Genomic DNA, 56,838 nt, shown 5'->3' on the forward strand with positions numbered 1-56,838 from the left:
TCGGCGTCCGCGTCATCGGCACCGCCAGCGCCCGCAACCACGACCACCTGCGCGCCCTCGGCGCCGAGCCGGTCGAGTACGGCGACGGCCTCGCCGACCGCGTCAAGGCGCTCGCGCCGGAGGGCGTGGACGCCGTCCTCGACCTCGTCGGCGGCGAGGCCCTGAAGGTCTCCCCCGACCTGCTCGCCCCCGGCGGCCGGCTGGCCTCCATCGCCGACGGCGCGGTGCTCGGCCTCGGCGGCACCTTCGTCTTCGTCCGCCCGGACACCGCCGACCTGGCCCGGCTGGCCGAGCTCGCCGACCGCGGCGAGCTGACCGTCGACGTGGCCGCCACCTTCCCGCTGGAGCAGACCGCCGACGCGCAGCGCCTGAACATGCAGGGCCACACCCGCGGCAAGATCGTCGTCACGATCGCCTGACCGGGACCTCGCGCACGGCGGGCGGGCCCGGGGGAACTCCCCCGGGCCCGCCCGCCGTAGCGGTGCCGGTCAGCGCGCGTCCACGTGGTCCTCGCGGCCCGAGGCCGCGAACTGCTGGGAGTCCGCGTCGGTGCAGCGACCGCTCAGCGCGGCGGGACCTTCCCGTCGTAGACGTGGTCCGGGGTGATGATCTGCGTGACGGCGCGGGCCAGCGGGGTGGACGGCTCCTCGCCCCCGGTGAGGGTGTCCGTGTTGATCATGACGACCATGGTGGCCTTCTCCTGCGGGAGGTAGACGGTCACCGTCTCGTACCCCGGCAGCGAGCCGTTGTGCCCCAGCCAGCCGTTCGCGTCGAAGATCCCCAGCCCGTAGCTGGTCCCCGGGAAGCCGGTCGGCAGCGTCTTGAGCCGCTGCGCCTGGGTCTGCGGGCTGAGCAGCTTCCCGGTGGCCAGTACCTCGGCCCAGTGCCGCAGGTCCCGCAGGTCCGAGATCATCGCGCCGGCCGCCCAGGCCCAGCTCGGGTTCCAGTCCGTGGCGTCCACGGTCGCACCGGTCAGGTCCTCGGTGTAGCCGCGGGCGTGCGGCTCGGGGAACTCGGCGCCCTCCGGGAGGAAGGTGTGGCGCAGCTCCGCCGGGCGCACCACCCGCTCGTGGACGAAGTGCGCCAGCTCCTGGCCGCTGACCTTCTCGACCACCAGGCCGAGCAGGACCAGGTTGGAGTTCGAGTACTGGAACTGCGCGCCGGGCGCGAAGGTGTTCGGGTGCCGGTAGCCGTAGGACAGCGCCTCCCACGGGTTGAACGCGCGCTCCGGCTGCGCGTACAGGTCGCGGATGAAGTCGGGGTCGGCGGTGTAGGGGAAGAGGCCGCTGCGCATCTCCGCGAGGTGCCGCAGGGTGATCTTGTCGCCGTTCGGGACGCCCCGGACGTAGTCGGAGATCGGGTCGTCCAGCCCGACCTTCCCCTCGTCCACCAGCTCCAGCAGCGCGGTGACCGTGAAGGTCTTCGTCTCGCTGCCGATCCGGACCCGGGTGCCGGCGAACATCGGGCGGCCGGTGGCCGTGTCGGCCACGCCGCTGGTGTGCAGGTAGCAGCCCTTCCCGGGCATCCAGACGCCGACCACGGCGCCGGGGATGCCGGCCTGCTCCCGGACCGCGTCCACGGTCCGGTCCAGCCGCGCGGTCAGCGCCCGGTCGAAGCGGTGCCGGGGCGCGCACAGCACGTCGTCGTGCCCGCCGCCGCCCGGCGGGGGCGTGAGCGCGGCCGCGGCCCGGGCGGCCGGACCGGGCGCGGCCGTGGCGTGGCCGGCCGTCGCGGGCAGCGCCGTCATCGGGGCCACCACGGCGGCCACGAGCAGCGCGGCGGCGGACAGCCTGCGGTGGGGGGTACGTCGTCGCACGTCGGGCGCCTCTTCCGGATGGGGGACGGGTCGCGGGACCGGACCGGGTCCCGGCTCGCAGGACACCAGAGCACCGGCGGGACCCCCGGCCGTGCCGCCGGCCCCGGGCCGGTCGGCGAGTCCACTCGTTCGGAGCCCGGCGGGGACGGGCTCGGGCCCCGATCGCGACCGGCCGGATCCGGCCGCCCGGGAGCCGGGCGCGGTCCCGGTCCGGACTAGAGTCGCGCCGGTCGGGGCCCTGATCCGGCCCGCTCACCGAGAACGAGACGCGAGGAAGGTCGAGATGACGACTGTTCAGGGGTCATCCGTGGACGTGCCGACGCCGGACGGCATAGCCGACGCGTACCTGGCGCACCCGGCGCAGGGCGGGCCGTACCCCGCCGTCCTGCTGAACATGGACGCCTTCGGCCTGCGCCCGCAGCTGAGGGAGATGGCCGACCGGATCGCCGCGGCCGGCTACGTGGTCCTGGTCCCCAACGCCTTCTACCGCAAGGGCCGGGCGCCCGTCGTGGAGCTGCCCGAGTTCATCGACCCGGGAGCGCGCCCCGACCTGTTCCAGCAGCTGGGCCCGCTGCTGTACTCCCTCACCCCGGAGCTGGTCCTCCGCGACGCGGGCGCCTACCTGGACTGGCTGGCGGCCTCCCCGCTGACCACGGACGGCCCGGTCGGCATCACCGGCTACTGCATGGGCGCCGGCATCGCCCTGCGCGTCGCCGCCGGCTACCCCGACCGGGTGGCCGCCGCGGCCGGCTTCCACGGCGCGATGCTGGCCTCGGACGCGCCGACCAGCCCGCACCTGCTGGCCGGCGAGATCACCGCCGAGCTGTACTTCGGCCACGCAGACCAGGACCAGAACAACCCGCCGGAGCAGATCGAGCGCCTGGAGAAGGCCCTCACCGAGGCGGGCGTCCGGCACCGCAGCGAGGTCTACCCCGGCGCCCACCACGGCTTCACCCAGGCCGACACCGCCGCCTACCAGGCGGAGGGCGACGAGCGGCACTGGGCGGCGCTGCTGGACCTGTTCGCGCGCACCCTCTGACCCCGTCACCGCGTGCGGCCGCCGGCACTCCCCACTGAGTGGGAGCACCGGCGGCCCGGTGCGTCCGGGCGGGCCGTCCGGCCGGGATCCCTCCCCCGAGTAGCAGCCCCGGGCGGTGTGCCCGTCTCTCGCGGGATCCCGGCCGGACGGCCCGGCACCGGGGTCAGGGCGCCAGGGCGTGTCCGACCCCGATCCGCCGGACATGCCCCAGGTGGGCCAGTACCGCGGCCAGGGCGCGGTGGACGGCGTCGCGGGAGGCGTCCGTCGGGTCCAGGGTCTCGAAGCCGTGGTCGCCCGCCGGGACGTCGACCACCTCCAGCCGGGTCCCGTGCTCCTCGGCCGCGGCGAGGAACTGCTCGACGGTGGCGTCGATTTCGGCCATCTCCAGGCCCGCCCTGGTCAGCACCACCGGCAGGTCGCCGGCCCCGGCCAGGGCCGCCACCGGGAGGAAGCGGGGGTCGGTCAGCCCCCAGTTCGGGAGCGGGGCCAGGATCGGGTAGGTGGCCGCCACCGTGCGCAGCCAGGCCGGCGGGGCGGCCAGGTAGCCGGCCGCCAGCGGGCCGCCGCCGGAGAAGAACCACAGGGCGATCCGGTCGGGGTCCACCCGCGGGTCGGCCCGGACCAGCGCCACCGCGGCGGCGACGTCCTCGGCCGCGTCCGGGTAGCCGGTGAGGTCGTGCAGCCGGTGGTCGAGCGTGACGCCCACCGCGCCCGCCTGTGCGGCGAGCCGGGCGTACCCGCAGAACATCGGCCAGTCCCGGGGCGAGGAGCCGGCCGGCACCGGGCCGCCGTGCACGAACACCACGGCCGGCCGGGGACCGTCCGCGTCCCGGGGGACGTACAGGTCCACGTGCCCGGTCCGCTCGACCGGCACCTCGGGCGTCTCCAGGAGGAACGGCCGCAGGTGGACCGGGAGTTCGTCGGCGGCGGGGGTCAGCCGGTGGCCCTCGCCGGCCGCCGCCGCCAGCAGCGCGCCGGCCAGTTCGACCGGGGTGGAGAGCATCGGCCAGTGTCCGGTGGCCAGTTCGAAGAAGGTCACCTGCGGGGCGGCGAGCCCCTGCACCTCCGGCAGGCCCATGTTCACCAGGTGCTGGAGCATCTCGATGCCCGCGCCGTTCCCGCTGCACAGCACTCCGCTGGTGGGCACGCCGTACACGGCGCCGGTCAGGCGCAGCGGCCGGCGCAGGGTGCCCAGCGGCTGCGGGACGGCCCGCCGGGTCAGCAGCTCCAGGGCGTCCGCGGGGACGCCCGCGGTGCTGCCCCAGCGCCGCCACTCCTCCTCGGAGGCGGGGGCGGCGAGCGCGCCGTCCGCCGGCTCCGCCGCCGCCAGCCGCTCCCGCAGCTCCTGGTCCGGTACCGCCGCCAGGGCCGGCACGCCGTCCTGGGGCATGCCCGCGTCCACGTACACGATGCGCGCGATCCGCCCGGCCCGCCGGTCTGCTGCGCCGATGACCGGGTGGATGCCGTAGTCGTGCCCCACCAGCACGATCTCCGCCGCCGCGTCGACACCGTCGATCACCCGCAGCACGTCCGCGATGTCCGTCTCCAGGTCCGCCCGGTCCCCGCCGAACGTCACCGCGTGCGCCCCGGCCCCCGCCCCCCGGAGCCGGTCCGCGGTCGCCTCCCACACGTGCCCGTCCGTGAACACGCCCGGTACCAGGATGAACTCGTTCATGGCCCTCTCCCCCTCCGTCCGGGACCCCGCGCCCCGCGACCGACGCCCGGATCCCTTGATCGTCCGGCCGCCGTGAGAGGCACGGTAGAACCTCCCCCAGGTGGAGTTTCAAGCCCGCGGGGCCACCGGCCGGGAGACGGTACGGCAGGGGCTACCCCTGGTCGAAGGTCCAGACGAGCACCGTCTGCCCCTCCTCCGCTGTTCCGCCGGCACCCTGGTAGGCCGCCCGGGCCGGCACGTTGTCCTCGTCCGTGACGGTCCACATGCCGTAGCAGCCGCGGGCGTGCGCCAGGTCGGCGAGCGCCGAGGTCAGCGCCCGGCCGACGCCCCGGCCGCGGAAGGACTCGGCCACCCCCAGCTCGTACAGGAACATCTCGGTGCCCTTGTCGGGGTGCGTCATCTCGACGCCGGTGACCATCCCCGCCGGTACGTCGTCCAGGTAGGCGATCAGCAGGTGGTGGCGCCCGTCGGCCAGGAACCGCTCGGTCGCCTCCGCCACCGGCGGATCGTCGAACAGCCCCCCGGCCTCCCGCACGGCCCCGGCCTCGGTGATGCGACGGATCTCCATGAGCCGATGGTGCCAGGACCCGGTCCGGGCGGCGCCCGGTATTTCCCGCGCCCGCACCGCGCTCGCGCGCCCGTGACCGGGCCGCGGTCGGGAGGGGGCCGGCGGTTAGTGTGGGGGCGTCCCCAGGGAGGTTCTAGTGGTGTCCTCGCACGACGGTCTGTGGAGCATCGGTGAGTTGGCCGAGTGGGCCGGGACGACCGTGAAGACGGTGCGGTTCTACTCGGAGCGGGGGTTGCTGCCGGAGGCCGGTCGGAGTTCCGGGGGGCATCGGCGGTACGGGGCCGAGGCGTTGGAGCGGTTGCGGATGATCCGGGCGCTGCGGGGGCTCGACCTGGCGGTGCCGGAGGTGCAGCGGATCGTCGCGGAGGAGGACACCGCGGGGCCGGTGCTCGAGGCGGCCGTCGCGGCGCGGCTGGGCGAACTGGGCACGGAGATCGCCGCGTTGCGGTGGCGGGAGGCGGGGCTGCGGCTGCTGGCCGAGTCCCCGCCGCAGGAGCGGGCCGAGGTGCTGCGGCTGGTCGGCGCGGTGACCAGCCCGCCGAACACGGACTCGCTGGCGCGGTTCTGGCGGGCGTGGCTGCCGCGCCGGATGCCGGCCGGGGCGGTCGGGGCCTTCCTCGCGGTGGCGGTGCCGGAGCCGCCGGCGGACCCCGCGCCGGGGCAGCTGCTGGCCTTCGCGCGGCTGCACGCCTTCGTCACCCGGCCCTGCCCGGGCGGTACGGAGCCCTGCCAGCCGGCAGCCCACGGCGCCTCGCCGGACTTCCGGGCGGCCGTGCTCTACGACGGGCTGGCGGAGGCGTACGAGCTGGCCGCCGCACCCCTGCGGCGGGGTCGTCCGCCGCGCGGCGGCGAGGCGCTGGAGTGCTTCGTCGACGCGTACGCGACCTCCTTCGGCACCGCCGACACCCCGGGCTTCCGGCGTCTGCTGGCCGGGCAGCTGGCCTCCGATCCGCGGATCGACGGCTACTGGGAACTGGTGGCGCAGGTCAACACCCCCCGGGGCGGCCGTCCGGAGCCCACGCCCGGCGCCGCCCACGACTGGCTGCTGTCGGCCCTGAACGCCGAGGCCCTGGCGGACGCGGCGTAGCACCGCGCCGGCAGCCCGGAACCTCAGCGGGCGGACGCCTGCTGCCCGGCCCCGCGGAAGTGGTCGACCGCGTACTGCGCCAGGGCTCGGGCCGCCGTGGAGCGGTAGGTGTCGCGGTGGTGGACCAGGCGGAGGTCGCGGCGGGCCGCCGGGGTCGCCAGCCGGGCCCAGCCGACCGTTTCCCGGGTGCCGGTGATCCGGGCCAGCTCGGGGACCATCGCGATGCCGAGCCCGGCGGCGACCAGGCCGAGGACGGCCCCCGGCTCGTCCCCCTCGCAGACGATCACCGGCTCGGCCCCGGCCTCCGCGAACAGCCGGTCGGACAGGGTGCGTTGCCAGTGGCCGGGCCGCGGGGTGACGAAGGGCTCCCCGGCCAGCTCGGTGACCTCGACCTGCCGCCGCCCCGCCAGCCGGTGCCCGGGCGGCACCGCGAGCAGCACGTCCTCGCTGAGCAGCGGTACGGCGTGCAGGTCCGGCCCCGGCAGCGGCTGCGAGGCGAAGCACAGATCGGTCTCCCGGGCGCGCAGGTGCCGGACCATGGCCCCCGCCGAGGCCTGGCGCAGCCGGACCTCGACGCCGGGCCGGGCGGCGCGGAAGCCGGCGAGCAGCCCGGTCAGGGTCAGCAGGGTCTCGCTGGCGACCGTGACCGTGCCGGTGACCTCCTCGCCCCGGGCGGCGTCGGCCAGCTCCCGCCTCCCGTCGGCCAGTTCGGCCAGTGCCCGGTCCACCCGCCGCAGGAACGCGGCGCCGTGCCGGTTGAGGTGGATGCGGCGGCCCCGGCGGTCGAAGAGCGGCACCCCCACCTCGGCCTCCAGCCGGGCGATGGTGCGGCTCACCGAGGGCTGGGCCACCCGCAGTTCGTCGGCCGCCCGGCTGATGTGCTCCAGCCGCGCCACCACCTGGAAGCAGCGCAACGACAGCAGGTCCACCCGATCGCCCCCGATCCATAACCCCACAGGCATGATCTCATGGCGGATTTGGTCGTGGCGGTGCCGAACCGGCCCGCCTAGCGTCGGAAGCCGCCCCACCGACAGGAGTCCGGCCCATGACCACCACCCCGCCCCCGCCGTCCGGGTCGTCCGCGCAGGACGAGCGGCGCGCGCCGGACGCGCCGTTCGAGAGCTACGTGGACGTCCTGCTCGCCACCCTGGCCCGCCGGCCCGACCGGGTGGTCCTGACCTCGGACGACCGCACCCTGACCGGCGGCGAGGTGGGCGAGGGGGTCGCGCGCGCGGCCGGCGTGCTGGCCCGGCGGGGCGTGGGCCCCGGTACCACCGTCGCGCTGCGCACCGGCAACCGGCCCGAGGCGCTGCTGGCCCGGTACGCCGCGAACCTGCTCGGCGCCCGGGTCCTGCACCTCGGCGACGACCTGCCGGCCGCCCGGCAGGCGCAGCTGCTGGCGGACACCGGCGCCGTCCTGCTGCTGACCGATCCCGACGGGGAGCCGGCCCCGGCCCCGGCGGTCCTGGCCCTGGACCGGGCGCTGTTCACCGCGGGACCGCTGCCCGCACCCGTGCCGGCCGCGGTCCGCCCCGGGGACGACTGGTGCCTGCGGCTGACCGGGGGCACGACCGGCCCGCCCAAGGCCGTCCGGCTGGGGCACGGCGCGTACCGGCTGATGCTGGCCGGGCTGACCGCGGGCCTGCCGGCCGACGGCTCGGTCCGGCTGCTGTCCTGCACCTCGCTCGCGCACCTGGCCGGGATCTTCGCCGACGCGGCCCTGCTGGCCGGCGGCTCGGTCGTCGTACAGCCGCGGTTCGACCCCGCGGAGGTGCACGCGGCCCTCGACCGGCAGGAGATCACCGACCTCTGGCTGCTGCCGCCGCTGCTGTACGAACTGCTCGACCACCCGCGCCCGGCCGGTGCCCGGCCGCCGGCGCTGCGACGGCTGTACTACGGCGGCACCCCCGCCGCACCGGGCCGGCTGCGGCAGGCCGCCGAGGTGTTCGGACCCGTCCTGCACGGTTCGTACGGGCAGACCGAGACGGGCCCGATCGCCGGGGTGGGGCCCGATGAGCACGGGGTGACCGGTCCGGACGGCCGGATCACCGCCGGCCGGCCGCTGCCCGGGGTCGGGGTGGAGATCCGGGACCCGGCGGGTGCGGTCCGGCCCCCGGGCCGGGACGGCGAGGTCCACGTACGGAGCGCGATGGCCATGAACGGCTACTGGGGCCGCACCGGGACGGCCGCGGGCCTGCCCGCCGACGGCTGGATCGCCACCGGGGACGTGGGGCGCCTGGACGGGGCGGGCTACCTGCACCTGGTCGACCGGCTGCGGGAGATCGTGGTGGTGGTCGGCGGGCACCTCCACCCGGCCGAGGCCGAACAGGTCCTGCTCGGCGACCCCGAGGTGGCCCAGTGCGCCGCGTACGGGACCACCGGCCCCGACGGCACGGAGGAACTGCACGCGGCCGTCCGCCCCGCGCCGGGCCGCCGGCCCGACCCCGGCCGGCTGGCCGGTCTGGTCGCCGAGCGGCTGGGCTCCCTCTACGCCGGGACCCGCATCCGCCTGGTGGACGCCCTGCCGCTGACCCCCGCGGGCAAGCCGGACAAGGCCCGCCTGCGGGCCGGCGGCTAGGGCCTGTCTTTCGGATCAGGTCGGATCAGCCCGAGGCGTCTGGTGCCGTGCATCGCAAGGCCGAGGAGGGAGCCACTGCGGAGCATTGGCGACTGACGAGAACGCCGCGAGGCGCGGTGCCAGGCGCCTCGGGCCCGGCATGATCCGGAAGACAGGCCCTGAGCCCGGCCGCCGGCCCGCGCCGTGCGCCGATCTTTCCGAACCGGTCCCGCGGCGGTCGGAGTTGGGCACAATACGAGCATGGCGACCTTCACTGAGCTGCAACTCGGCGACGGCACTCCGGTCCGCTTCGAGGTGTTGGCCGCGGCCCCGCACGCACCCGGTGCCCCCGGGGCGTACGAGGAACCGGCGGAGGGGGATCCGGCGGGCCTCCCCGAGGGCATGGGCCCCGGTGTCCGCACGGTGTCCGCGACCTGGCAGCCGGCGTCCCGAGCGGTCTGACGGGGTGGGCTGGTTCCATCGGGGCGGCACCGCGGACGCGGACCCCCGCTACTGCGTGGTCTCCGTGCTGCGCAGCGGCGTCAACCTCACCGCGGGCGCGGGCGTGCTCCTCACCGCCGGCGCCGTGCTCACCTGCGCCCACGTGGTCAACGACGCCTTGGGGCGGCCGGCGTTCGAGCCCGGCTCGCCGGGCGAGGCGCGGCTGGACCTGTCGCTGCGCACCCCGTCCCGGGTGTTCCGCCGGCAGGCCCGGCTGGCGCACTGGATCCCGCCCCGGCGCCGCGACGGCGGCTACCCGGTGCGGGAGAAGCGCGACCTGGACTGGTACGGGGACCTGGCCGTGCTCGTCCTCGAGCGGCCCGGGGACTTCCACGGACGGCCGCCCCGGTGGGTGCCGATGGAGCCGGGCCAGCGGCTGCGGGCCTGGCACGGCACCGGGCTGGGCAGCTCCTTCGCCGACGTCCGGGTCAAGACCCTCGACGGGGCGGTCGCCTACCTCGACGGCGAGGCGACCGGCATGGCCATCGGGCCCGCCTACAGCGGCGGACCCCTGTGGTCGGAGACCGCACAGGGCGTCGCCGGGCTGGTCACCGGACACTTCATGCCGCCGGACCCGGGCACCGGCCGGGCGCTGCCGCTCAGCCAGCAGATCGCCCGGCGGAGTTGGGGCATCCCCTGGCAGCAGGTCCAGCAGGAGTTATGGGCGGCCGGCGCCGCGCCCCTCTTCGAGGAGGGCACCGCCGAGACCGACCCGGACGATCCGGCACTGCCGCTGCTCGCCGACCTGCTGGAGACCGTCCTGCCCTCGGCCGAGCGGCGCCGGGACCGCGCCCGGGCGGTCGCGGAGCGCTGCGGGTACGCCTACCCGTCCGACGGATCGGCCCCCGGGCACCAGGAGTTCGCCCGGCTGCTGGTGACCGATCCGCGGGCGCTGGCCGCGCTGACCGAGGCGATGCGGCTGGAGGACCCGGACGGCACCGAACGCCTCCTGCAGGCCCGGCTGCTCTCCCGGGTGCCGCTGCTGCTCTCGCCCCGCGAGTTCGACCGGCTGCGCGGGCAGCTCGACGAACTGCCCGAGACGGTCCGGGCCCGGCTGCCGCAGGCGATGCGGGCCGCGCTGCCGCTGGCCGCGGCGCTGCCCGGCGGGGAGCGGCTGGACGAGGTGGTCACCGGTCTGGAACGCCTCTCCGGCGACAGCCACGGGGACCCGTCCGGGCCGCGGGTGCCGGGGCTGCTGCGAGTGGTCGAGTTCCTGGCGGCGATCTCCCCCGCCGGGCCCCGGGCCCGGCTGCGGCTCTGGTCGCTGGGGGTGGCGGACCGGCTGGGGATCCCCGGTTCGGCGCTGGCCGAGCGGCGTTCGGAGGCCGAGGAGTGGGCCCGTACCCGCGGGTCCCGGACCGCTCCGCTGCGGGTGCTGGTCCAGGTGCAGACGCTCACCGGCACGGACCGCTACCGCCTGCGGCTGTGGTGCGACGAGGGCGCCGGACCCCGGCAGGTGTCCGGGGAGGGCGAGCGCGTCTACTCGGGCGCGCAGGCGGCCGGCGAGGTGCTGCGGGCCCTGGAGTCGCTGTGCCGGGCCGCGGACCCGGGGGAACACCGGCCGCTGGTCGAGGCGTTGGTGGACCGGGCGGGGCTGAACCTGCCGATCGACGAGTGGGAGAAAGACGACCCCGAGGACGTGGTTCCGGCCGTGCTCGGCGCCGAGTACCAGGTGGTCGTCAACTGCCCCGAGCTGCTGCGGCGCAACGAACGCTTCCTGCCCGACTGGCGGCGCCGCTGGCGGCAGTTGGACACCGGTGTCGCGCTGCAGTTCAGCGACACGGCGATGGGGGCCCGGGAGATCTACGGGACCCTGATGGACCGGGCCGACGCCGTGCGGGTCTCGGTGGCGGTACCGGCCGGGCTGCGCGAGGAGATCGTCCAGGTGTGCCTGGCCGTGGGCGTGCCGGTGGTGGTCTGGGACCGGGCCGGCGAGGGCCGGTCGGCGGCCGTCGCGCAGATGGACGTGGTCACCACCCGGGAGCTGCCCGAGGGGGTGCGCTCCTACCGGGCCAAGACGGTGCACCGGCCCCGGGACTACCCCGGCCGGCCGGTGCTCGCCTGGGCCGACGCCGACCGGACCGTCCCCCAGTTGTATCTGTCCGAACCACAGGAGGGCTCATGAGCGAGGCGGCAGCGCAGGGGTGGCGGCTCTTCCGGGGCGACGGGGTGCCGCACCCGGTGGAGATGCCGCCGGCGCCGCCGTGGCGGCGGTTCAAGGCGGCCGGGCTGCCCCGGCCCCAACTCCCGTACCTGATAGCCCCGGAGCACGCGGACGTGGTCAACGCCGCGCTGCACCTGCGGCGGCCGCTGCTGGTCACCGGCCCGGCCGGGACCGGCAAGTCCTCGCTGGCCAAGGCGGTGACCCACGAGCTGCAGCTGGGCCGGCTGCTGCGCTGGTCGGTGAACAGCCGCTCCAGCGTGCAGGAGGCGCTGTACCAGTACGACGCCATCGGCCGGCTGCGCGAGACCACGCTGAGCCGGGACCGGGGCGGGTCGGATCCGGGCATCGGCCGGTTCGTCCGGCTGGGCCCGCTGGGCACGGCCCTGGTGCCCGGGCCCCGGCCCCGGACGCTGCTGGTGGACGAGATGGACAAGGGGGACGTGGACCTCCCCAACGACCTGCTGACCGTCTTCGAGGAGGGCGTCTTCGACATCCCGGAGCTGGCCCGGCTGCCCGACGGCACCGACGCCGTGGAGGTGCTGACCGCGGACCACCAGGGCACCGCCACGGTGACGCGGGGGCTGGTGCACTGCACGGAGTTCCCGGTGGTGATCATCACCAGCAACGGCGAGCGGGACTTCCCGCCGGCCTTCCTGCGCCGCTGCATCCGCCTGGACCTGCCCGTGCCCGACGAGGCGAAGCTGCGGGCCATCGTCACGGCGCACCTCGGGGAGCGGGCACTGGCCGAGGTCGACGACCTGCTCCAGGCGTTTCTCCGCCGGCGGGCCCCCGGCGAGCTGGCCACCGACCAGCTGCTGAACGCCGTGTTCCTGCGGGCCGGCGGGGTGGACCTGGACGCGGACGGGCTGCTCGACGCGGTCCTGCACCAGCTGACCGGGGGGTGAGCATGGCCGGGGAGGCGCCTGGGGAGCCGGCCGGGGCGGACCGGCTCGGCGCCGTCATGCGGGTGCTGGCCGGCGCCGGCCAGGACCTGGACGCGCAGGGGGTGCTGGACGTCCTGTGGCTGGCCCGGCGGCTCACCGGCGACCCCCGGCGCCTCCCGCTGGCCCTGGCACGGCCCGGTCCGGTCCTCCCGGACGGGGAGCCGGAGGGTACGGAGGGCGCCGGTCCGGAGGCGGCGGAGGCCGGCGCAGGGGAGCTGCGGCTGCCCGACGAGGACCTGCCGGACCTGACCCTGTCGGGGCTGCACGCCGCGCCGCTGCCGCCGCCCCCGCCGGTCCGCCGGTCCCCCGGCGCGCCGGCCCCCGAGCGGGAGGAGCGCTCCCGGCCCGGGATGCCGGTGCGGGTGCCCGAAGAGAAGGCGCTCGCGCAGGAGTTGCTGGTGGGCCGGTCGCTGCGGCCGCTCAAGCGGCGGCGGCCGAGCCGCTGGCGGTTCGAGCTGGACGAGCGGGCCACCGCCGCCGCGCTGGCCGAGACCTGGTTGCCGGACGTGGTGATGCGGCCGGTGCGCGAGCGCTGGCTGGACCTGGTGCTGGTGGTGGACGACGGGATCTCGATGCTGCTGTGGCAGCGGCTGGCCGGTGACATCCAGACCACCCTCCAGCGGCTGGGCGCCTTCCGGTCGCTGCGGGTCTACGGCCTGGACAGCTCGGGCGCCGGCGAACCGATGCTCCGCGGGCGGCCGTTCGACCCGCGCAGCGCCCCGCTCCCGCCCTCGCTGTCGGTGGATCCCGCCGGCCGGACCCTGGTCCTGGTCCTGAGCGACGGGATGGGCCCGGCCTGGCGGCAGGGCCGGATGCACCCGGTCCTGGAACGGTGGGCGCGCTGCGGGCCGACCGCGGTGCTGCACACCCTGCCGCCCGGCCTGTGGGACGCCTCCGGGATCCAGGCGGACCGCTGGCAGGTGACCACCCGGCAGCCGGGCGCGGCCAACGCCCGGTGGCTGGTCACCGACCAGGTGCTGCCGCCGGAGCTGGCGCGGTTCCCGGGGATCCCGGTCCCGGTGCTGGAGCCGACGGCCGGGTCGCTGCGGGACTGGGCTCGGCTGCTCACCTCCCCCGGCACCACCGTCGGGCTGCCGCTGCTGGGGCCGGCCCGGCTGCGCACCCTGATGGCGCCCTCCCGGGGCGAGCGCGGGGTGCAGCACTTCCGGGACGCGGCCTCCCCGGAGGCGTACCGGCTGGCGGCGCACCTGGCGGCGGTCAGCCCGGTGTCGGTGCCGGTGATGCGGCTGGTGCAGAACGAAGTCCCGTGGCGGGCCCGCACCACCCACCTCGCCGAGGTGTTCCTGGGCGGCCTGCTGCGGCCCGTGCCGGCCCCGGTGGACGGCCCGCTGCCGGCCCGGCACCAGGTCTTCGAGTTCTCCGACGAGGCCAAGCCGGCCCTGCTGGACGCACTGCCCGCCGCCGAACTGGTCGCCACCAGCCGCCGGATCGGCCGCCGGCTGAGCCAACTGGCGGGCCGCTCACCCGACTTCCCCGCCTGGCTGGCCCATGACGACGGACCCGACCGGGTCCCGGACGCGCTGCGCTCCTTCACCGTGGTGGAGCGCCGGCTGCTGGCCCGGCTCGGCGTCACGATGGAACCGCTCACCCGCTTCTCGACCACCGACTACGACGGCCCGGCCGGCGCCCCGCCGGACGCCCCGGCGTCCCCCGCGGGGCCGGACGCCTGGGCGCCGCTCACCCCGCTGGACCCGGTGCGGCTGGGCCCGTACCGGCTCACCGGCCGCCGGAGCGACGACCGCAGCATCCTCTACCGGGCGCTGGACACCCAGGGCGCGGAAGTCGCCGTCCGGGTGATCCGGCCCGATCTGCCGCTGGCCACCGGCCGGTTGCTGGAGATCGAGGCGGAGGCGCTGCGCCGGATGAACGGCCGGTACTCCCCCGCCCTGCTGGCCACCGGACTCGCCGACCGGCCGCCGTGGATCGCCATGCAGCTGGTCGCCGACGGCACCGCCCAGGCCGGGCCGCCGCCCACGCTCGGCGACCTGATCCGCTTCCACGCGGAGAGCAACCGGGGCACCTACGCCGCCGAACGGCCGCCGTTCGACATCCTGACCGGCCTCACGCTCGGCTGGCACATGGCGGCGGCGCTGAGCATCTGCCACATGAGCGGGCTGGTGCCGGCCGCGCTGACCGAGGACACGGTCGTGGTGCTCCAGCGCTCGGTGGTGCTGACCGGCCTCTCCGACTGCGCGGTCGACGGGACGTACGCGGGCGAGGGGCCCCTGCCCACCCAGTCCGACAACGTCCGGGCCCTCGGCGAGCTGCTGCGCCGGATCTCCAGCCGGCGGCAGGGCAGCAGCTACGGCATGCCGGACGGGATGCACCTGTGGCAGGGGGACGCCTGGCAGTCGCTGCGGGACACCGTCGGCCGCTGCCTGGAGCAGGACCCGCTGCGCCGGCCCACCGCCGCCGAGGTCACCGACGTGCTGGCCCGGTACGTGGCGCTGGCCCGGGGCGGGCCGCTGCCGGGGGTGCGCCGGGCCGACGAGAACCGCGGCTCGGGGCTCCGGCCGCCGCTGGAACCCCGCCGGGGCGGGGTGCTGCCGGAGGTGACGACCCTGCGGGTCGGCCGCCGCCCGCTGTGGGGGGCCGCCCGGCCGCTCGAACGCAGCGGCTTCTACCGCCGGTTGGCCGGGCTGCGCCGTCCGCTGGCGCAGAGCCTGCGGATCGCGGTGGCCGGCGCCCAGCCGGGGTGCGGCCGGGCCACCGTGTGCGTGGCGCTCGGCGAACTGCTGGCGGCCGTGCGCGGGGAGCCCGTGCTGGCCGTCGACGGGGCGCCGGCCTCCGGTGACCTGGGCGGCCGCTTCCCGGGGGTCCCGCCCGGCACCCCGCACGAACTGGCCCGGCTCCCCGCCGACGCCGCGTACGAGGAGATCCGGTCGTACACCGCACCGCTGCCGGAGGGGCTGGAGCTGCTGGCGCACCGCGTCTCCCGGCCGACCGCCAGCCCGGCCTACGCGGACGAGTACCGGCGGATCATGGCGATGACGGCCCGGCACTATCCGGTGGTGCTCACCGACTGGGCCGCCGGGCGGGTCAGCCGGGGCGCGGACACCGTCCTGGCCCACGCCGACCGGCTGGTGCTGTGCTGCACCGACGCCGAGTTCTCCGTCCGGGCCGCGGTGGAGGAGCTGGAGGCGCTGCGGGCGGGCGGCTGGGCCGAACTCGCCGCCGGGGCGGTGGTGGTGTGCAGTGCGCTGGGCGGGGTGGACCGGGTGTCCGAGGAGTACCTGCTGCGGGCGGCCTTCGAGAACCGCTCCGGGGCGCTGGTGGCGGTGCCCCTGGACCCCCAGCTGGCGGCGCCCGGATGGCCGCGGCTCGACCGGATCCGGCCCCGGACGGCCGAGGCCTTCGCGGAGCTGGCCGAGCTGCTGCTGGCGGACGCGCCCTGACCCCTCACGGCCCCGGCAGGACCGTGAGGGTGTGCGGGGCGACGGCCGGGGGCGCGGGCAGCGCGAGGGGGTGCCGTCCGGGGGTGATGGAGCCCAGGATCCGGGGGCCCCGGGCGCCGGTGCAGGCGGGCGCGTTGCCGGCCAGGCCGTGCAGGGTGAGGAAGCCGAGGACCGCGAAGGCGTAGGCCTCCTTCGCCTGGGCGGGCAGGCCCAGGCCGTCGGACAGGCGCAGCACGGTGTCCGGCAGCTCCCGGCGGAGCAGCTCCATCAGGACCGGGTTGCGGGTGCCGCCGCCCGAGACGACCAGCTCGGTGAGGCGCAGCGGCCGGGCCGCGTCGGCCACGGTGCGGGCCGTCAGCCGGGTGAGGGTGGCGATCACGTCGGGGGTCACCGCCCCGACTCCCGCCGCCCGCAGGGCGGTTCGCAGGTAGCCGCCGTGGAACAGCTCCTTGCCGGTGGTCTTGGGCGGCGGTAGCCGGTAGTACGGCTCGGCCGACAGCCGTTCCAGCAGCGGCTGGTGGACCCGGCCGGCCGCGGCGAGCGCGCCGTCGGCGTCGAAGGTCGCGCGTCCGTCGGTGAGTTCGGTGACGGCGGCGTCGATCAGCGCGTTGCCGGGGCCGGTGTCGAAGGCCAGGGCGGTGCCGTCCGGGCCGGGTGCGGTGAGGTTGGCGATCCCGCCGAGGTTCAGCGCGGCCGGGCGGCCCGGCCGGCCGCGCAGCCACATCTGGTCCACCAGGGCGACCAGCGGCGCGCCCTGGCCGCCGGCGGCCACGTCCCGGGGCCGGAAGTCGGCCGCCACCGGACGGCCGGTGGCCTCGGCGATCCAGGCCGGGGCGCCGATCTGGAGGGTGCCGTGCACCCGGCCGTGCTCGGCCCAGTGGAAGACCGTCTGGCCGTGCGAGGCGATCAACTGCGACCCTCCCGCGCACAGTTCGCGGTCCGCGTCCACGGCGAGCGCGGCGAAGGCCTGGCCGATGCGGGTGTCCAGCCGGCAGACCTCGGACATCGGGACCGCCGCCGGGGGCAGGGCGGCGGCGAGCGCTGTCCGCAACTCGTCGGGGTAGGGGCGGCCGAGCGTGCCGAGCGGGGTGAGGCACAGCACCCCGTCGGGGGTGAGGGCCAGGTCCGCGGCGGCGGCGTCCACGGCGTCGTGGGAGGTGCCCGACATCAGGCCGATCACCTTCATCGCAGGGGCTCCAGGTGGTCGTCGGAACGCAGGGTCCACAGCGCCGGCAGGCTCAGCGCGCAGGCCGCGACCGCGTACAGCGCGGGGGCGTCGCCGCGCCCGGTCAGCTGCGCCAGCCGGGTGATGGCCAGTCCGGCGCAGCCCGCGAAGACCGCGTTGGCCAGGGCGTACGCGACCCCGAGCCCGGTGCAGCGCAGCCGGGCCGGGAACATCTCGGCGAGCATCGCCGGGCCCGGCCCGGCCAGCAGCCCCACCAGGGCCCCGGCGAGCAGCACGGCCCCGGCCTTGCCGGCGGCCGGCACCCCCGGCTCCCGCAGCAGTGCGAAGAGCGGCAGGGCCAGCACGATGACCAGCACCGTCCCGGTGAGCATCACGGCCCGCCGCCCCACCCGGTCGCTGAGCATCCCCGCGGGCAGGATCGCGGCGGCGAAGCCGAGGTCGGCGAGCACGGTGGCCAGCAGGGCGTCCCGGTACGAGGCCCCGAGGGTGGTGTGCAGGTGGGAGGGGAGCACCACCAGGAAGGCGTAGCCGGCCCCGGACCAGCCGACGATCCGGCCGGCGCCGATGAGGATGGTCCGGGCGAGGCCGGGGGTGGGGGTGGGGGTGGGGGCGGCGACGCGGGAGGCCTCGCGCCCGGGCCGGGCGGGCGCCGTCCGGTGCGGTCCGGGTACCGGTCCGGGTCCCGGTTCCGGTTCCGGCGCCCCGGAGTCCGCGGGTGCCGATCGCTCCCGCTTCCGGTCCGGTGGGCGGAATTCCGGGGTCTCCTCCAGCCGGGCCCGCAGGGCGAGTGCGGCCAGGCCCATCGGGAGGGTCAGCAGGAAGGCGATCCGCCAGCCCCAGCCGTACAGCTCGCCCTGGGTCAGGCCGGTGGCGAGCAGGGCGGCCGTACCGGCGCCGGCCAGCAGGCCGAGGGCGACGGTGCAGGACTGCCAGGCCCCGTACCGGCCGCGCCGGCCGGGCGGGGCGAACTCCGTCAGCACCGCCACCGCCCCGCCGAACTCGCCACCCGCGGCCAGCCCTTGGAGCGAGCGCAGGACGGTGAGCAGCAGCGGCGCCAGCGCACCCGCCGTGGCGTAGCCGGGCAGCAGGCCGATGCCGGTGGTGGCCGCGGTCATCATCGCGACCGAGGCGAGCAGCGCCGGGCGGCGGCCGGCCCGGTCGCCCAGGTGGCCGAAGAGCAGGGCGCCCAGCGGGCGGAAGAAGAAGGCGAGGGCGAAGGCGGCGTAGGCCCCGAGGAGGGAGCCGGTGTCCACCGTGCCGCCCGGCGAGAAGAAGGCGGCGGCCAGCACCGGTGCGAAGTAGCCGTAGACGCCGAACTCGTACCACTCGACGAAGTTGCCCACGGCGCCGGCGCACAGGGCCCGCCGGGCCAGGGGCGGACGGGGCGCGGTGCCGGGCGGCGGGGACAGGGCGGAGGTGGTCACTCCGGCAGGGGTTCCCGGCCCGGCCGCCGGGGAACCGGCCGGCCGGCCGCGTTCCACCTGGCGGCCGCACGCCGCAGGGCTTGTCGGTGCCGGATGCCAGAATCCCGGCATGGACGAGACGAGACCCAAGGCGGATCTGAAGCGGTACCTCCAGGCCTCCCGCGACGCCCTGATCTGGAAGCTCGACGGGCTCTCGGAGTACGACGCACGACGCCCGCTGACCCCGACCGGCACCAACCTCCTCGGGCTGGTCAAGCACGCCGCGGGCGTGGAGTCCGGCTACTTCGGCGACACCTTCGGGCGGCCGTTCGCCCGCGAGATGCCGTGGCTGGGACCGGACGCCGAGCCCAACGCCGACATGTGGGCCACCGCCGAGGAGTCCCGGGAGGAGGTCGTGGCCCGCTACCGCGAGGTGTGGCGGGAGGCCGACGCCACCATCGACGCGCTGTCCCTGGCGGCGGCCGGCCGGGTGCCCTGGTGGCCGCCGGAGCGCTGCGAGGTGACGCTCCACCAGGTCCTGGTCCACGTCATCACCGACCTCCAGCGGCACGCCGGCCACGCCGACATCGTGCGGGAGCTCGTCGACGGCGCCGCGGGCCTGCGCGCCGGCGCCGACAACCTGCCCCCGGGGGACCCGGCCTGGTGGACGGAGTACGTGGCCCGCCTGCAGCGCACGGCCGAGGAGGCCGGCGGCAAGGCCTGAACCGGAAGGGCGGACGGACACCGAAACGGCCGGAGATAAGTGGCATAGGGCATTCCGGGGCGTTCCGGCCACTCTCCAGGGCAGTATGAGCCCTCGTACATCCGAACGAGGGGGGAAACGTACATGCGACGCACCATGGCTGCGCTCGGCACGACGGTCGCGCTCGGCGCCCTGGTCACCGTGGCCGGCCCGGGGCAGGCCCAGGCCGCGCCGAGCTGCAAGTCCGCGATCCAGGTGCTGGGGGCACTGCCCGGTAGCGGAACCGAGGCCCTGGGGGAGCGGGTCCACGCGCTCGGCGCCGGGAACCTCTCCGTGGGCGTCTCCCAGAGCAAGGCCGTCTACTGGACCGGCACCACGGTCCACCGGGTGCCGGTCCCCGACAAGCTCGCCTTCAGCGAGCTGCTCGGCGTCAACCAGCAGGGCCTGATGGCCGGCCGCTACCTGCTCCCGGGCGGCGACTGGGCGGGCTTCACCTACCGCGCCGGCGACGCGGCGGTCGCCCTGCTGCCCCGGACCGCCGATGCCTCCGCGAGCGACGTGGACGTGGACGACCACGGACGGGTGATCGTCGGCGGCTTCGCCTCCAAGGCCCTGCGCGTCTACGAGGGCGACACGGTCCGGGTCCTGAACCTCCCGGCGGAGCTGGCCGACGGCTGGGTCGAAGCGCTCGGCGGCGCCAACGCGCGCGGCGACGTGGTGGCCACCGTCACCAAGCCGGACCCGGCCACCGAGGGGCGCCTGGAGCTGTCCTACCCGGTGCTGTGGCCCGGCGACGGCGGGCCGGCGCAGATCCTCCCGCAGACCGGCAACACCAGCCTGGTCACCGGCATCGCGAACGACGGCACGGTGGTGGGCAGCGACTGGTCGGGCTTCACCTACCAGTGGACCCCCTGGGTGTGGGGCAACCCGGTCGGCACGCCCGGCAGCTCCCCCGGCGACCTGGCCGGCCACGACTCCACCAGCCTGGAGGCCATCGCCCCGAACACCAAGGCGGTCGTGGGCGTCGGCCGCGACCACCCGGACTTCGGCAAGCCCGAGCAGGCCGCCTTCTGGCCCGGCTCCGGCCCGCTCCTGGCCCTGCCCGGACTGGCCGCCCACCGGGCCAGCGAGGCCTTCGACGTCACCGACGACGACCGGGCCGGCGGCTACGCGGTGAACTCCGCGGGCAAGGCCCGGGCCGTGGTGTGGAAGTGCGCCTCGAAGCTGGCCGTCCAGCCCTACTGATCCACCATCAGGAGCGCCTTCAGCGGGGCTTCAGGGGACGAGCACCACCTTGCCGAGGTTGCGCCGCTGCTCGATGAGCGCGTGGGCGCGGGCGGCCTCGGCCAGGGGGATCTCGGCGTGCACGGCGGTGCGGAGGGTACCGTCCGCCCGCTGCCGCCACAGCTCGTCCCGCCAGCGCGCGCACAGCTCGGGGCGGCCGAAGGCGAGGTGGCGCATCTGGAAGCCGATCACCGAGGCGCCGCGGAGCAGGAGTTCGTACGCCTCGACGGTGCCGCCGCCGGAGCCGAAGGCGACCAGCCGGCCGCCGGTGCCCAGGGCCCGGACGGCCGGCCCGAGGAGGTCGCCGCCGACCCCGTCGAGGACCACGTCGAAGGGGCCGCCCCAGTCGGGGTCGTCGTAGGTCACGACCGCGTCTGCGCCGAGCCCGAGGACGAAGCCGGACTTGGCGGCGCTGCCCACCGCGGCCGTCACCCGGCCCGCTCCGGCCTGCCGGGCCAACTGGACCGCGAGCGTGCCCACTCCGCTGGCCGCGGCGGTGACCAGCACCGCGTCGCCCTTGTCGATCCGGCCGGCCTCGCAGGCCCCACGGGCCACCAGGCCGCCGCGCACCAGCGCCACCGCGTCCACCGCGCTCGCGTCCGCCGGGATCCTGGAGGCCATCGCGGCGCCGAGGACCACGAACTGCGCGTAGGCGTCGGCGAAGCAGAGGCCGGTGACCCGCTCGCCGACCGCGAACTCGGTGACCCCCGGGCCGGCGGCCACGACGGTGCCGGCCACCTCGCCGCCGAGGACGATCGGGCCGGCGGTCTCGCGCGCCTTGCGCACGGTCGGCAGGGTCACCCCGATCGCCTCGGCGCGGACGAGCAGTTCGCCCTCGCCGGGCACCGGCGCCTCGGCCCGTTCGGCACGCAGCCGCCCCGACCCGGACTCGACGTTGTGGGTTACGCGCAGCACAGGATCTCCCCCGACCCGGATGTCATGGAACGGCCTCACGATAGGCGAAGGGGCATCCGGACGAGTCCGCGGTCCGAGTCGGGCACGAGGGTGCGGCGGGCCCGCTCTCAGCCGGCCCGGACGTGGGTGATCAGGGCGTGCGCGATGTCCAGGTACTGCTGCGGGGAAGTGACGGAGGTCTGCACGTCCACGAAGAGCTCGTGGGCTCCGGCCGCGGCCAGCCGGAGCAGGTGGTCCCCGACCTGGGCGATCGTCCCGGCGTGCGGGACCCGGTCCGCCGGGGCCGGTTCGGCGGTGATCGCCGGGTTGACCCGCAGGACCATGCGCAGCGCGGACGGGTCCCGGCCGGCGCGCTCGGCCGCTCCGAGGGCGGTCCCCCACAGGCCCGCGAGGTGGGCGGCGGGCATGGCCGCGCCCAGCCAGCCGTCGGCCCGGCGGCCGATCCGCTCCAGGGCGGCGGGTGTGAAGCCGCCCAACAGCAGGGGTGGGCGGGGGCGTTGGGCGGGCTTCAGGTCGATCCGCGAGGGCGCCACCGTCCAGCGCTCGCCCTGGTGCGCCACCACGTCCTGGGTCCAGGCGGCCTCCATCAGGTCCAGCGCTTCCTCCAGCCGGGCGCCGCGCCCCTGCCAGGGCACGCCCGCGGCGGCGAACTCGTCCCGCAGCCAGCCCAGTCCCAAGCCGACGTCGAGCCGTCCTGCACTGGCCAGGTCGAGGGAGGTCAGGGTGCGGGCCAGCACCACCGGTGAGTGCCACAGGGCGTTGAGGGTGCTGGTGCCCAGCCGGACGCGGCTGGTGCCGACGGCGGCCAGCGTGAGCGCGGTCAGCGGATCGAAGAAGGTCGAATAGGCCGCCGGTATCTCGCCGTTGCCGCCGGGGTAGGGGTCGCTGGGCCGCAGCGGCACGAGGATCCGGTCCCCCGCCCACAGGCTGTCGTAACCCATCCCCTCGAGGTCGGATCCGGCCCGCCGGATGAACTCCGGGTCGGCGCAGGCCCCGTACTGGGGGACGGCGAAGCCGAGCCGGACCGGACCGGGGGTGGCGGACTCTGCTGATGATCGTTCACTCATGAACGGCACGGTACGGCCCAGCCGACGGCGCAGGCACGGGGTTGCGGCGGCGTGGCGCGACCGGGAGGCGACCGGCCCGGCCGCCGGGGCCGCGACGTGCACGGCCCCTTCGCGGCCCCTGCTAGCCGTGCCGGCCGCTCCGGGAGGGTGCCCGGTCCGCCCACCAGGACCAGACGTCCGCGCTGCGCCGTTCGTCGCCGGCCAGCAGTGCCAGCAGGCGGGGCGTCAGGTCCAGGGCGGCCTGCGGGACTTCCGACCGCAGGCGGTGCCAGAGCGCATGGGCGTTGTTGATCACCGTGGTGGTCTCCGCCGCGGGGCGGGCGCCGGCGGCCAGCCGGCGCTCGGCCGTGGCGATCAGCAGTTCGGTGGCCGCGGCCCGGTCCGCCACCGGGCCGCGGAGTGCGACGGTGGCCCGGACGGTCATCGCCCGCACCGCCCAGGGGTGGTGCGGGCCGTGGGCCCCGGCCAGTTCCTCTTCCAGCGCCTGCGCGCAGGCCGTCGCCTCGGCGTCCCGCCCCGCCGCGTACAGCTCCACGAGCCGGTTCCACTCCGCCCGGTACCGCTCGGGCAGCGGCCCGTCGGCCGAACCGGGCCGGGACCGGTCCCGCTCCGGCGCGGCAGCGGGCCGTGGATGCGGGCCGGCCAGCGTGGTCACCGCCCCGTCGACGCCCACGATCAGGTACCGCTCACCGTCCGCGTCGGCGGCCACCACCCGGACGGGCCGCCCGTGCCACGCCGCCTTGACCCGCACCTCCGCGAGCGCCGCCACCCGCGCCGCGCCCGCCGGCGTCCCGGCCCCGGTGACCGCCACCCCGTCGACGGTCGCCACCCCGTCCCCGCCGATGCCGACCGCGTAGACCGGCCACGACGGCACCTCCCCCGCCCCGCCCGCCCGTTCCTGCGCCATACCGCCTCCTCCGTGCCCCGGACCCGGCGCCGGGGTGCGCGATCTTAGAGCCCCGGGCACCGGCCGAGGGCCGCACCGCCGACCCCGGCACCGGCCCGGAACCTCTCGGTCCGCGTACCGCCGGGGCGTCCTACGGAGCGGGTCGGTAGCCTGCGGGGCATGATGCGTGCATGGCGGCTGGCCCTGGTACTGGCGGTGTGCGGGGCGGCCCTGGTGACGGCGATGGTGGTACGGGGGGACGCCGGGGCGGCGCCGGCCGTGGCGGTGGTGTTCCTGGCGCTCGCGGTCATGCACTCGCCCCTGGTCTTCCCCCGCTCGGTCGGGGCGGCGGAGGCGCAGCGGCGCAGCGCCGCCGACGGGCGCCCCGTCGTCTACTGGCGCTCGGGCTGTGCGTACTGCCTGCGGCTGCGCACTCGCCTGGGGCGGACCGCCCGCCGGGCCCACTGGGTCGACATCTGGCGCGACCCGGCCGGGGCGGCGGCCGTCCGCGCGGTCAACGACGGCAACGAGACCGTCCCCACCGTCTTCCTCGCCGGCCGGCCCCACACCAACCCCGACCCCGCCTGGCTCCGCGACCGGCTCCGGTCCGGCGCCTGAGGGCCGCGGCTACCGCGGGTCGACCGGGGTGAGGGTGCCCAGGCGGGACTCCAGGTGGGCGGCGGCGGTGAGGGCCAGGTCCTCGCGGTAGGGACGGGTGACCAGTTGGACGCCGGTCGGCAGGCCGGCGGTGCGGCCGGTGGGGACGGCCACGGCGGGCAGGCCGGCGAAGCTGGTGGCGGTGCACAGCCGCATCGCCGTGGCGACCCGGTCCCGGCCCGCCCGGTCGCGGGACTCCAGGCCCGGCTCGACCGGCGGCTCGGTGAAGACGGGCCCGAGCAGCAGCGGGTAGCCGTCCAGGAACTCCGCCCAGGCGCGCCGGATCCCCAGCCGGGTGGCCGCCAGGCCCATCAGCTCCTGCGCCGTCGCGGGCGCCACCCGGTCCATCACCGGCGCGAGGTAGCGGTCCCCGCCCTCGCCCAGGAGGGTGCGCACCACCGGCCAGGCGGGGGCGAACTCCGTCACCGTCAGCCGGAGGTAGGCCTCCAGGGTCTCGGCCAGCCGCGGCACGTCGGCCACCTCCTCGACCACGTATCCCGCCTCCCGCAGCGCGTCGGCGGCGGTGGCCAGGGCCGTGGCGATGTGCGGGTGCACGCCCAGGCCGCCCGGGTCGGCGACCAGCGCGACCTTCAGCGGGCCCGGGAGCGGCGGTCCGTACGGCGGCACCGGGACGGCCCGCGGGTCCCGGGGGTCGGTGCCGGCCAGCACCTCGTACGCGAGCCGCAGGTCGGCCACGGTCCGGGCGATCGGTCCGTCGGTGACGAGGAGTTGGGTGGCCGGGCCCGGGTCCTCGGGGCCGAGCACGCGGTGGTCGGCGGGGAAGCGGCCGGGGGTCGGTTTGAGCGCGGTGACGCCGCAGAACTGCGCGGGGATGCGGACCGAGCCGCCGGCGTCGTTGCCCAGGCCCAGCGGCGCCATGCCGGTGGCGACGGCCACCGCGTCCCCGCCGCTGGAGCCGCCCGGGGTGCGGGCCCGGTCCCAGGGGTTGTACGTGTCGCCGTAGAGCTCGCTGCGGGTGTGCATGCCGGCGAGGACGAGGGTGGGCAGGTTGGCGTGGCCGATCGGGACCGCCCCGGCCGCCCGCAGCCGGGCCACCGGCGGCGCGTCGGCCGGGGCGACCAGGTGCCGGAAGCGGGGTGAGCCGAGGGTGGTCGGGACGCCCTCGACGGGGGCGGTCTCCTTCACCGTGAACGGCACCCCGGCGAGCGGGCCCGGGTCCGCTCCCGCGGCGATCTGCCGGTCGATCCGTCCGGCGGCCTCCCGGGCGCCCGCGGCGAGGACCTGGGTGACGGCGTTGGCCCGCGGGTTCACCTCGGCGATCCGGTCGAGGTGGCGGTCGACCAGCTCGGCCGCGGAGACCTCCCCGGCCCGCACCGCGGCGGCCTGGGCGGTGGCCGGCAGCTGCCAGAGCGCCGGGCGTGCGGTGGTCTCAGTGCTGGGCATGGGTCCGCTCCTGCCTCTCGTCCGGACGCCGGCGGGTGGGCCCGGCGGTCCGTCGTTTTCCGATGCGGTTGCATCGGTACCTCTGCACCGTAGACTACGAATCGATACGAGCGCATCGGAAAAACAGCGAGGGGCGGACCGGGTGCCGAAGCAGGTGGACCACGAGGCGCGGCGGCGGCAGATCGCCGCGGCGGTGTGCCGGCTGGCCGACGAGAGCGGCCTGGAGGGCGTGACCCTGCGCGATGTGGCGGCCCGGGCGGAGGTGTCGATGGGCGCGGTCCAGCGGTGCTTCCGCACGAAGGAGGAGATGCTGGTCTTCGCCCTCGGGTACGTCGGCGAGCTGGTCGCCGACCGGGTCAGGGCGCGGCTGCTGCGCAGTCCGGCGCAGTCGCCGGCCACCGCGCTGGGGCACGCCGCCGCCGAGATCGCGCTGCTCGAGGAGGAGCACCGGGCCGAGGCCCGGGTGTGGCTGGCCTTCCTCGCCCAGGCGGCGGTCAGCGAACCGCTCGCCCGGGTGCTGCGCACCGACTACGCGGCCCTGGAGGACCGGTTCACGCAGCTGATCGCCGAGGCCGGCGGGCCCGGGACCCCGGCCGGCCGCGGGGCCGCCGCCCGGCGCGAGGCCCGGACCCTGCTCGCGCTGGCCGACGGGCTCACCGCGCACGTGCTCGTCGGCCACCTCGCCCCCCGGGCCGCGTACGAGGTCCTGGACGCGCACCTCGCGCGGCTGTGGGCGGACTGAGCCGGGAGCCCGGCGCGGACCCCGCCCCGTCCCGCCCGGCTCCCGCCGTGTCCGGCCCGGACCCCGGCGTGCCGGACCGCCCGGTCGCCACGAGGACCGCGGCCGCCGCGAGGACCAGGCCGGCGCCGGCCAGCGGTGCGGCGGCGGTGCCGAGGTGGTCGACCGTCAGCCCGCCGCCCGCCGCGCCGAGCGCGATGGCCAGGTTGAAGACGGCGACCATCAGCGAGGAGGCCGGCTCGACCGCCGCGGGCGCGGCCCGGTTCATCCAGTTCTGCACGCTCACCGACACGCCGCCGTACACCAGGCCCCACAGCACGGTGAGCGCCCCGCCCGCCACCGGCGAGCGCACCAGCGCGACCGGTACCAGCACCAGGGGCAGCAGCAGGCCGATCACGAGCAGGGCACTCCGGGCCTCGCGGGCGCCCGCGAGGAAGTTCCCGGCCACGCCCGCGAGTCCGTACCCGAGGAGCAGGGTGCCGATGAGGGACGGGGCCACCCCGGAGACGTCCTGGAGGACCGGGCGGACGAACGTGTAGGCCGCGAACTGGCCGGTGACCAGCAGGAAGGTGACGACCAGCCCGGTCCGCACGGCCGGGTACCCGCGGACCACCGCCGCCAGCGCGGCCGGCCGGACCGGCTCCCGGGGCGGCAGCGGTGGCAGCAGCAGGACCAGTGCGGCCAGCGCGACCAGCCCGAGCGCCCCGACCCCGGCGAAGGCGACCCGCCAGCCGGCCCCGCCGCCCGGCAGGGCGGCCGCGTCCAGCTCCCCGAGGAGGGTGCCGGCGGGCACGCCGAGGACGGAGGCCATGGCCACCCCGGCGACGATCACGGAGGTGGCCCGGGCGGCCTGCCGCGCCGGGACCAGGCGCAGGGCGAGGCCGCCGGCTATCGCCCAGAAGCCGCCGATGCCCACGCCGACGAGCAGCCGGGCGGCGAGCAGCACCGCGAAGTCCGCCGCCAGCGCGGCGGCCAGATTGGCGACCGCGACCAGGGCGATCAGCGTGCACAGGACCGTCCGCCGGTCCCACCGGGCGGTGCCGAGGGTCACCAGCGGCGCGCAGAGCGCCGCCACCAGCCCGGGCCCGGTCACCATCAGCCCGGCCGTGCCGTCCGAGACCCCGAGCCCGGCGGCGACGGGGGTGAGCAGGCCGACCGGCAGCAGTTCGGAGGTCATCAGGCAGAAGATGCCGAGGGACACGGCGAGCACGGCCGACCAGGCCCTCACCGGGGTCGGGGGGCGCGGATCTGGGGTCATGGGCACTCCGGGCGGTGGGACGGCGACCAGGCGGGCCCGGCGGCGCGCCGGGGTCCGGTGTCCGGAATTCGGCGTGTCGCCGTCCTGATCGGTGCGGGCGAACGGGCCTTCCCCTCCCCCGCTTTCCCCCCGCCCATGCGCGCCCCGGACGGCGTCTCTCCAGGTGGACGGGGGCCCGGTCGCGGCGCGGACCGTACGGGCGGACCGCCGCCGCAGCGCGGTGTCGGTGGCGGGGGCCGCCGCGGCGGGGTGGCAGGGTGGCGGACAGGCGGCCGCGCCCGGCGCGGCCCGAGGCACCTCCCGAAGGAGTCACGGCATGGCCCAGGTCCGCGCCGGCGATGTGCGGCTGCACTACGAGGAGACCGGCGAGGGCGAGCCCCTGGTGCTCGTGCACGGCTCCTGGAACGACCACCGGTCCTGGCGGCCGGCGATCGCCGCCGACCTGCGGGCGGCCTTCCGGGTCGTGGCCTACGACCGCCGGGGGCACGGCCGCAGCGAGTCCCCGCCGGGGCCCGGCAGCCGGCGCCAGGACGAGGACGACCTGGCGGCGCTGATCGAGGTGCTGGGCCTCGGACCGGCGCACGTGGCGGGGAACTCCTTCGGCGCCTCGATCGCCGCCGGGCTGGCCGCGCGCCGCCCCGGGCTGTTCCGCAGCCTGGTCCTGCACGAGCCGCCGCTGCCGGCGCTGGTCCGCGACGACCCGGCCGCGCAGGCCGTGCTGCGGCCGGTGGCCGGCACCGTCGGCGAGGTCCTCGCCCTGCTGCGGGAGGGCCGGGACGCGGCGGGCGCCCGGCTGTTCGTGGAGGGCGTCGCGCTCGGGCCCGGTGGCTGGGAGACCCTGCCCGAGGAGGTGCAGGACACCTTCGTCTCCCATGCGCAGACCTGGCGGGACGAGCAGGAGGACCCGGGCTGGGCGGCCCTGGACCTCGGCGCGCTGGGGGCCTGCACCGCGCCGGTGCTGCTGAGCCGCGGCAGCGAGAGCCCGCAGTGGTTCGCCGCCGTCCTCGACCGGCTCGCCGCCGCCCTGCCGACGGCCCGCCGCCACACCTACGAAGGCGCCGGCCACACCCCCCACCTGACCCACCCGCGGGAGTACGCCGACCTGGTCACCGGCTTCTGCCACGGCGCCTGACCGCCTCCAGGCCCTAGATCGCGTACTGCCAGACCGTCAGCATGTACGCCCCGTACCAGCAGCCGAAGAGCGCGGTGGTGGCCAGGAGGAGGGCCCGGGGGCGGGGACGGCGGCGGGCCAGGGCGCGGGCGGCCGGGAGGAGGAAGACCAGCGCGGGGATCAGCAGCCGCAGCTTGCAGTGGTAGTAGTTGCTCTGCCCGAGCGTCATGACCAGGACCGCGGTGCCGTACACCAGCAGCGGGGGCCAGGTGCCGCCCCGCCAGGCGGCGGCGGTGCCGGCCAGCAGGAGCAGCACCATGAACGCGGTGCTGACGGCGACCCAGTCCCCGCCGTGCAGCAGGGTGTCCCGGAGGAAGCCGGCGAAGGAGGCGCCGTTGTCCCAGTGGGTGCCCCAGCCGGCCTCCTGCACCAGGAAGTAGGCGTCCGGACGCCCCAGCCGCTGCCCCACCCACCACAGGTAGGCGGGGGTGCCGGCGGCCGCCAGGACCAGGCCGGCGACCGGCCGCCAGCCGAGCCGGCGTTCGCGGACGACGTGCAGCACCACGGCGACCAGCAGGGCCGCGGCCACCGCCGCGGCGGCCGGCCGGGTGAGCCCGGTGAGCAGCCCGAAGAGCCCGGCGGTGAGCCAGGCCCGGCGGTGGGCCGCCAGCAGCGTGGCGGCGGCGAGGGCCAGGAAGAGGGATTCGCTGTACCCCATGAAGAACACCAGCGACATGGGCTGGGCGCAGGCCAGCAGGACGGTCGCGACGGTGGCGGTGCGCCGGTCGTACAGCCGGGTCACCAGCTGGTGCACGGCGGTCAGCGCCGCCAGTACCGCCAGGTGCGCGCCGAGCACCGCGGCGGTGGTGTGGTCGAGGCCGGTGACGGCGTGCAGGAAGGCGATCAGCGCCGGGTAGGCCGGGAAGAAGGCCAGGTTGTTGCCGGTGAGTTCGCCCTCGGCGGTGTAGGTGAAGGAGTCGGGGTAGCCCTCCCGGGCGATCTGGGTGTACAGCCCGCCGTCCCAGGCCAGCAGCCGCTCCTGGAGCCCGGGCCCGTCGGCCGGGTTCATCAGGGCGAGCAGCAGCAGGTGCAGGCCGGCCGCGGCGGCGTAGACCGCCACCGGCGGGCCCAGGGTCCGCCGGATCAGGGGCCACCGGCCGGACCGGGATCCGCCGGCCCCGCGGTCCGGTGCGCCGGCCCGGTCCGGCCGGGTGGCGGGAGCCGCCCCCGCGGGCGGGCCGGATATGTGCTCCGGGCGCGGGCTCCGGGACGGTCCGGCGGCCCGGACGCGGCCCCGGGCACGGCGGCGGGGGCGCGGACGGGCGGGAGGTACGGCCGTGTTCATCGGGTCTGGGGGCTCCGCACTGGATGGGGGACGGGTCGGGGCTTCGACGTGCCGGAAGGGGGCACGGACTCAGGGCCCGGACGTGCCGACGGGGGGTGACGGACTGAGAGAGGCCGGGACCGAGGTGATGGTTCCGGTGGGCGGCGGGCTGACCGGCGGCGCACTGCTCAGCGGCATGCCCGGCGGGTAGGCGGTGGCGGTGGCGCCGCCGGTCGCGGTGGGCGGCGGCGAGGGCTCGCCGGTGCCGGTGGGCACCGGGCCGGTGCCGCCCGGCGAGGGGCCCGGGCTGACCGCGGGCACGTCCGCCGGCGGTACCGGCGCGCGGCCCTCGCCCGGCGCGAGCAGGACGGTGACCAGGGCCGCGGCCCCGCCGCACACGGCCACCAGGCCCGCCCCGGCGGCGAGCACCCGGCGGCGGCGCCGGAGCCGGCCGCGGGCGGCGATGTCCGGGGCGGCGGCCGGGTCGGCCTGCTCGGCGGCCTGCTGCGCGGCCCGGCGCAGGGCCGCCGCGAGGGGGTCGTTGCTGTCAGGCATCGCGGTTCTCCCCGGGGGGTCGGACGGTGGGTTCGAGGTGCCGGGCGAGTGCCGAACGCGCCCTGGACAGGTGGGTCTTGACGGTGCCGGTCGCCATGCCGGTCTCGGCGGCGATCTGCTCGACGGGCAGGTCCCCGACGTAGTACAGGGCGGCGCAGAGCCGTTGCCGGGCCGGCAGCCGCCGCAGCGCCGCCGTCAGGTCCACGCCCGTGGGGTCCGGCCCGGGTACCGCCTCGGCGTCCAGCCGTCCGGCCCAGGCCTGTTGGCCCCGGCGCAGCCGCCGCCACCGGCTGATCGCCAGCCGGCAGGCGACGGTCCGCACCCAGGCCTCGGGGGCGTGGCCGCGGTCGAGGTGGCGGCGCCGGTCCCAGGCGCGGACGAAGGCGTCCTGGACGGCGTCCTCGGCTTCGTGCAGATCCCCCGTGATCACGTACAGCTGGCCGGTGAGCCGGCGGACCGAGTGGGTGTAGAACTCGGCGAACTCCTCCTCGGTCAACATCGGCTCCTTGCATGGTCGGTCTTCTGCACGTCATACGCATGGCAGGACCCGGCCGGTTGACAGGGGTGACGCACGCCACATGCGGCCGACCGGTCCAGCACCGTCACCCCCGGCACGCGGGAGCCCCCGCCCCGCCACGACGGGCGGGGCGGGGGCTCCCGGGGCTCACCGGCCCAGGACCCCGGCCGCCACCGCGGACGGCACGGGGGCGAGCGGCGCGGGGCGGGTGGTGAAGGTGCCCCGGCCGCGGGTCCGGCTGCGCAGCCCGGACGCGTAACCGAAGAGTTCGGCCAGCGGGACCTGCGCGGTGACCACGGCCGTGCCGGCCCGGGCCGTGGAGCCGCCGACCCGGCCGCGGCGGGCGGCGAGGTCGCCGAGCACCGGGCCGACCGCGTCGTCCGGCACGGTGACGGTGACCTCCGCGACCGGTTCGAGCAGCTGCAGGGTGCTCGCCCGCAGGGCTTCGCGGAGCCCGGCCCGGCCCGCGGTCCGGAAGGCGAGTTCCGAGGAGTCCTTGCTGTGGGTCGCCCCGTCGGTCAGGGTGACCCGGACCCCGGTGACCGGGTGGCCGCCGAGCGGGCCCTCGGCGAGGGCGTCCCGGCAGCCGGCCGCCACGGCCCGCACGTACTCCGCGGGCACCCGGCCGCCCACGACCGTGGAGCGGAACTCGAAGCCGCCGTCCGGGCAGGGCGCCACGTCCAGCACGACGTGCGCGAACTGGCCCGCGCCGCCGTCCTGTTTGACGTGCCGGTGCACGAAGCCGGTGACCCCGCGCAGCACGGTCTCCCGGTAGGAGACCTGCGGGCGGCCGACCGCGACCGGCACGCCGTGGTCCCGGCGCAGTTTCTCCACCGCGACCTCCAGGTGCAGTTCGCCCAGGCCGGACAGGACGGTCTGGCCCGTCTCCGGATCGGTGCGCACCACCAGCGAGGGGTCCTCCTCCGCGAGCCGGGCCAGCGCCGTGGTCAGCTTCGCGGAGTCGGTGCCGCGCTGCGCCTCGAGCGCGACCGAGACGACCGGGTCCGCCACCGTCGGCGGTTCCAGCAGCAGCGGCGCCGAGGGCGCGCACAGGGTCGTGCCGGCGCGGGCCGACTTCAGCCCCACCACCGCGACGATGTCACCGGCGACCGCCTCCTCCCTCGCCTCGTGCCGGTCGGCCTGCACCCGCAGGATGCGGCCGACCCGCTCGGTGCGGCCGGCCGTGGTGTCCCGTACCGCGTCGCCCTTGCGCAGCGTGCCGGCGTACACCCGCAGGTAGGTGAGCCGGCCGGTGGCCGTGGCGGCGACCTTGAAGGCCAGTGCCGTGAACGGCGCCGCCGGGTCGGCGGGGCGTTCGGTCTCCGTGCCGTCCGCGGCGGTGCCCCTGACCGGCGGTACGTCACCGGGTGCGGGCAGGTACGCGAGGACCGCGTCGAGCAGCGGCTCGACGCCGCGGTTGCGGTAGGCCGAGCCGCAGAGCACCACCACGGCCGCACCGGCCAGGGTCAGGTCCCGCAGCGCGGCGGTGAGCGTCGGCCCGGTCAGCGCGCCCGTGGCGCAGAACTCGTCCAGCGCGCCGGGGTGCAGCTCGGCCACCGCCTCCTCAAGCGCCCGGCGGCGCCGGTCCGCCTCCGCGCGCAGTTCCGCGGGCACCGCCGCGTCGGTGCCCGTGGTGCCGCCCGCGTCCCAGGTGAGGGCCCGCATGGCGACCAGGTCGACCACGCCGGTGAAGCCGTCCTCCCGCCCGACGGGCAGCTGGACGACCAGCGGTACGGTGCCCAGCCGGTCCCTGATGGATCCGACGGCCGCGTCCAGGTCGGCGCCCGCGCGGTCGAGCTTGTTGACGAAGGCGATCCGCGGGACGCCGTGCCGCTGGGCCTGCCGCCACACCGCCTCGCTCTGCGGCTCCACGCCCGCGACGGCGTCGAAGACCGCCACCGCGCCGTCCAGCACCCGCAGGGAGCGTTCGACCTCGTCGGAGAAGTCGACGTGCCCGGGGGTGTCGATCAGGTGGATGCGGTGGTCCCGCCAGGAACAGGTCACGGCCGCCGCGTAGATGGTGATGCCGCGGTCGCGTTCCTGGGCGTCGAAGTCGGTGACGGTGGTGCCCTCGTGCACCTCGCCCCGCTTGTGGGTGGCGCCGGTGGCGAAGAGGATCCGCTCGGTGAGGGTGGTCTTGCCCGCGTCGACGTGCGCGAGGATGCCGAGGTTGCGGACGGTGTGCAGGGTGGTGCGCATGGCCGGAGGGCCTTTCGCGTGAAGGGTGTTCAGGGGTCCGCGCGATTCCCGGGGCCCCGGCCCGCCGGCCCTGCGCCCGCGGCGGCACGCACGCCGTGACCGCCCTGGAGGGGGCGGGGGCGTGCGCGGGCGGGGCGGGGACGGGTCAGCGGTGCGCCACGGGGATACGGTGCGGGCCGCGCAGCCGGCACCGTGCGTCCCGGGACACCGGGATCACGTCGAACCGCGACGGGGGGACGAAGGCGGCGGTGCGCTGGCGGCACACGGTCCTCTCCCCCTTCACTTCACACGGCACGGGGCGCTGCGCCGGACGGCGGCAGCGCGTGCGGCGAGTGTAGGGAGCGGCCGGCGGGCGGCGCACGGCATTTACCGGCGGCGCGGGCCGCCCGCGCCGGTGGCCGGTGGACGGCCATCGGTGGATGAGGGCCGGTCAGCCGTGGTTGCCTCGGTCTGGACCGGTGGTTACTGTCACGCGCAGAAGGTGGTTCCGGTGGTGCAGCGGGGGTTGGGATGAGTGGCGGGCGGCCGATGCCCGATCCGGCGGGGACGCTCGGGCGGATCGACGAGCTGGTGCGGCGGGCCGGGCTCGACCGGGACGAGCTGCTGCGCGTCGAGGGCGAGGGCGGACTGGCGTACGCGGCGGGGCTGGCCCCGGAGGACGTCCGGGCGTTGCTGCGCGGCGAGCCGGTGCCGGCGCCGGACAGTGGCTGCGACCCGGTGGAGCAGCGGCACCGGCAGGTGGTCGACCGGATCGCGCTGCTGCGCCGCACCCGGCTGCGGACCACGCCCGACGGGCAGCGCCGGGCCTGTTCGCTGGCCGAGATCGCGGCGGGCGCGGGCACCAGCGCGCAGTGGCTCGACAAGATGCTCAAGACCGGCCGGGTGCCCAACCTGGACCACGCGGCGGGCATCGCCGGGTTCTTCGGCGAGAGCATCGAGTTCCTGGTCGCACCGCCCGCGGAGGCCCTGGACCGGGTGCTGCAGCGGATCCACAAGACCCTGCTCGAGCAGACCGTCGAGCGTCAGGACCAGGACCTGCGGCGGCTGGGGGCCGTGCCCGGCGGGGCGCCCGGCGAGGAGCCGGGCGTGGTCGCGTACGCCGCGCGGGCGCTGGTCGACGTACCGCCGGACACGGCGGAGCCGATCATCGCGCTCATCGAGTCCATCGCACGCCGCTCCCAGGCCGAGCGCGCCCGGGAAGCACGGCCGGAGAACTGACGGTGCAGGCACAACACGGCATCAGCTACTACGTCCCGGCGGCCGTGGTGGCGGTGGCCCTGGCGATCAAGTTCCCGGGGCTGCTGCGGGGCCGCCACATCCCGATGGTGCGGGCGGTCAACGCCGTACTCGCGCTGGTCGCCCTCGGCTTCTTCTTCTCCGCGCCGCCCACGGTCACGGTGGTGAACCAGCTGACCGGGATCGACAACTTCTCGGCGCCGCTGGTCCACAGCCTGATGTGCGCGCACTCGTGCGCCTGTCTCGTCCTGCTGGAGAACTGGCGGGAGGACGCTCGGGCGGCTCCGGGGGTGCGCCGGCGGGTGCGCGGCTGGCTCTGGGGCTGCGGCGTGGTGATCGCCGCGGTGATCGTCTGCTTCGTGCTGGGCGACGTGCCGGCCGAGCGGCCCGAGGACTTCGACACCTACTACGCCAACACGCCGTACATCCGCGAGATGCTGGTGCTCTACCTGGTCGCCCACATCGTGGCCACCTCCGCGACGACGGTGCTGTGCTGGAAGTGGGCCCGGGAGATCCGGCGGGACGGCGCCGGGGGCGGCGGGCCCGCGGTGGACCGCTCGCTGCGTCTGGGGCTGGTGGTGCTGGTCTTCGCCTACTCCTTCAACCTCGCCTTCGGGGCGCTCAAGCTGACCGCCGTGGTGGCCCGTTGGACCGGCCGGGACTGGGACGCGCTCAACCGGGGCGTGACGCAGTTCATCGCGGTCGACGGGCTGGTGATCGCCGCGGGCTTCCTGGTGCCGGTGGTGGGCCCCCGGCTCGCCACCCGCCTCTGGCAGCCCTGGCGCACCCACCGCACCTTGGGGCCGTTGCAGCGGGCGGTCCGGCCGCCGGCGCCGGCGCCGGGCCGGGTGGAGCTCTCGGCGCCCTGGTACGCCGGGCCCGAGCAGCGGCTGATGCACCGGATGACCACCATCCACGACGGCCTGCTGGAACTGCGCGAGTACTGCGCCGACGAGGTGCGCGAGCAGGGCTACCAGCAGGCCCGGGCGGGCGGGGCCCGGGAGGCGGAGGCGGTGGCGGCCGGCTTCGCCACGATGTTCGCGGAGGCCGCCGACCGCCGCCGCCGGGACGTGCCCGCCGAGCCGGGCCAGAGCTCCCGGGCCGCGATGCGGCTGCGGGCCGCCGAGGCCGAGTACCGCGACCTGGTGGTGCGGATCGCCCGGGCGATGCCCGCCGGGCCGGCGCGCGCGGGCACCTGAGCCGCGCGGCCCGGCCCGGACGGCCCGCCGGTCACGGCCGGTAGAAGTGCACCTCCGGGTTGCCGGGGGTCGGGCCGTCGAGCAGCGGCCGGTCGAGGCCGCGCAGCTGCCGGTCGAAGAAGGCCCCGACGTACGCCCGGGTGAGGGCCAGGGAGCGGGCCGCGGTGAGGTCGGTGGCCGGCAGTCCGAAGTGCTCGGCGATGACCGGGGCGTCGGTGAAGGTGAAGTGGTCGGAGCCGGCGAAGGTCACCCACCGCTTCCAGCCGTCCAGGGCGCTCCAGGTGCGGTCCCAGCTGCGGTCCTCGCCGCCGGGCCGGTGCACCTCGTCGTCGGTGCCGAGCATCAGGAACGGCCGGCCGCCGAGCCCGCCGGCCGGCAGCACGTCGTGGAAGGCGCCGTCCATGTCGACCCCGGCCCGGATCCGGCCGTCGGCCAGCATCGCCGCGGCCGCGGCGGCCCCGCCGATGGAGTGGCCGGCCATCCCCACCCGGCGCGGGTCGATGCTCCAGGAGTACCGCCAGGCCGGGTGCCGGCCGGTCAGCCGGTCGAGGACGAAGGAGACGTCCCGCGCCCGGCCGGCGGTGACCTTGCCGCCCGGGGTGCTGCCGTCGAAGACCCCGGCGCAGGAGGCGCAGGTCAGCAGCCGGCCGCCGGGCACCTCGATGCCGTAGGACTCGTACGCGTGGTCGACGGAGGCCACCACGTACCCGCGGCTTGCCAGGTCCTCGGCGAGGGCGGTGAGGGTGTACCGGGAGACGGTGAAGCCGGGCGAGAGGATCACGAGGGGGTGCCGGCCCGGCGCGGGGCGGGGGTCGGTCCGGGCGTGGGTGCGCAGCGCGGCGAGTTCGGCGGCGGGCACGTCGCCGAGTCCGGTGCCCTCGACGAGCAGCCGGGCCTCCTCGGTGGTGGCGTAGGGGGCGGGGCGGCCGGGGCCCGGGCGGGCGGCCGGGTAATGCATCGTGACCATCAGCTCGCGGCCGTCCGCGGTCGCCACCCACGGGTCGGGGCGGGAGTGGTCGACGAGGTGGAGGACGCTGCTGCCGACGGCGAAGGGGCCGGTGGGGCGCGGGAGTTCGGGGACGGGCCGACTGTCCGGCGCGGTGGCGGCGGGCCGGGCGGCCGGGGCGGCGGGCGGACCGGCCGCCACGGCGCCCGCGGCGGCCGGGAGGGTGAGGGCCAGGACGATCGCGGCGGCGGTGGCCGCCCTGCGGTGAATGACCATGGAGCCGACGCTAGCGGCGGTGCGCGGCGGCCCGCGTCCGCCCGCGGTCGCACCGTGGTCAGCCTGCTGGATGGCCCGGCCTCACCCTTTCGGGTGAGTTCCGGTCACCGACTCAACTCACCTGCCGGTGGCTGGCGTTGACGGGGCAGCGAGCAGTCCGGCGTACTGCGCCAGGGCGGTCGCGGTGGCGGCGAGCGGGAAGCGCGCGGCGAGCTGGCCGTCGGGGCGCACCAGGAACCCGGTCGGGCCCTGCGGCCGGTAGAGGCGGGCGAACTCGCCCGCGCCGTCGCGGTAGAGGGGCAGGCCCGCGGCGCCCGGGCGCTCCGGCGGGGCGTCCCCGGCGAGCAGCGCCACCGGCTCGAAGCCCGCGGCGCGGGCGGCCTCGCCGGCGCCGGCGAGGCCGTCGGCCTCCCCCGCGCCGGCTCCGGGCGCGCCCTCCGCGTCGGCGTACAGCAGCAGGACGTGGTCGGCCCGGCCGCGCAGCACGTCCAGCAGCCGCAGCGGGTAGGCGGTGAGCGCGCCGGTCAGGCCGGTGCAGTCGGGCGCCCGGTCGCCGGGCTGGGGCGCGTCCGCCGGTCCGTACGGCGCTCCGGCGAGGGGGCCGCCGCGGTAGCCGACCAGCAGTTGGGCCTCGCGCAGCAGCAGGGTGCGGGGGTCTTCGGGGTCGGTCTCCATCCCCTCGGTGGCGTGCCGGACGGTGCGGCCGACCACCTCCTCGCCGACCGGCCGGCGTTCCGCGTCGTAACTGGCCAGCAGCGCGGGCCCGGACCCGCCGCGCAGCACCCGGGCGAGCTTCCAGGCCAGGTTGCAGGCGTCCTGGATGCCGGTGTTCATGCCCTGGCCGCCGGTGGGCGGGTGGATGTGGGCGGCGTCCCCGGCGATGAACACCCGGCCGGCGCCGTACCGGTCGACGATCCGGTGGCTGATCCGGAAGACCGAGGACCAGCGCAGGTGCGAGAGGGCGCCGGGCCGGGGTGCAAGCCGGTCCACCACCTCCTGGATGTGGGCCAGTCCGGGCACGTCGACGGTGCCGTCGAGACCGTGGGTGATGCCGTCACCGCCCCCCTTCGGTGCGGGCGCGGCCAGTTCGGGGGCGAGCCGCATGGTGAGCCGGTAGCGGCTCGCGCCCGGCAGCGGGACGCAGACCAGCAGGTCGTCGGGGGTGCCGTCGTCGAAGCGGCGGGTGGCGCGGACCGCGTACCCGGGCTCCAGGTCCCAGTCGGCCTCGACGTCGGCCAGCATGTAGGAGTCGGGGAAGGCGCCGCCCTCGAAGCTGAGGCCGAGCCCCTTGCGGACGCTGCTGTGGGCCCCGTCGCAGCCGACCAGGTAGCGGGTGCGGACCTCCTCCTCGGCGCCGTCGGCGGTGCGCAGCCGGGCGGTGACCCCGGCCTCGTCCTGGTCGAACGAGAGGAGTTCGGTGCCGCGTTCGATCCGGGTGCCGCGGGCCGCGAGGTGCTCCTCCAGCAGGCGCTCGGTCTCGTACTGCGGCAGCGCGGCGAAGCGGTAGGGCACCTCGGCGGGCAGCACGGTCTCCAGGCGGGCCAGTTCCCGGCCGTCGACGTAGACGAGTTGGCCGCGGATCGGCAGGGCGGCCTCGGCCATCGGGCGGGCCAGGTCCATCCGGTCCCAGACCTCGAAGGTGCGCGGCTGGATGCCGACCGCCTTGGCGTACGGCAGGCGCTGCGGCAGCCGGTCGACCAGCCGGCACTCCACACCGCAGCCGCGCAGCCCGGCGGCGGCGCTCAGGCCGACCGGACCCGCGCCGACGATCAGCACGTCAGGGGTGGGGGTGCGTGCCACGGGTGCCTCCCTGCGTCGGGCCCCGGGCCCCGGGCCGCGCGGGATGCGGGCGCGGCGCGCCGACGGGCCGCTCCGACCGCGGCGGGTCCACGGGCCGGTGTCCCGGCTCCCATTGTCGCGCGGCGGGTTGCCCCCGGCCATCCCAAACCGGGGCATGCCGGGCACCGGAGGCCGCGTGGTGAAAATTCCGTGGATACGGGGGCCGGACCGGGAACCGATCGGCGTCCGGCACACTCATGATCTTCGGGACCGGGAACCGGGCGCTGCGCGCCGGGCGCCCGGGCCTGCGGCCGACCACCGCAGGCCAGTTGCCCGCACCGAACGACCTCGAGGATGAACCGTGCCCCTGTCGCAGCGTCGACGTCTGGCCGTCAGTGCCGCCCTGCTCGCCGCCCTCTCCGGCGCCCTCGTGCCGGCCGCGAGCGCCCATGCCGCCCCCGCCGCCCCGCACGCCGCCGCCCCGGCCAAGACGACCGTGCCCTCCCCCGACCTGGAGGGCATCCAGAAGGTCCTGGACAACACCCTCGCCAACGGCGCGCCGGGCGCGATGGCCCGCTTCACCGGCCCCGAGGGCGTCCGCACGCGGACCGCGGGCGTCCGGGACCGGGTGACCGGCGCCGCGATGGACACCCGGGCGCGCTTCCGGATCGGCAGCGTGACCAAGACCTTCTCCAGCGTGGTCCTGCTGCAGCTGGTCCAGGAGGGCAAGGTCGAGCTGGACGCCCCGGTCAACCGGTACCTGCCCGGCCTGCTGCCGGACGACACGATCACGGTCCGCAACCTGATGACCCACCGCAGCGGGCTGGCGGACTACACGGACAACATGTTCGCGCAGACCGTGCCGGGCTTCGAGGCCGTGCGCAACAAGGTGTTCACGTACAAGGAGCTGGTCGACCTCTCGCTGGCGCTGCCCCGCACCACGCAGCCGGGCGTCGCGTACAAGTACTCGAACACCAACTTCGTGGTGGTCGGCATGATCATCGAGAAGGTCACCGGCCACCCGGTGGTCAAGGAGTACGACCGCCGCATCATCAAGCCGCTGAAGCTGCGCAACACCTCGTACGTGCACCCGGACACCCAGATCAAGGGCCTGCACGTCAACGGCTACCTGTACCCCGACGAGGCGGGCGCCCCCCTGGTGGACTCCACCGAGCAGACGGTCTCCTGGGCCCAGTCCGCCGGTGCGATGATCTCCAACCCGGCGGACCTGAGCACCTTCCTGTCCGCCCTGCTCGGCGGCAAGCTGCTGAAGCCGGCGATGCTGGACGCGATGACCACGGTCACCCCGACCGACGCCACCAACACCCGCTTCTACGGGCTGGGGCTGCGCCGCTACGACCTCTCCTGCGGGGTGTCGGTCTACGGGCACACCGGCACGGTGCAGGGCTTCTACACCTACACCTTCACCACGCGGGACGGCAGCCGGAGCCTGACGGCGATGGCCAACACCTCCAACCACGGCGTGGCGAACACCGCGCTGGGCGGCACCCTGGAGCCGGCCTTCTGCGGCAAGCCGGCGGCCACCGCCAAGGCCCGCGGCCTGCGCGGCTTCACCGCCTCCAAGGCGGACGCGGACCTGCGCGAGCGGCACTGACGCCCCGGCACCCGCTTGACCCCGCGTAGCTGACAGCCCGCGGCGGACACCGCTCAGACGACACGGAAGTCCCCGGCCACCCGTGGCCGGGGACTTCCGTGCGTCACGGCCGAATCGGTGCCGAAATGTCCCCCGACTTCCGGTTGTCCGACCGGAGTTGACCCATTCTTGGCCATTCGCAGGACTTCCCTGAGCCATGTGACGCGTGCAATGGTACATGTCACACGTCAACGCGTGTACATGACAGCGCGGGCCCACCCCCCACCCTGCGCCACCGCGGTCCGCGGCTTCCCCTCCCCACAGCCGTGCCCCGAGCACGGTCCGCCGCCTGGCCTGGAGGCCAATCCCCATGCGCAGTTCCCCCACGATGAGAGACCTCGCCCGTCTGCTCATATCCGCCCTGACCCTGTGTCTGGGCCTGGCCCTGCTCGCCCCCGGCGGCCCGGCCGCCGCCGCACCGGCCGGATCCCCACGGCCCGTGCCGGCCCCCCGGCCCGCCCCGGCTCCCCGGCCGGGCGCCGGCCCGCTGGCCGCCACCGCGACCGAGGCCGCCGCCGCGCTGGCGCCCGCGACCTCCCCGGCCCGCGGCGGTGGCTCCCGCACCCGGTCGGCCGACCTTCGCCCGCCGCTGGATTCGGCCAAGGCCGCCCTGCACTTCGCCACCGACCGGGGAGCCGGCCGCGGCAAGAGCAGCAGTAACGCTTCTGCGGCCGTCCCCTCGGCGGCCGCCGCGGCCGCCTGCCGCCTCTCCGACTTCACCTCGAAGACCGGCAGCGCCCTGGTCCAGCAGATCAAGGCCGTGGACACCGACTGCATCAACACCCTCTTCTCGGTGACCGGCAACGACTCCAAGTCGCTCTTCCGCGAGGCGCAGATGGTGACCGTGGCCAACGCGCTGCGCGACACCGCCGCCGGCTACCCGGGCAACAACTCCACCTCCGCCGCCCAGGTGGTGCTGTACCTGCGCGCCGGCTACTACGTGCAGTACGGCCAGCCCGGCACCGTCGGCACGTACGGCACCGCCCTGCAGAGCGCCATCCGCGGCGGCCTGGACGCCTTCTACGCCGCCGGTCACGCCTTCGACGTCACCGACGCCAACGGCCAGACCCTGGCCGAGGCGGTCACCCTGATCGACAGCGCCGGCGAGAACGCCCGCTACCTCTGGGTCGTCAAGCGCCTGCTGGCCGGCTACAACTCCGCCTACGACGCCTCCTGGTGGATGGTCGCCGCGGTCAACAACACGTACACCGTGCTCTTCCGCGGACACCAGGTCCCGGCCTTCGTCACCGCCGTCCAGGCCGACCCGAGCGTGCTGACCACGATGCGCGACTTCGCCGTCAACCACGACGACCTGCTCGGCACCGACAAGGGCTACCTGGCCGCCAACGCCGGCCGCGAACTGGGCCGCTTCCTCAAGGAGACCCCGCTCCAGGCGACCGTCCGGCCGATGGCCAAGCAGCTCCTGGGCCGCAGCACCATCACCGGGCGCACCGCCGCCCTGTGGACAGGCGTCGCGGAGATGGCCGACAGCTACGACAAGGCCAACTGCTCCTACTACGGCACCTGCGACCTCGCCAACCGGGTCCGTCTGGCGGTGCTCACCCTCTCGTACACCTGCGCACCGACCCTGCACATCGTGGCGCAGGAGATGACCACCGCCCAGCTGGCGGCCAGTTGCACCAGCATGCTGAACCAGAACGCCTACTTCCACGGCGTGGTCAAGGACAACGGCCCGGTGGCGAACGACCGCAACACCAACCTCGAGGTCGCGGTCTTCGACTCCAGCACCGACTACAAGATGTACGCCGGGATCATCTACGGCATCGACACCGACAACGGCGGCATGTACGAGGAGGGCAACGACCCGTCCTCGGCCGACAACCAGCCCCGCTTCATCGCCCACGAGGCGGAGTGGCTGCGCCCCGACTTCCAGATCTGGAACCTCAACCACGAGTACACGCACTACCTCGACGGCCGTTTCGACATGTACGGCAACTTCGACGCCGGCATGACCACGCCGACGGTGATGTGGGTCGAGGGCTTCGCCGAGTACATCTCCTACTCCTACCGCAACGTCGTGTACACCGAGGCGCAGACCGAGGCCGGCAGGAACACCTACCGGCTCAGCCAGCTCTTCGACACCACCTACGACAACTCGGACAGCACCCGGGTCTACCGCTGGGGCTACCTGGCCGTCCGCTACCTGCTCCAGTCGCACCCGCAGGACGTCACCACCCTGCTCGGCTACTACCGGACCGGCAACTGGGCCGCCGCGCGCACCCTGCTGACCTCCACCATCGGCACCCGGTACGACGCCGACTTCGCGAGCTGGCTCACCAGGTGCGCCGCCGGTGACTGCGGGGTGCCCGCCGGGCTGCCGGAGTGCACCGCCACCGACAGCCGCGAGCTGGGCAAGAACTGCCGCCGCTCCAACCTGTCGGCCACCACGGGCAACTACGCCTACCTGTTCGTGAAGGTGCCGGCCGGCACCACGTCCCTGAAGATCACCGTCGCGGGCGGGACCGGCGACGCCGACCTCTACTACAGCGCCTCCAACTGGGCCACCACCGGCTCCTACACCTCCCGTTCGGTGCACGCCGGCACCAACGCCGAGACCCTGACCGTCGCGTCCCCGCCCAGCGGCTACGTGTACGTCAGCCTGTACGCCGCGGCCGGCTTCGGCGGGGCGTCCGTCTCCACCGAGTTCTGATCCCGGCGTCCACGCGGTCCTGAGATCGGCAACAATCGGTGCCCCGGTCGCCCTCGGCGGCCGGGGCACCGTCATTCGGTCCGCCCGGCGATCCCAGGAGGTACGTGTGTCCATCGCGTCCAGCTACGCGTCCGGAGTCAGCGAGGTGCCGCTGCTCGGCGACACCATCGGCGAGAACCTGGACCGCACGGTCCGGCGCTTCCCCGACCGCGACGCCCTCATCGACCGCTCCGCCGGGCTCCGTTGGACGTACGCCGAGCTGGCCGCCGAGGTCGACGCGCTGGCCCTGGGACTGCTGGACCTCGGCATCGCCAAGGGCGACCGGGTCGGCATCTGGGCCCCGAACCGGGCCGAGTGGACGCTGGTGCAGTACGCCACCGCCAAGATCGGTGCGGTCCTGGTGACCGTCAACCCGGCCTACCGCTCGCACGAACTGGCCTATGTGCTCCAGCAGTCGGGGATGCGGCTGCTGGTGGCGGCGAACCGTTTCAAGACCTCCGACTACGCCGCCATGATCGAGGAGGTCCGGCCGGACTGCCCGGAGCTGGAGTTCGTCGCCCTGCTGGAGGGCGAGTTGTGGAACCGGCTGCTGGAGCGCGGCCGGACCGCCGACCCGGCCGCGCTGACCCGCGCCGCCGCCCTGCTGAGCCCCGACGACCCGGTCAACATCCAGTACACCTCGGGCACCACCGGCTTCCCCAAGGGCGCCACCCTCTCGCACCACAACATCCTCAACAACGGCTACTTCGTCGGCGAGTTGTGCCACTACACGGAGCGGGACCGGGTCTGCATCCCGGTGCCCTTCTACCACTGCTTCGGCATGGTCATGGGCAATCTGGCCTGCACCAGCCACGGCGCCGCCATGGTGATCCCGGCCCCGGCCTTCGACCCGGCGGCCACCCTCGCCGCGGTGGCGGCCGAGGCCTGCACCTCCCTGTACGGGGTGCCGACGATGTTCATCGCGGAGCTGGCCGACCCGGGCTTCGACGGGTACGACCTCTCCAGCCTGCGGACCGGCATCATGGCGGGCTCGCCCTGCCCGGTCGAGGTGATGAAGGAGGTCATCGAGCGGATGGGGATGGCCGAGGTGGCCATCTGCTACGGGATGACCGAGACCTCCCCCGTCTCCACCCAGACCCGCTCCGACGACTCGATCGAGCGCCGGGTCTCGACGGTCGGCCGGGTCGGCCCGCACCTGGAGGTGAAGGTCGTCGACCCCGACACCGGCCGGACCGTGCCGCGCGGCGAACCGGGCGAGCTCTGCACCCGCGGCTACTCGGTGATGCTGGGCTACTGGGCGGAGCCGGAGCGCACCGCCGAGGCCGTGGACGCCGCCCGCTGGATGCACACCGGCGACCTGGCGGTGATGGACCAGGACGGCTACCTGAGCATCACCGGCCGGATCAAGGACATGGTGATCCGGGGCGGCGAGAACCTCTACCCGCGGGAGATCGAGGAGTTCCTGTACACCCACCCCGACGTGCTGGACGTCCAGGTGATCGGGGTGCCCGACCCCAAGTACGGGGAGGAGCTGATGGCCTGGGTCCGGATGCGCGAGGGCGCCGAACCCCTGACCGCCGCGGCCGTGCGGGCCTACTGCGAGGGCCGCCTGGCCCACTTCAAGATCCCGCGGTACGTCCACGTGGTGACGGAGTTCCCGATGACCGTCACCGGAAAGATCCGCAAGGTCGAGATGCGCGCGACCGCAGCCCGGCTCCTCGGACTCGACTGAGCGGGCCGGCCCGGGCGGGCCCTGCGCACGGCGCGGGCCCGTGGGTTGGCGCGGGGGGTGGGTTCGGTCACGTAGGCTCGGCGGATGGCGAAGTACTTCGACGTGCACCCTGACAACCCTCAGCCGCGCACGATCAGCAATGTCGCGGACCTGGTCCGCTCCGGTTCGCTCATCGCGTACCCCACGGACTCGTGTTTCGCGCTCGGCTGCGCGCTGGGCAACCGGGAGGGCGTCGGCCGGATCCGCACGATCCGCAATCTGGGCGACAAGCACCACTTCACGCTGGTGTGCCAGAACTTCGCGCAGCTGGGGCAGTTCGTGCACATCGACAACAACGTCTTCCGGGCGGTGAAGGCCGCCACCCCGGGGGCGTACACCTTCATCCTGCCGGCCACCTCCGAGGTGCCCAAGCAGTTGCAGCACCCCAAGAAGAAGACGGTCGGGGTGCGCATCCCGGACCACGTGGTGACCCAGGCGATCCTCGCCGAGCTGGGCGAGCCGCTGCTGTCCAGCACGCTGCTGCTGCCGGACGAGGACGAGCCGATGACCCAGGGCTGGGAGATCAAGGAGCGCCTCGACCACGTCGTGGACGCCGTGGTCGACTCGGGCGACTGCGGGACCCGGGCCACCACCGTGGTCGACTTCTCCAGCGGCGAGGCCGAGATCGTGCGCGTGGGCGCGGGGGACCCGTCGCGCTTCGAGTGATCCCGGCCCCGGGGCCCGCGGGTCAGGCGGGGGCGCCCAGGCGCTCCCGCCGGCCGCGCACGCTCCACCCGACGGAGCCGAGGAGCACCAGCCCGGGCAGCACCCCGGCCACCGCGCGGATCGCCGCGTCCGGCGCGCCGCAGCCGGCCAGCACCAGTCCGGCGGCGCCGCACGCGGTCAGCGCGCCGGCCAGTGCGTGGATCGAGGGCCGCCGCCAGACGAGGCCCAGTCCGAAGAAGTGCAGTCCCACCACGAGCGCGATCCAGCCCACCGTCGCCCGGGGGGCGTGCAGCACCGGGTTGAGCACCACGAGCCCGCCGAGCAGGGCGGCGACTTCGGCCGCCACGATCAGCCGGTAGCCGCGGCCGAAGACCGCGCCCGCCGCCGGCGCGGTCGCGGGCGCCGGGTCGCCGGGTGCGGGGGCCGCCCGCCGGATGGCGCGGAAGAGCAGGAGGAAGGCCCCGATGGCGAGCATCCGCAGCGGGGTGCGGGCGGCCGCGGGGAGCGCGCCGGCGTTGGCGAGGACGAAGACGAGTCCGAAGGCGGCGCCGATGAAGCGGCTGGTCTGGTGCGAAGTCACGGCACAGTCTCGCCGACGCCGTTCTTCCCTCCGACGGCGGGGGCGGGCAAAGGCGCAGTTCAGGCGGGTGGACCGGCGAGCAGGTCGGCGAGTTCGCGGGGGCGGCTGAGGGCGAGCAGGTGGCCGCCGGGGGCTTCCTCCACGGTGATGCCCAACCGCTCCGCCACCAGCCGGCGCTGGAAGTCGAGGGGGAAGAAGCGGTCCTCGCGCCCCTGGATGAAGCGGGTGGGCACGGGCGGCCAGCCGGTCAGCGGCCAGTGCTGGATGAAGATCGCCTCGGGCGGGCCGGCCGGTCCGGCCGCCAGGGCCTGCGCGGTCAGTTCCTCCGGGACGTCGTGGAAGAAGTCGGTGCGCAGGTCGAAGGGGGCGTCCGGGTCCCGGCCCTCCCGGGCGGCCAGGGCCGCCCGGGCCGCCGGCTGCCCGGTGGCCTCCCACCACTCCCCCGCGCTCTCGCCGGGCGCCGGCACCATGGCGTTGACCAGGACCAGCGCGTCCACCGGCACCCGCGCGCAGACCAGCGGGGCGACGAAGCCGGCCAGCGACTGGGCGACGAGTACCAGGGGGTGCGGGGTCAGCGGCGCCGAGACCATGGCCGCCAGCACGGCGTCGACGTGTTCCTCGAGCCCGTCGGAGCGGCCGTACGGCAGGTCCACCGGCACCGCCTGGTGCCCCCGGGTGCGCAGCTCGGCGGCGACCAGGTGCCAGTACCAGGCCCGCCCGTCGGCACCGGGGATCAGCACGTACGTGGCCATCGCGGCCTCCCGCGTTCCCGGGCCGGCCGGGCGCCCCGGACGGCGCCGGACACCGGCCCGGACCGCCAATCTACGCCCGCACCCGGCGCGGCGCCCGTCGTGTCCGCGGGGCCCGGTCAGCCGCAGAGCACCGTCCAGGTGACCTCGACCCGGCCGCCGTCGTCGCCCTGGAAAGCGGTGGTGCGGGTGCCGGGCGCATCGCCGTAGGGGTTCCAGTCGGCGGTGCCGCGGGCGACCAGGTCGTCGGCGGAGCTCGCGTCGTGGTCCCACAGCCGGACGGAGAGCTCCAGCGGCCCCGGGCCGTAGCTCGTGGCGGCGCCGATCCGCTGGTAGAAGTACGGATCCGGGTCGGTGCGGGCGCCCTTGTTGGGGAAGGTCGCGGGGCTGTCGGCGGAGCGGGACCACAGCGGGGTGCGGGTGCCGTCGGCGGTGCGCACGGCGATGTCGCCGTAGAGGGCCGGGCGGGTCGTGCCGTCGTCGAAGTAGGCCAGCTCGGCCCGGTCCACCCGGATCCGGCAGACCGGCGCGGCGGGCTCGGGGGTGACGGTGTAGACCACGGTCACCTCGCCGCCGTCCACGCCGTGGAAGAGGGCGGTGTGGCGGCCGAAGCCGAGCGCGCCGTCCCAGTGCACCCGGCCGGCGGCCAGCACGTCGTCGTTGTTGCCGGCCGAGTAGTCGGCGTCGGTGGCGGTGACGCGGATGGTCGCCTCGTCCGTGAAGACCCGGCTGCGGGCGGTGTCGTCCAGCCCGTACCAGGGGTCCCAGTCCGGGAAGGCGGTGGCGGCGGCCCGGTCGCGGTGCCACAGGGCGGTGGTGGTCCCGTCGGTGGTGAGGGTGATGCCGTCGTAGATCTCCGGGGCGTTCTCCTCGCTGCCGGTGAGCCGGGCCTGGTTCACGGTGATGCGGAACGGTCCCCGCGCCGGGGTGACGGGCTCCGCCGGGTCGGCGGCGAACTCGGTGAGGATCCGCTGCCGGATCCAGTCGTTGCCGAGCAGCCCGCCGTGGGAGGGGCAGCCGCTGTCCCCCACCGGGAGGAGGATGTTCTCGGCCCCGGCCAGCCGGGTGGACTCGGGGATCCGGCTGTCGCCGGGCGGCACCTGCTGGTCGCAGGCGGAGCTGAAGGTGAGGTACCGGGTGGCGCCGGGGGTCTCGTCGCCGTCGTTCAGGGCGGTGAGGAAGGCGCTGCCGGGGGCCATCTCGGCGAGTGAGGCGGCGTGCAGGTCGCAGAAGGGGCCGAAGGGACCGCAGTACACGGCGTCGCCCGCGCCGTGGTTGGGTCCGCCGAGGGAGACCCAGGCCCGGACCCGGGCCGCGCCGCCGTCCTTGAGGTACCGGCGGGTGACCAGGGAGCCCATGCTGTGGGCCACCACGTCGACCTGGCGGCCGGGGAAGGCCCGGTCCAGGAAGGCGCCGAAGCGGTCCGCGTTGGCGGCGTTGGACTCGGTCCAGTCGTAGCCCCATTCGGCGAGGTCGCTGCCGAGGTAGCCGTGCGCGTGCAGGTAGTCCTCGAAGCCGTCGAAGGCCGCGGCGGTGTCGCCGTAGCCGTGCACGAACACCACCGGGGTGTGCCGCAGCACCGTGCCCGCCGCCCCGGCGGCGGCGGCCGGCGCCGGTGTCAGCAGTCCGAGAAGCAGGACCAACAGGGCGGCCAGAAATGGGCGTTGAGGCACGGCACGGCGCATGGCACTCCTCGGGGAGGCGTCAGCCACGTACTGACGAGTAGTCAGCTCACGCTAGCGGTTGCGCGTGTGCAGCGGGAGACCCCGGAGTGCACGGGTGACGGCGGTCAGGCCGGAGTGGCGCGCCGGAGCCGGGCCAGGACCAGGACCGTGTCGTCGGTGGGCGGTTCCGGCAGCAGGGTGGCCAGCACGCGGTCGGCGGCCGCCGCCAACGGGCCGGTGGCCGAGCGGAAGCACGCCCGCAGGGCCTCGATCCCGGTGTCGATGTCCCGGCCGCGGGCCTCGACCAGGCCGTCGGTGTAGAGGGCCAGGGTGGCGCCGTCCGGCAGCACCGCCCCGGTGGTGCGGAAGGGCACGCCGCCGACGCCGAGCGGGACGCCCAGATCCGCGCCGAGCGCGGTGATCCGGCCGTCGGGGTGCCGCAACAGGGCGGGCGGGTGGCCCGCGTTGGCGATCCGGGCGGCTCCGGTGCCCGGGTCGTAGCGCAGGTACAAGCAGGTCGCCAGCTCGATCCCGGACTCCCGGGCGCAGGCGTCCAGTTCGGCGAGCAGGTCGCCGGGCTCGGCCTGGTGGGGGGCGAGGGCCCGGGCCGTCAGGCGGAGCTTGCCCATGGAGGCCGCGGCGGGCACGCCGTGGCCCATCACGTCGCCGACCACCAGGTCCACGCGGCCGTCGGGCAGGCCGATCACGTCGTACCAGTCGCCGCCGACCTCGGTGCTGCCACTGCCGGGCAGGTAGCGGTGGGTGACCTCGACGTACGGGCTCTCGGCGAGCGCGCTGGGCAGCAGGGCGCGCTGGAGGGTGAGGGCGATGTCCTGGACCCGGCTGTAGAGGCGGGCGTTGTCCAGGCAGAGGGCGGCCCGGGAGGCCAGCTCGCCGGCCAGCTTGAGGTCGTCCCGGGTGAAGTGGGGCCGGGCGCCGGAGCGGCCGAACATGGCGATGCCCTGGACGGTGCCGCGGGCGACCAGCGGGGCGATGAGGATGGCGGTCAGGCCACTGGCGACGAGCAGCCGGGCCAGGTCGGGGTCGACGACGGTACGGGTCAGGAACTCCTCGTTGACCGGGACGCACACCGGCCGCCCGCTGCTGAGCATCCGGTGGATGCTGGAGCCCGGCGGGTAGAGCGCCCGGTCCTGCCCGCCGACCAGCTCGGCCGCGGCGCCGGGCAGCGTGGTGCCGGCCGCGATCCGGCGGGTGACCAGCGGCAGTTCGGGGGTGAAGACCTCCGGCTCGCTCATCCACTGCACCAGTTCGACCACACAGGCGTCGCTGAACTCCGGTACCACCGTGTCGACCAGCTCCTGCGCGGTGACGTGCACGTCGAGGGTGGTACCGATGGAGGTGGCGGCCCGGTCCATGAGGGCGAGCCGGCGGCGGGCGGCGGTGGCCTCGAGGATGGCCTGCTCGCGGTCGGTGACGTCGATCAGCAGCCCGCCCACCCCGGCGGGGGTGCCGACCGCCCGGGTGAGCGGGAAGAAGCTCACCGACCGCACCTGGTCCACATCGGGCCGGCCGGCGGTGCGCAGGCCGACCAGGGCGCCGACCACCGGCCGGCCGCCGTCGGCCACGGCCCGCAGGATGCGCTGGTACTCCCCGCCGTCGGAGGTGAGCATCACCTCCGACATGCGCCGGCCCAGGTGCTCGGCGACGGGCAGGCCGTCCATGTCGGCGAGGGCCTGGTTGAGGTGGACGTAGCGCAGCTCCTCGTCGAGCATCACCAGGCCGATGGGGCAGGTCTCGAAGAGCGCGTCGAGGAAGGCCAGGTTGGTCTTGACCCGGTCCAGGCCCTCGCTGCCGCTGGCCAGGCCCATCACCACCCGGCCGCCGTCGGCCCCGGCGACGGGGAAGACCCGGAAGCCGCAGTCGAAGACGGTGCCGTCGCGGTGCCGGGCCGCCAGCCGGACCCGCCAGTAGCCCAGGGCGCGGGCGCGCTCCAGCAGCCGGGCGACGGTACCGGGCGGGTCCGGCAGGAACAGCTCGGCGGGCCGGCCCAGCGCCTCGGCCGCCGCATGCCCGAAGAGGTCCTGCGCGCCCGGCCCCCAGTAGGCCACCCGGCCCTGTTCGTCGAGGCCGAAGACGGCCACCGCCACGCGTTCGAGCAGGGTGCCGGGCTCCGACAGGAGGATCCCCGGGGCCCGCTCGTCCGGGGCGTCGAGGTCTGGCTCTCCCCCCGGCCGGTCCGCTGGCACCTGTCGTCCCCTTCCGCCCGGGCTCCTGGTCAATTCTGCGCTCCCGGCCGTCCGGGTACCTGTCGGCGGGCCAGGCACTCACGGTACGGAGCCTTCCGGACACCCTCGGCCAAGATGGTTGATGGCTGAACTTGTTCGTCTTTTGGCACGTGAGACACCGGTGACTCAGGCAAGTAAAACATCAGAACATCACGATATGCCCGGATTTTCCAAGATCATACGGCCGAGTGGTAGAGACCATCAGCCCTCCCGAGTAGGCGATTTTCAGACAACGCCAAAATCCGGCCTTACCTTCTGGAGAGCGGAAGGATGGCCCTGGAGCCGGGATGGAGATGCCGTAAAGGGCTGGTGGAGGGCACAAGCGGAAGTGCGTGCTGCACAAACCACGCGTACCGGAGGGTAGAAGGTGGCTTGATCTGCACCGGCTCCGTCGCTCCGATTACCTTCGCCGGTTAGCGTCTCGACGGCGTTGCCACACCCAGGGCGCAGGGCCCATTGGGGACTAGCAATGCAATAAGGAAAATTGAGGATTGACGACTCAGACCGTCTCCCCGATAGACCGTCCGATCCTGCCGCAGCCCCTGACCACGGGCTCATCGTTCCGATCTGAACCCTTCACCGACCACTGCCGCGTCATCAACGACGAGGGCGCGCACGCGGTCATCGGGATCTCCCCCGGCAACAGCTACTTCACCCACCAGCGGGTCCTCGACCTGACCCGCTGGGGACTGGACCACTTCGACCAAGTGGACCTGGTCTACACCGACATGCACGTCGCCGAGATGTACGCCGTATCCGGGTACACCGAGGAGGACGCGCGCCGCAAGGCGGTCAAGAACCTGCGCGGCGTGCGCGCCAAGGTGACGGCCGCCGTGGAGGCCCTGGACGACGGCACCGGCCGCCTGCGCGGCCACGCCATGTCCGACCTCGCGGAGAACGACGACTACCTGCGGATCCACACCGACATCCGTGACCGGCTCTCCTTCGACGCCGACTTCAGCGAGACCTGCGAGGCCCTGGTGTCGCGCTTCCTGTCCTCCCGGGGCGAGGAGCCGACCGCGGACCAGAAGCGGGTCTGCCTGGACTACGTCTGCGCCGAGGTGCCGCTGTTCATCGACAGCCCCGCCATCCTCGGGGTCCCCTCGTCGCTGAACTGCTACCACCAGCTCCTGCCGATGGCCGAGCTCCTCTACTCGCGCGGGTCCGGACTGCGGGCCTCCCGCAACCAGGGCCACGCCATCATCACTCCCGACACGGATGGAGACACCCCCCGATGACCACGGCCGTCAAGCCGCTGCTCGACTTCCCCTTCGACGCCCGTGGCGACCGGCTGCCCCCCGAGGTGGCCGGCCTGCGCGACCGGGAGCCCGTCAAGCGGGTGCGGACGATAGCCGGGGACGAAGCCTGGCTGGTCTCCTCCTATCCGCTGGCCAAGCGGGTCCTGGAGGACCGGATCTTCTCCCTCAAGGACACCTCCGCCCCCGGTGTCCCGCGCCAGTACGCGCTGACGATCCCCCCGGAGGTCGTCAACAACATGGGCAACATCACCGGCGCCGGCCTGCGCAAGGCCGTGCTCAAGGCGCTCAACCCGAAGGCGCCGGGCCTCGCGGACTGGATGCGCGGCCAGGCCGAGGCGCTGGTGGACGCGATGATCGCGCACGGTCCCACCGCCGACCTGCGCGGCGAGTTCACCGAGCCCTACTCGCAGGGCATGCACTGCCACATCCTGGGCATCCCGCAGGAGGACGCGGCGCTGCTCTCGCGGAGCCTGGACATCGCGTTCATGAACTCCGCCTGCCCGATCACCGGCGCCAAGGTCAACTGGGACCGCGACATGGCGCACATGGTCGGCCGCCTCGACGACCCGGCCACCACCGGGCTGATGGCGGAACTGGCCGCGCTGCGCGAGGACCCCGAGTACGACCACCTCACGGACGAGATGCTGGCCACCGTCGGCGTCACGATGTTCGGCGCCGGGGTCGTCTCCACCGCCGGCTTCCTGACCATGGCCCTCTTCTCCCTCTTCCAGCGGCCCGAGGTCTGGAAGGAGCTGCGCGCCGACCACACCCTGATCCCGGGCGCGGTGGAGGAGCTGCTGCGGGTCAACCTGTCCATCGGCGACGGGCTGCCGCGGCTGGCGACCGAGGACGTCATGCTGGGCGACACCCTGGTCAAGAAGGGCGAGTTGGTGCTCGTCCTGGTCGAGGGGGCGAACTTCGACGAGGAGCAGTTCCCCGACGCCGAGGAGTTCGTCATCGGGCGCCCCAACGCCGCCTCCCACCTGTCCTTCGGCGGCGGCCAGCACTACTGCCCGGCCACCGCGCTGGGCCGCAAGCACGCCGAGATCGCCGTCCAGACGCTCGTGGAGAAGCTGCCGGAACTCCACCTGGCCGTCCCGGTCGACCAGTTGGTCTGGCGCACCCGCTTCATGAAGCGGCTGCCGGAGCGGCTGCCCGTGATGTGGTAGCACTCCCGCGCTGAACGCGCGCGCCCGGCACCCCGAGGAGGGGGTGCCGGGCGCGCGCATTTTCTTGAAAGAAGGGCCGGTTGACGGTACGTCAGTCCAGGGTCATGGTGCCCTCGGTGTACCGCATCCCGTACGGCTCGCCCAGCACGTTGACCTTGCGCAGGTCCATCGCGCCCTCGGGGGTGCGGACGTCCGGGCCGGCGGCGAACATGTCCTCCACGAAGCGGTCCCAGCCGCCGGGGGTGGAGACCTGCAGCGCCCGGGCCGGGGGCTGCGAGGCGTTGCGCATCGCGTGCGGGACGCCGTGCGGCAGCAGGACCGACATCCCGGCGGTCAGCCGGTGGGTGCGCCCCCGGTAGTCGACCTCCAGCGCACCTTCCAGGACGTAGACGAACTCGTCCATCCGCTCGTGGACGTGCTCGGGGATGTCCACGTCCAGCCGGTTCTCCAGGACGGCGAGCCGGCCCTCGCTGTCGCCGGTGGCCACCTTGACGCCGAAGCCCGGCGGCAGCGGGACGCGGGTGGGGCGGGTCCCGCCGGGCGCGAGCACGAAGAACCGGTCCTCTGACATGGCTGTCCTCCTGGTGCGGTGGAACTCCTCGGTGGTGCCCCCACCGTAGCCATATCTGGAGGAATTCCTCCACATACATTTCCGGCCACCCGCCCGCGGCCTGCCGGGACGGGAGTCAGGCCCTAGCATCGGCGGCATGACCACACTGCGCGCCGACGCCCGGCGGAACCGGGAGAAGATCCTGGCCGCCGCCCGCGAGCTCTTCCGGGAGCGGGGCACCGCCGTCGCCTTCGACGACATCGCCCGCCGGGCCGGGGTGGGCATCGGCACGCTCTACCGGCGCTTCCCCGACCGGGAGTCGCTGATCCGGGACGTGACGGTGGAGGGGTTCGAGAGCGGGCTGGCCGCGCTGGACGCGGCCCGGGCGGCCGGGGGCGGTCCGATGGCCGTCCTGGAGGAGGTCTTCCGCCGGATCGTCGAACAGCGCGACCACCTGGTCATGCCCCTGATCGGCGGTCCGGTGCTGCACGACGAGCGGGTGCAGGAGCTCCAGCGGGCCATCGTGGACGCGCTGGCGCAGGTACTCGAAGACGGCCGCGCGCAGGGTGAAGTACGGGCGGACGTCGGCCCGTTCGACCTGATCACGGCTGCGGCCATGGTCTGCCGGCCGATGCCGCACCTGCCGAAGGAGGCGGCCCAGGCGCTGGCCGCCCGGCACACCGCGGTCTACCTGCACGGGCTGCGCCCGGCCGGGGCGCGCCCGCTGCCGCCGGCCGGGGACCCGTCCGCGCACTTGGCGATGGACTGACCGGGGCCGGTACCCGCCCGCGCTCCCGGCGGCGGACCGCTCCCCGGTGCGGCCGACCCGCGCGCGGGTCGGCCCCCGGCCGGCTCAGGCCGCCCGCGACTCCCGCCGGTAGCCGCCCGGGGCCTGGCCGAACTCCCGCTTGAAGGCCTTGGCGAAGGCGAACTCCGAGCCGTAGCCGGCCCGCGCGGCCACGGCGGTGAGCGGGGCGTCCGACTCGCGCAGCAGCCGGGCCGCCGTGGTCATCCGCCACCGGGTGAGGTACGCCATCGGCGGCTCCCCGACCAGGGCGGCGAACCGGCGGGCGAAGGCGGCGCGGGAGAGCCCGGCGCGCTCGGCGAGCCCTTCCACGGTCCACTGGGCGGCGGGGTCGGCGTGGATGGCCGACAGGGCCGGCGCCACCGCCGCGTCGGACAGGGCCGCGGCCCAGCCCTGGGCCACCGCCGCCGGCTGGTCGTCCAGCCAGGCCCGCAGGATGTAGAGGAGCAGCGAGTCGATCAGGGTCGGCACGATGCCGTCGGAGCCGATCCGGGGGTTCTCGACCTCGGAGCCCAGGAGTTGGACCGCGGCGCTGAGCTCCGGGTGCCGGCCGTGCCGGGTGGTCAGGTGGATCACCTCGGGCAACTGCCGCACCAGCGGGTGCGGTCGGCCCTGGTCGAGGTGGTAGTTGCCGCAGAGCAGGCTGGTCTCGGGGCCGTCGCCGCCGACGGTGACGTGCCCGATGGAGGAGTGCGGGGCGGTGTTCGGGCACCTCTCGGCGGTGCCGGGCTCCTGGGGCACCGACGCGGGGTGGTCGGCCAGGATGTGCCCCCGGCCGTCGCGCAGGAAGACCACGTCACCCGGGTTGAGGGCGACCGGCGCCAGGTGCGCGGGCGCGTCCTCCAGCGGGACCAGCCAGCAGGTGCCGTACAGCACGACGTGGAAGCCGGCGCCGGCCACCGGGGGCAGCCGCAGGCCCCAGGGGGCGCGGCCGGTGGTCCGTACGGACGCCGGACTCCCCGTGCGCATCGAGGCCAGCGCCTCGGTCAGGATGTCCATTGCGGCCCCGCCCTCCCTGGTGCGGCCCGTGCTGTTCAGACCGTCAGGACAATCTTGCCCTGCACGTGTCCCGAGCCGACCAGCTCATGGGCCTTGCCGGCCTCCTCCAGCGGGAAGGTCTCCTCGACGTACGGGCGGATCAGGCCCGCGTCGATCAGCTCGGCCAGGGCTTCGAGGGCGGGGCGGTCCGGGGTCACCGAGACGCCCGCGAAGCGGCGGCCGGCGGCGGTCACCCGGGCGGCGAACTCCTCGTCGCGGTGCTCCAGGATCGTGACGAGGGTGCCACCGGGACGCAGGACGGGCAGCGAACGGTCGCCCTGGGCGGTGGAGTCGAAGAACACGTCGGCGTCCCGGACCGCCTCGGTGAAGTCGGTGGTGGTGTAGTCGATCAGCTCGTCCGCCCCCAGGCCGGTCACGAACTCCCGCCGGGCGCCGCCGGCGATGGCGGTGACGTGGGCGCCGCGGGCCTTGGCGATCTGCACGGCGAAGTGGCCCACTCCGCCGGCCGCCCGCTGCACGACGACCCGGTCGCCGGCGCCGACGCCGGCCTCCCGGACCAGGCCCTGCCAGGCGGTCAGCGCGGCGAGCGGGACGGCCGCGGCGTGCACGTGGTCGACCGAGGCGGGCTTGCGGGCCATCTGGTCGGCCCGGGCCAGCACGTACTCGGCGTAGCCGGTGGCGGCGGCCGGGAAGGAGGGCATGCCGTACACCTCGTCGCCGACCGCGAAGCCGGCGTCCGGGCCGGTCTCCTCGACCACACCGGATATGTCCCAGCCGACGCCGTACGGCGGCTCGCCGAGCAGCGGGAGGGCTCCGGAACGGACCGCGAGGTCCACCGGGTTGACCGCGGCCGCGTGCACCTTGACCAGGATCTCGCCGGGGCCGGGCACCGGCCGCTCGGCCTCGGTCACCTCCAGGACCTCGGGACCGCCGAAGGACTTCTGGATGACGGCGCGCATGGGGATCTCCTTGAGTCGGGGGGCCGTTGGGCCCGTGGGACGCCGGCCGGCCCGTGTGCCGGCCGGCGTCCCTTGCGATGTCGCCAACTCTAGGGAGATCGAACGAGCCGCAGAATGGCCTTCCGTCTCGCCCACATGTCCGATCGTCTCACCCGGTGATGCTCTCGGCGATGTCCTCGGCCACGGCGGGGCGAGGGTCGGGCGATGACGGCACGTCAGTTGCCCGCGAGGTCGAGGCGGTCGGTGAGGCCGGCCGCCTCGAAGGCCTTGACGATCTCCTCGCGGCCCTCGGTGAAGTGCGCCCAGCTGTCGAAGTGGACCGGCACCACCCGCCGGACACCGAGCAGTTCGGCCGCCTGCGCGGCCTGGGCGCTGTCGAGGGTGAGCAGGGCGTTGTCGAAGATGCCGATCCGGGCGCCGCCCGCGAAGAGCAGCGCGGTGTCGACCGGACCGCCGCGCTCGGCGATCTGCGCCACCACGTCCAGCGAGGCGTTGTCGCCGCTGATGTAGACGGTGGGCAGGTCGGGGGCGGTCAGCAGGAAACCGATCACCACGCCGCTGACCGGCTCGCAGCCCTCCGGGCCGTGCTGGGCGGGCGTGGCCGTGACGGTCACCGTGCCGCCGTCGGGGCGGGTCAGCTCGTACGTGTCCCAGGCGGCCAGGCCCCGCGCTGTGCCGCCGAGGC

At 75.6% G+C, this 56,838-nt stretch carries 47 protein-coding genes (2 of these 47 running past the window's edge); 22 read left to right on the forward strand and 25 right to left on the reverse strand.

Translation table 11 applies throughout. From position 1 onward, the window contains the following. A protein-coding gene (locus AB0O40_RS06990) for an NADP-dependent oxidoreductase (protein ID WP_365036468.1) crosses the window boundary here: on the forward strand, nt 1-419 show its 3' portion. Its footprint begins 511 nt before the window's first position; 419 of the gene's 930 nt are visible here — the last part of the coding sequence; its start codon lies off the left edge, out of view; it ends in the stop codon at nt 417-419. A 143-nt stretch (nt 420-562) separates the two neighbouring features. Here the strand turns inward: AB0O40_RS06990 and AB0O40_RS06995 are convergent, their stop codons facing one another. Continuing rightward, entirely contained in the window at nt 563-1,816 is a 1,254-nt protein-coding gene (locus AB0O40_RS06995; protein WP_365036470.1) for a serine hydrolase domain-containing protein, read from the reverse strand. Nucleotides 1,817-2,099: 283 nt separating this feature from the next. On the opposite strand from AB0O40_RS06995, the gene AB0O40_RS07000 reads away from it, so the two are divergent. Then, on the forward strand, nt 2,100-2,855 hold the full coding sequence (locus AB0O40_RS07000; protein WP_365036472.1) for a dienelactone hydrolase family protein: 756 nt from the start codon (nt 2,100-2,102) through the stop codon (nt 2,853-2,855). Between the two features lie 163 nt (nt 2,856-3,018). Here the strand turns inward: AB0O40_RS07000 and AB0O40_RS07005 are convergent, their stop codons facing one another. Together AB0O40_RS07005 and AB0O40_RS07010 are read right to left on the reverse strand one after the other, a co-directional pair. Next, complete coding sequence (locus tag AB0O40_RS07005) at nt 3,019-4,530, reverse strand: alpha/beta fold hydrolase (RefSeq protein ID WP_365036474.1); 1,512 nt, start codon at nt 4,528-4,530, stop codon at nt 3,019-3,021. A gap of 151 nt (nt 4,531-4,681) precedes the next feature. Beyond that, nucleotides 4,682-5,098, reverse strand: a complete 417-nt coding sequence (locus AB0O40_RS07010) for a GNAT family N-acetyltransferase (RefSeq protein WP_365036476.1) — start codon at nt 5,096-5,098, stop codon at nt 4,682-4,684. A 136-nt stretch (nt 5,099-5,234) separates the two neighbouring features. Here AB0O40_RS07010 and AB0O40_RS07015 point away from each other — a divergent pair, with 136 nt between their 5' ends. After that, nucleotides 5,235-6,185 (forward strand): MerR family transcriptional regulator, encoded by a 951-nt coding sequence (locus tag AB0O40_RS07015; RefSeq protein WP_365036478.1) that lies wholly within the window; start codon nt 5,235-5,237, stop codon nt 6,183-6,185. Between the two features lie 23 nt (nt 6,186-6,208). Here AB0O40_RS07015 and AB0O40_RS07020 read toward each other — a convergent pair whose 3' ends face one another. Next, complete coding sequence (locus AB0O40_RS07020; protein ID WP_365036480.1) at nt 6,209-7,147, reverse strand: LysR family transcriptional regulator; 939 nt, start codon at nt 7,145-7,147, stop codon at nt 6,209-6,211. Between the two features lie 83 nt (nt 7,148-7,230). Between AB0O40_RS07020 and AB0O40_RS07025 the strand changes: the two genes are divergently transcribed. The 5 genes from AB0O40_RS07025 (at nt 7,231) to AB0O40_RS07045 (ending at nt 15,767) form a co-directional block, all read left to right on the forward strand. Continuing rightward, on the forward strand, nt 7,231-8,763 hold the full coding sequence (locus AB0O40_RS07025; protein ID WP_365036482.1) for an AMP-binding protein: 1,533 nt from the start codon (nt 7,231-7,233) through the stop codon (nt 8,761-8,763). A gap of 240 nt (nt 8,764-9,003) precedes the next feature. Beyond that, nucleotides 9,004-9,204 (forward strand): hypothetical protein, encoded by a 201-nt coding sequence (locus AB0O40_RS07030; protein ID WP_365036484.1) that lies wholly within the window; start codon nt 9,004-9,006, stop codon nt 9,202-9,204. Between the two features lie 4 nt (nt 9,205-9,208). Further along, nucleotides 9,209-11,368, forward strand: coding sequence for a serine protease (locus tag AB0O40_RS07035; RefSeq protein WP_365036486.1), 2,160 nt, complete (start codon nt 9,209-9,211; stop codon nt 11,366-11,368). Beyond that, nucleotides 11,365-12,312 carry an AAA family ATPase gene (locus AB0O40_RS07040; protein ID WP_365036488.1) on the forward strand — a complete coding sequence of 316 codons (948 nt, stop codon included), beginning with the start codon at nt 11,365-11,367 and terminating at the stop codon, nt 12,310-12,312. The genes AB0O40_RS07035 and AB0O40_RS07040 overlap by 4 nt, the downstream gene beginning before the upstream one ends. Nucleotides 12,313-12,314: 2 nt before the next feature. Further along, nucleotides 12,315-15,767 carry an SAV_2336 N-terminal domain-related protein gene (locus AB0O40_RS07045; RefSeq protein WP_365036490.1) on the forward strand — a complete coding sequence of 1,151 codons (3,453 nt, stop codon included), beginning with the start codon at nt 12,315-12,317 and terminating at the stop codon, nt 15,765-15,767. Nucleotides 15,768-15,771: 4 nt separating this feature from the next. Here AB0O40_RS07045 and AB0O40_RS07050 read toward each other — a convergent pair whose 3' ends face one another. Together AB0O40_RS07050 and AB0O40_RS07055 are read right to left on the reverse strand one after the other, a co-directional pair. After that, nucleotides 15,772-16,953, reverse strand: a complete 1,182-nt coding sequence (locus AB0O40_RS07050) for an anhydro-N-acetylmuramic acid kinase (RefSeq protein WP_365036492.1) — start codon at nt 16,951-16,953, stop codon at nt 15,772-15,774. Next, on the reverse strand, nt 16,950-18,377 hold the full coding sequence (locus AB0O40_RS07055) for an MFS transporter (protein ID WP_365036493.1): 1,428 nt from the start codon (nt 18,375-18,377) through the stop codon (nt 16,950-16,952). The genes AB0O40_RS07050 and AB0O40_RS07055 overlap by 4 nt, the downstream gene beginning before the upstream one ends. A 109-nt stretch (nt 18,378-18,486) precedes the next feature. Here AB0O40_RS07055 and AB0O40_RS07060 point away from each other — a divergent pair, with 109 nt between their 5' ends. Next, nucleotides 18,487-19,080 (forward strand): DinB family protein, encoded by a 594-nt coding sequence (locus tag AB0O40_RS07060; RefSeq protein WP_365036495.1) that lies wholly within the window; start codon nt 18,487-18,489, stop codon nt 19,078-19,080. Nucleotides 19,081-19,203: 123 nt separating this feature from the next. Beyond that, nucleotides 19,204-20,304 (forward strand): hypothetical protein, encoded by a 1,101-nt coding sequence (locus AB0O40_RS07065; protein ID WP_365036497.1) that lies wholly within the window; start codon nt 19,204-19,206, stop codon nt 20,302-20,304. Nucleotides 20,305-20,334: 30 nt separating this feature from the next. On the opposite strand, the gene AB0O40_RS07070 is transcribed toward AB0O40_RS07065, so the two are convergent. From AB0O40_RS07070 to AB0O40_RS07080, 3 genes are all read right to left on the reverse strand, one after another. Then, complete coding sequence (locus AB0O40_RS07070; protein ID WP_365036555.1) at nt 20,335-21,216, reverse strand: zinc-binding dehydrogenase; 882 nt, start codon at nt 21,214-21,216, stop codon at nt 20,335-20,337. 149 nt (nt 21,217-21,365) lie between these two features. Next, nucleotides 21,366-22,325 (reverse strand): TIGR03619 family F420-dependent LLM class oxidoreductase, encoded by a 960-nt coding sequence (locus tag AB0O40_RS07075; protein ID WP_365036499.1) that lies wholly within the window; start codon nt 22,323-22,325, stop codon nt 21,366-21,368. Between the two features lie 121 nt (nt 22,326-22,446). Beyond that, nucleotides 22,447-23,232: a hypothetical protein gene (locus tag AB0O40_RS07080; protein ID WP_365036501.1), complete on the reverse strand. Its 786-nt coding sequence runs from the start codon at nt 23,230-23,232 to the stop codon at nt 22,447-22,449. Nucleotides 23,233-23,391: 159 nt separating this feature from the next. On the opposite strand from AB0O40_RS07080, the gene AB0O40_RS07085 reads away from it, so the two are divergent. Beyond that, on the forward strand, nt 23,392-23,829 hold the full coding sequence (locus tag AB0O40_RS07085) for a glutaredoxin domain-containing protein (RefSeq protein WP_365036503.1): 438 nt from the start codon (nt 23,392-23,394) through the stop codon (nt 23,827-23,829). A 9-nt stretch (nt 23,830-23,838) separates the two neighbouring features. Here AB0O40_RS07085 and AB0O40_RS07090 read toward each other — a convergent pair whose 3' ends face one another. Then, nucleotides 23,839-25,272 carry an amidase gene (locus tag AB0O40_RS07090; protein ID WP_365036505.1) on the reverse strand — a complete coding sequence of 478 codons (1,434 nt, stop codon included), beginning with the start codon at nt 25,270-25,272 and terminating at the stop codon, nt 23,839-23,841. A gap of 142 nt (nt 25,273-25,414) precedes the next feature. On the opposite strand from AB0O40_RS07090, the gene AB0O40_RS07095 reads away from it, so the two are divergent. After that, nucleotides 25,415-26,014 (forward strand): TetR/AcrR family transcriptional regulator, encoded by a 600-nt coding sequence (locus tag AB0O40_RS07095; protein ID WP_365036506.1) that lies wholly within the window; start codon nt 25,415-25,417, stop codon nt 26,012-26,014. On the opposite strand, the gene AB0O40_RS07100 is transcribed toward AB0O40_RS07095, so the two are convergent. Next, nucleotides 25,926-27,269, reverse strand: a complete 1,344-nt coding sequence (locus AB0O40_RS07100) for an MFS transporter (RefSeq protein ID WP_365036508.1) — start codon at nt 27,267-27,269, stop codon at nt 25,926-25,928. The genes AB0O40_RS07095 and AB0O40_RS07100 overlap by 89 nt on opposite strands. A 316-nt stretch (nt 27,270-27,585) precedes the next feature. Between AB0O40_RS07100 and AB0O40_RS07105 the strand changes: the two genes are divergently transcribed. Further along, nucleotides 27,586-28,401 carry an alpha/beta hydrolase gene (locus AB0O40_RS07105; protein ID WP_365036510.1) on the forward strand — a complete coding sequence of 272 codons (816 nt, stop codon included), beginning with the start codon at nt 27,586-27,588 and terminating at the stop codon, nt 28,399-28,401. 13 nt (nt 28,402-28,414) lie between these two features. On the opposite strand, the gene AB0O40_RS07110 is transcribed toward AB0O40_RS07105, so the two are convergent. The 4 genes from AB0O40_RS07110 to fusA all read right to left on the reverse strand — a co-directional run bounded on the left by AB0O40_RS07110 (nt 28,415) and on the right by fusA (nt 32,975). After that, on the reverse strand, nt 28,415-29,500 hold the full coding sequence (locus AB0O40_RS07110) for a hypothetical protein (protein ID WP_365036511.1): 1,086 nt from the start codon (nt 29,498-29,500) through the stop codon (nt 28,415-28,417). 294 nt (nt 29,501-29,794) lie between these two features. Continuing rightward, nucleotides 29,795-30,259, reverse strand: a complete 465-nt coding sequence (locus AB0O40_RS07115; RefSeq protein WP_365036513.1) for a hypothetical protein — start codon at nt 30,257-30,259, stop codon at nt 29,795-29,797. Next, complete coding sequence (locus tag AB0O40_RS07120) at nt 30,252-30,755, reverse strand: SigE family RNA polymerase sigma factor (RefSeq protein WP_365036556.1); 504 nt, start codon at nt 30,753-30,755, stop codon at nt 30,252-30,254. The genes AB0O40_RS07115 and AB0O40_RS07120 overlap by 8 nt, the downstream gene beginning before the upstream one ends. A gap of 168 nt (nt 30,756-30,923) precedes the next feature. Continuing rightward, the gene (gene fusA, locus AB0O40_RS07125) at nt 30,924-32,975 is read right to left on the reverse strand and encodes an elongation factor G (RefSeq protein ID WP_365036515.1); all 2,052 of its coding nucleotides are present in this window, start codon (nt 32,973-32,975) and stop codon (nt 30,924-30,926) included. Between the two features lie 528 nt (nt 32,976-33,503). On the opposite strand from fusA, the gene AB0O40_RS07130 reads away from it, so the two are divergent. Further along, on the forward strand, nt 33,504-34,193 hold the full coding sequence (locus tag AB0O40_RS07130; protein ID WP_365036517.1) for a hypothetical protein: 690 nt from the start codon (nt 33,504-33,506) through the stop codon (nt 34,191-34,193). A gap of 2 nt (nt 34,194-34,195) precedes the next feature. After that, complete coding sequence (locus tag AB0O40_RS07135) at nt 34,196-35,410, forward strand: MAB_1171c family putative transporter (RefSeq protein WP_365036519.1); 1,215 nt, start codon at nt 34,196-34,198, stop codon at nt 35,408-35,410. Nucleotides 35,411-35,441: 31 nt separating this feature from the next. On the opposite strand, the gene AB0O40_RS07140 is transcribed toward AB0O40_RS07135, so the two are convergent. Together AB0O40_RS07140 and AB0O40_RS07145 are read right to left on the reverse strand one after the other, a co-directional pair. Then, entirely contained in the window at nt 35,442-36,632 is a 1,191-nt protein-coding gene (locus AB0O40_RS07140) for an alpha/beta hydrolase (protein WP_365036521.1), read from the reverse strand. A 117-nt stretch (nt 36,633-36,749) separates the two neighbouring features. Then, the gene (locus AB0O40_RS07145) at nt 36,750-38,432 is read right to left on the reverse strand and encodes an FAD-dependent monooxygenase (RefSeq protein ID WP_365036523.1); all 1,683 of its coding nucleotides are present in this window, start codon (nt 38,430-38,432) and stop codon (nt 36,750-36,752) included. Between the two features lie 340 nt (nt 38,433-38,772). On the opposite strand from AB0O40_RS07145, the gene AB0O40_RS07150 reads away from it, so the two are divergent. The 4 genes from AB0O40_RS07150 to AB0O40_RS07165 all read left to right on the forward strand — a co-directional run bounded on the left by AB0O40_RS07150 (nt 38,773) and on the right by AB0O40_RS07165 (nt 45,173). Then, on the forward strand, nt 38,773-40,026 hold the full coding sequence (locus AB0O40_RS07150; protein WP_365036525.1) for a serine hydrolase domain-containing protein: 1,254 nt from the start codon (nt 38,773-38,775) through the stop codon (nt 40,024-40,026). A gap of 349 nt (nt 40,027-40,375) precedes the next feature. Further along, nucleotides 40,376-42,736: a M9 family metallopeptidase gene (locus AB0O40_RS07155; protein ID WP_365036527.1), complete on the forward strand. Its 2,361-nt coding sequence runs from the start codon at nt 40,376-40,378 to the stop codon at nt 42,734-42,736. Between the two features lie 106 nt (nt 42,737-42,842). Beyond that, entirely contained in the window at nt 42,843-44,468 is a 1,626-nt protein-coding gene (locus tag AB0O40_RS07160) for an AMP-binding protein (RefSeq protein WP_365036528.1), read from the forward strand. An 84-nt stretch (nt 44,469-44,552) separates the two neighbouring features. Next, nucleotides 44,553-45,173, forward strand: a complete 621-nt coding sequence (locus AB0O40_RS07165; RefSeq protein WP_365036530.1) for an L-threonylcarbamoyladenylate synthase — start codon at nt 44,553-44,555, stop codon at nt 45,171-45,173. A gap of 22 nt (nt 45,174-45,195) precedes the next feature. Here the strand turns inward: AB0O40_RS07165 and AB0O40_RS07170 are convergent, their stop codons facing one another. From AB0O40_RS07170 to AB0O40_RS07185, 4 genes are all read right to left on the reverse strand, one after another. Continuing rightward, nucleotides 45,196-45,753, reverse strand: a complete 558-nt coding sequence (locus AB0O40_RS07170) for a hypothetical protein (RefSeq protein WP_365036532.1) — start codon at nt 45,751-45,753, stop codon at nt 45,196-45,198. 59 nt (nt 45,754-45,812) lie between these two features. Next, nucleotides 45,813-46,505 (reverse strand): alpha/beta hydrolase, encoded by a 693-nt coding sequence (locus AB0O40_RS07175; RefSeq protein WP_365036534.1) that lies wholly within the window; start codon nt 46,503-46,505, stop codon nt 45,813-45,815. Between the two features lie 116 nt (nt 46,506-46,621). Continuing rightward, nucleotides 46,622-48,187, reverse strand: a complete 1,566-nt coding sequence (locus AB0O40_RS07180; protein ID WP_365036536.1) for a hypothetical protein — start codon at nt 48,185-48,187, stop codon at nt 46,622-46,624. Between the two features lie 104 nt (nt 48,188-48,291). Further along, the gene (locus AB0O40_RS07185; RefSeq protein ID WP_365036538.1) at nt 48,292-50,373 is read right to left on the reverse strand and encodes a SpoIIE family protein phosphatase; all 2,082 of its coding nucleotides are present in this window, start codon (nt 50,371-50,373) and stop codon (nt 48,292-48,294) included. A gap of 530 nt (nt 50,374-50,903) precedes the next feature. Between AB0O40_RS07185 and AB0O40_RS07190 the strand changes: the two genes are divergently transcribed. Together AB0O40_RS07190 and AB0O40_RS07195 are read left to right on the forward strand one after the other, a co-directional pair. After that, nucleotides 50,904-51,650 (forward strand): tRNA-dependent cyclodipeptide synthase, encoded by a 747-nt coding sequence (locus tag AB0O40_RS07190; protein ID WP_365036539.1) that lies wholly within the window; start codon nt 50,904-50,906, stop codon nt 51,648-51,650. Then, the gene (locus tag AB0O40_RS07195; RefSeq protein WP_365036541.1) at nt 51,647-52,840 is read left to right on the forward strand and encodes a cytochrome P450; all 1,194 of its coding nucleotides are present in this window, start codon (nt 51,647-51,649) and stop codon (nt 52,838-52,840) included. Before AB0O40_RS07190 ends, AB0O40_RS07195 begins: the two co-directional genes overlap by 4 nt. Nucleotides 52,841-52,931: 91 nt before the next feature. Here AB0O40_RS07195 and AB0O40_RS07200 read toward each other — a convergent pair whose 3' ends face one another. Beyond that, complete coding sequence (locus AB0O40_RS07200; protein WP_365036542.1) at nt 52,932-53,411, reverse strand: cupin domain-containing protein; 480 nt, start codon at nt 53,409-53,411, stop codon at nt 52,932-52,934. 136 nt (nt 53,412-53,547) lie between these two features. On the opposite strand from AB0O40_RS07200, the gene AB0O40_RS07205 reads away from it, so the two are divergent. Continuing rightward, a complete protein-coding gene (locus AB0O40_RS07205) occupies nt 53,548-54,159 on the forward strand; it encodes a TetR family transcriptional regulator (RefSeq protein WP_365036544.1) in 612 nt (203 codons plus the stop codon). Between the two features lie 84 nt (nt 54,160-54,243). On the opposite strand, the gene AB0O40_RS07210 is transcribed toward AB0O40_RS07205, so the two are convergent. From AB0O40_RS07210 to AB0O40_RS07220, 3 genes are all read right to left on the reverse strand, one after another. Beyond that, nucleotides 54,244-55,194, reverse strand: coding sequence for an AraC family transcriptional regulator (locus AB0O40_RS07210; protein WP_365036546.1), 951 nt, complete (start codon nt 55,192-55,194; stop codon nt 54,244-54,246). Between the two features lie 35 nt (nt 55,195-55,229). Further along, on the reverse strand, nt 55,230-56,153 hold the full coding sequence (locus AB0O40_RS07215; protein ID WP_365036547.1) for an NADP-dependent oxidoreductase: 924 nt from the start codon (nt 56,151-56,153) through the stop codon (nt 55,230-55,232). A 215-nt stretch (nt 56,154-56,368) separates the two neighbouring features. After that, nucleotides 56,369-56,838, reverse strand: partial view of an MBL fold metallo-hydrolase gene (locus AB0O40_RS07220; protein ID WP_365036549.1) — the 3' portion only. Its footprint extends 304 nt past the window's final position; only the last 470 of its 774 coding nucleotides appear in the window; the start codon falls outside the window, past its right edge — the gene reads right to left on this strand; its stop codon occupies nt 56,369-56,371.

The sequence above is a fragment of the Streptomyces sp. NPDC089919 genome (genome assembly GCF_040684615.1).
Classification (GTDB): domain Bacteria; phylum Actinomycetota; class Actinomycetes; order Streptomycetales; family Streptomycetaceae; genus Streptomyces.

Bases quoted from the DNA above. Each gene is read 5' to 3' on its own strand.
- AB0O40_RS07115 (WP_365036513.1), bottom strand. From the start codon at position 30,259: ATGCCTGACAGCAACGACCCCCTCGCGGCGGCCCTGCGCCGGGCCGCG.
- AB0O40_RS07215 (WP_365036547.1), bottom strand. From the start codon at position 56,153: ATGCGCGCCGTCATCCAGAAGTCCTTCGGCGGTCCCGAGGTCCTGGAG.
- AB0O40_RS07045 (WP_365036490.1), top strand. From the start codon at position 12,315: ATGGCCGGGGAGGCGCCTGGGGAGCCGGCCGGGGCGGACCGGCTCGGC.
- fusA (WP_365036515.1), bottom strand. From the start codon at position 32,975: ATGCGCACCACCCTGCACACCGTCCGCAACCTCGGCATCCTCGCGCAC.
- AB0O40_RS07175 (WP_365036534.1), bottom strand. From the start codon at position 46,505: ATGGCCACGTACGTGCTGATCCCCGGTGCCGACGGGCGGGCCTGGTAC.
- AB0O40_RS07085 (WP_365036503.1), top strand. From the start codon at position 23,392: ATGATGCGTGCATGGCGGCTGGCCCTGGTACTGGCGGTGTGCGGGGCG.
- AB0O40_RS07090 (WP_365036505.1), bottom strand. From the start codon at position 25,272: ATGCCCAGCACTGAGACCACCGCACGCCCGGCGCTCTGGCAGCTGCCG.
- AB0O40_RS07025 (WP_365036482.1), top strand. From the start codon at position 7,231: ATGACCACCACCCCGCCCCCGCCGTCCGGGTCGTCCGCGCAGGACGAG.
- AB0O40_RS07200 (WP_365036542.1), bottom strand. From the start codon at position 53,411: ATGTCAGAGGACCGGTTCTTCGTGCTCGCGCCCGGCGGGACCCGCCCC.
- AB0O40_RS07030 (WP_365036484.1), top strand. From the start codon at position 9,004: ATGGCGACCTTCACTGAGCTGCAACTCGGCGACGGCACTCCGGTCCGC.
- AB0O40_RS07105 (WP_365036510.1), top strand. From the start codon at position 27,586: ATGGCCCAGGTCCGCGCCGGCGATGTGCGGCTGCACTACGAGGAGACC.
- AB0O40_RS07000 (WP_365036472.1), top strand. From the start codon at position 2,100: ATGACGACTGTTCAGGGGTCATCCGTGGACGTGCCGACGCCGGACGGC.
- AB0O40_RS07195 (WP_365036541.1), top strand. From the start codon at position 51,647: ATGACCACGGCCGTCAAGCCGCTGCTCGACTTCCCCTTCGACGCCCGT.
- AB0O40_RS07060 (WP_365036495.1), top strand. From the start codon at position 18,487: ATGGACGAGACGAGACCCAAGGCGGATCTGAAGCGGTACCTCCAGGCC.
- AB0O40_RS07020 (WP_365036480.1), bottom strand. From the start codon at position 7,147: ATGCCTGTGGGGTTATGGATCGGGGGCGATCGGGTGGACCTGCTGTCG.
- AB0O40_RS07210 (WP_365036546.1), bottom strand. From the start codon at position 55,194: ATGGACATCCTGACCGAGGCGCTGGCCTCGATGCGCACGGGGAGTCCG.
- AB0O40_RS07080 (WP_365036501.1), bottom strand. From the start codon at position 23,232: ATGGCGCAGGAACGGGCGGGCGGGGCGGGGGAGGTGCCGTCGTGGCCG.
- AB0O40_RS07155 (WP_365036527.1), top strand. From the start codon at position 40,376: ATGCGCAGTTCCCCCACGATGAGAGACCTCGCCCGTCTGCTCATATCC.
- AB0O40_RS07040 (WP_365036488.1), top strand. From the start codon at position 11,365: ATGAGCGAGGCGGCAGCGCAGGGGTGGCGGCTCTTCCGGGGCGACGGG.
- AB0O40_RS07050 (WP_365036492.1), bottom strand. From the start codon at position 16,953: ATGAAGGTGATCGGCCTGATGTCGGGCACCTCCCACGACGCCGTGGAC.
- AB0O40_RS07075 (WP_365036499.1), bottom strand. From the start codon at position 22,325: ATGAGTGAACGATCATCAGCAGAGTCCGCCACCCCCGGTCCGGTCCGG.
- AB0O40_RS07005 (WP_365036474.1), bottom strand. From the start codon at position 4,530: ATGAACGAGTTCATCCTGGTACCGGGCGTGTTCACGGACGGGCACGTG.
- AB0O40_RS07100 (WP_365036508.1), bottom strand. From the start codon at position 27,269: ATGACCCCAGATCCGCGCCCCCCGACCCCGGTGAGGGCCTGGTCGGCC.
- AB0O40_RS07065 (WP_365036497.1), top strand. From the start codon at position 19,204: ATGCGACGCACCATGGCTGCGCTCGGCACGACGGTCGCGCTCGGCGCC.
- AB0O40_RS07165 (WP_365036530.1), top strand. From the start codon at position 44,553: ATGGCGAAGTACTTCGACGTGCACCCTGACAACCCTCAGCCGCGCACG.
- AB0O40_RS07010 (WP_365036476.1), bottom strand. From the start codon at position 5,098: ATGGAGATCCGTCGCATCACCGAGGCCGGGGCCGTGCGGGAGGCCGGG.
- AB0O40_RS07140 (WP_365036521.1), bottom strand. From the start codon at position 36,632: ATGGTCATTCACCGCAGGGCGGCCACCGCCGCCGCGATCGTCCTGGCC.
- AB0O40_RS07205 (WP_365036544.1), top strand. From the start codon at position 53,548: ATGACCACACTGCGCGCCGACGCCCGGCGGAACCGGGAGAAGATCCTG.
- AB0O40_RS07180 (WP_365036536.1), bottom strand. From the start codon at position 48,187: ATGCGCCGTGCCGTGCCTCAACGCCCATTTCTGGCCGCCCTGTTGGTC.
- AB0O40_RS07130 (WP_365036517.1), top strand. From the start codon at position 33,504: ATGCCCGATCCGGCGGGGACGCTCGGGCGGATCGACGAGCTGGTGCGG.